General features: G+C 56.8%; 48 protein-coding genes (1 of these 48 running past the window's edge). 47 read left to right on the plus strand and 1 reads right to left on the minus strand.

Going from position 1 to position 57,671, the window contains the following annotated elements:
- Window positions 1-343 precede the first annotated feature (343 nt).
- The gene (locus GXP52_09470) at window positions 344-2,587 is read left to right on the plus strand and encodes a carbamoyltransferase (GenBank protein ID NOY87508.1); all 2,244 of its coding nucleotides are present in this window, start codon (window positions 344-346) and stop codon (window positions 2,585-2,587) included.
- Window positions 2,588-2,916: 329 nt separating this feature from the next.
- Here GXP52_09470 and GXP52_09475 read toward each other — a convergent pair whose 3' ends face one another.
- Complete coding sequence (locus GXP52_09475) at window positions 2,917-4,860, minus strand: tetratricopeptide repeat protein (GenBank protein NOY87509.1); 1,944 nt, start codon at window positions 4,858-4,860, stop codon at window positions 2,917-2,919.
- Window positions 4,861-5,428: 568 nt separating this feature from the next.
- Between GXP52_09475 and GXP52_09480 the strand changes: the two genes are divergently transcribed.
- The 46 genes from GXP52_09480 to GXP52_09705 all read left to right on the plus strand — a co-directional run.
- Window positions 5,429-7,162 (plus strand): hypothetical protein, encoded by a 1,734-nt coding sequence (locus GXP52_09480; protein ID NOY87510.1) that lies wholly within the window; start codon window positions 5,429-5,431, stop codon window positions 7,160-7,162.
- Window positions 7,163-7,265: 103 nt separating this feature from the next.
- On the plus strand, window positions 7,266-7,994 hold the full coding sequence (locus tag GXP52_09485) for a hypothetical protein (protein ID NOY87511.1): 729 nt from the start codon (window positions 7,266-7,268) through the stop codon (window positions 7,992-7,994).
- Window positions 7,995-8,005: 11 nt separating this feature from the next.
- Window positions 8,006-9,031 (plus strand): 6-bladed beta-propeller, encoded by a 1,026-nt coding sequence (locus tag GXP52_09490; protein ID NOY87512.1) that lies wholly within the window; start codon window positions 8,006-8,008, stop codon window positions 9,029-9,031.
- A 181-nt stretch (window positions 9,032-9,212) separates the two neighbouring features.
- On the plus strand, window positions 9,213-9,800 hold the full coding sequence (locus GXP52_09495) for a TlpA family protein disulfide reductase (GenBank protein ID NOY87513.1): 588 nt from the start codon (window positions 9,213-9,215) through the stop codon (window positions 9,798-9,800).
- A gap of 20 nt (window positions 9,801-9,820) precedes the next feature.
- The gene (locus tag GXP52_09500) at window positions 9,821-11,419 is read left to right on the plus strand and encodes a redoxin domain-containing protein (GenBank protein NOY87514.1); all 1,599 of its coding nucleotides are present in this window, start codon (window positions 9,821-9,823) and stop codon (window positions 11,417-11,419) included.
- A 10-nt stretch (window positions 11,420-11,429) separates the two neighbouring features.
- Window positions 11,430-13,172: a PAS domain S-box protein gene (locus tag GXP52_09505; GenBank protein NOY87515.1), complete on the plus strand. Its 1,743-nt coding sequence runs from the start codon at window positions 11,430-11,432 to the stop codon at window positions 13,170-13,172.
- Window positions 13,173-13,459: 287 nt separating this feature from the next.
- The gene (locus tag GXP52_09510; GenBank protein NOY87516.1) at window positions 13,460-14,749 is read left to right on the plus strand and encodes a sigma-54-dependent Fis family transcriptional regulator; all 1,290 of its coding nucleotides are present in this window, start codon (window positions 13,460-13,462) and stop codon (window positions 14,747-14,749) included.
- Between the two features lie 318 nt (window positions 14,750-15,067).
- Window positions 15,068-15,841: a DUF4198 domain-containing protein gene (locus tag GXP52_09515; GenBank protein ID NOY87517.1), complete on the plus strand. Its 774-nt coding sequence runs from the start codon at window positions 15,068-15,070 to the stop codon at window positions 15,839-15,841.
- Between the two features lie 88 nt (window positions 15,842-15,929).
- Window positions 15,930-16,697, plus strand: a complete 768-nt coding sequence (locus tag GXP52_09520; GenBank protein ID NOY87518.1) for a hypothetical protein — start codon at window positions 15,930-15,932, stop codon at window positions 16,695-16,697.
- Between the two features lie 105 nt (window positions 16,698-16,802).
- A complete protein-coding gene (locus GXP52_09525) occupies window positions 16,803-17,795 on the plus strand; it encodes a U32 family peptidase (protein NOY87519.1) in 993 nt (330 codons plus the stop codon).
- Window positions 17,792-18,598: a hypothetical protein gene (locus GXP52_09530; protein NOY87520.1), complete on the plus strand. Its 807-nt coding sequence runs from the start codon at window positions 17,792-17,794 to the stop codon at window positions 18,596-18,598. Before GXP52_09525 ends, GXP52_09530 begins: the two co-directional genes overlap by 4 nt.
- 386 nt (window positions 18,599-18,984) lie before the next feature.
- The gene (locus GXP52_09535; GenBank protein NOY87521.1) at window positions 18,985-19,866 is read left to right on the plus strand and encodes an AAA family ATPase; all 882 of its coding nucleotides are present in this window, start codon (window positions 18,985-18,987) and stop codon (window positions 19,864-19,866) included.
- Window positions 19,838-20,299 carry a hypothetical protein gene (locus tag GXP52_09540; GenBank protein NOY87522.1) on the plus strand — a complete coding sequence of 154 codons (462 nt, stop codon included), beginning with the start codon at window positions 19,838-19,840 and terminating at the stop codon, window positions 20,297-20,299. Before GXP52_09535 ends, GXP52_09540 begins: the two co-directional genes overlap by 29 nt.
- Before the next feature lie 11 nt (window positions 20,300-20,310).
- Window positions 20,311-21,261 (plus strand): hypothetical protein, encoded by a 951-nt coding sequence (locus GXP52_09545; protein NOY87523.1) that lies wholly within the window; start codon window positions 20,311-20,313, stop codon window positions 21,259-21,261.
- Between the two features lie 174 nt (window positions 21,262-21,435).
- Window positions 21,436-22,905, plus strand: a complete 1,470-nt coding sequence (locus tag GXP52_09550) for a CRTAC1 family protein (protein NOY87524.1) — start codon at window positions 21,436-21,438, stop codon at window positions 22,903-22,905.
- Window positions 22,906-23,026: 121 nt separating this feature from the next.
- Window positions 23,027-24,088: a hypothetical protein gene (locus tag GXP52_09555; GenBank protein ID NOY87525.1), complete on the plus strand. Its 1,062-nt coding sequence runs from the start codon at window positions 23,027-23,029 to the stop codon at window positions 24,086-24,088.
- Window positions 24,082-26,004: a PQQ-binding-like beta-propeller repeat protein gene (locus GXP52_09560; protein NOY87526.1), complete on the plus strand. Its 1,923-nt coding sequence runs from the start codon at window positions 24,082-24,084 to the stop codon at window positions 26,002-26,004. Before GXP52_09555 ends, GXP52_09560 begins: the two co-directional genes overlap by 7 nt.
- Complete coding sequence (locus tag GXP52_09565) at window positions 26,001-28,421, plus strand: hypothetical protein (GenBank protein ID NOY87527.1); 2,421 nt, start codon at window positions 26,001-26,003, stop codon at window positions 28,419-28,421. Before GXP52_09560 ends, GXP52_09565 begins: the two co-directional genes overlap by 4 nt.
- A gap of 73 nt (window positions 28,422-28,494) precedes the next feature.
- Window positions 28,495-29,568, plus strand: a complete 1,074-nt coding sequence (locus GXP52_09570) for a carboxypeptidase regulatory-like domain-containing protein (GenBank protein NOY87528.1) — start codon at window positions 28,495-28,497, stop codon at window positions 29,566-29,568.
- 2 nt (window positions 29,569-29,570) lie between these two features.
- Window positions 29,571-30,632 (plus strand): carboxypeptidase regulatory-like domain-containing protein, encoded by a 1,062-nt coding sequence (locus GXP52_09575; protein NOY87529.1) that lies wholly within the window; start codon window positions 29,571-29,573, stop codon window positions 30,630-30,632.
- Window positions 30,629-32,029, plus strand: coding sequence for a hypothetical protein (locus GXP52_09580; GenBank protein ID NOY87530.1), 1,401 nt, complete (start codon window positions 30,629-30,631; stop codon window positions 32,027-32,029). Before GXP52_09575 ends, GXP52_09580 begins: the two co-directional genes overlap by 4 nt.
- Window positions 32,019-33,083, plus strand: a complete 1,065-nt coding sequence (locus GXP52_09585; protein ID NOY87531.1) for a carboxypeptidase regulatory-like domain-containing protein — start codon at window positions 32,019-32,021, stop codon at window positions 33,081-33,083. Before GXP52_09580 ends, GXP52_09585 begins: the two co-directional genes overlap by 11 nt.
- Window positions 33,080-33,967: a right-handed parallel beta-helix repeat-containing protein gene (locus GXP52_09590; protein ID NOY87532.1), complete on the plus strand. Its 888-nt coding sequence runs from the start codon at window positions 33,080-33,082 to the stop codon at window positions 33,965-33,967. Before GXP52_09585 ends, GXP52_09590 begins: the two co-directional genes overlap by 4 nt.
- Window positions 33,968-34,047: 80 nt before the next feature.
- Window positions 34,048-34,659: a hypothetical protein gene (locus tag GXP52_09595; protein NOY87533.1), complete on the plus strand. Its 612-nt coding sequence runs from the start codon at window positions 34,048-34,050 to the stop codon at window positions 34,657-34,659.
- A gap of 17 nt (window positions 34,660-34,676) precedes the next feature.
- Complete coding sequence (locus tag GXP52_09600; GenBank protein ID NOY87534.1) at window positions 34,677-35,588, plus strand: DUF362 domain-containing protein; 912 nt, start codon at window positions 34,677-34,679, stop codon at window positions 35,586-35,588.
- 1 nt (window position 35,589) lies between these two features.
- Window positions 35,590-37,119: a 4Fe-4S binding protein gene (locus GXP52_09605; GenBank protein ID NOY87535.1), complete on the plus strand. Its 1,530-nt coding sequence runs from the start codon at window positions 35,590-35,592 to the stop codon at window positions 37,117-37,119.
- A gap of 116 nt (window positions 37,120-37,235) precedes the next feature.
- On the plus strand, window positions 37,236-38,510 hold the full coding sequence (locus tag GXP52_09610; GenBank protein NOY87536.1) for a cytochrome c biogenesis protein ResB: 1,275 nt from the start codon (window positions 37,236-37,238) through the stop codon (window positions 38,508-38,510).
- Complete coding sequence (locus tag GXP52_09615; GenBank protein ID NOY87537.1) at window positions 38,500-40,026, plus strand: HAMP domain-containing protein; 1,527 nt, start codon at window positions 38,500-38,502, stop codon at window positions 40,024-40,026. Before GXP52_09610 ends, GXP52_09615 begins: the two co-directional genes overlap by 11 nt.
- A gap of 27 nt (window positions 40,027-40,053) precedes the next feature.
- Entirely contained in the window at window positions 40,054-41,409 is a 1,356-nt protein-coding gene (locus GXP52_09620) for a sigma-54-dependent Fis family transcriptional regulator (GenBank protein ID NOY87538.1), read from the plus strand.
- A 275-nt stretch (window positions 41,410-41,684) separates the two neighbouring features.
- Window positions 41,685-42,575, plus strand: coding sequence for a hypothetical protein (locus GXP52_09625; GenBank protein NOY87539.1), 891 nt, complete (start codon window positions 41,685-41,687; stop codon window positions 42,573-42,575).
- Window positions 42,556-43,317 (plus strand): carboxypeptidase regulatory-like domain-containing protein, encoded by a 762-nt coding sequence (locus GXP52_09630; GenBank protein ID NOY87540.1) that lies wholly within the window; start codon window positions 42,556-42,558, stop codon window positions 43,315-43,317. The genes GXP52_09625 and GXP52_09630 overlap by 20 nt, the downstream gene beginning before the upstream one ends.
- Complete coding sequence (locus tag GXP52_09635; GenBank protein ID NOY87541.1) at window positions 43,317-44,210, plus strand: HEAT repeat domain-containing protein; 894 nt, start codon at window positions 43,317-43,319, stop codon at window positions 44,208-44,210. Before GXP52_09630 ends, GXP52_09635 begins: the two co-directional genes overlap by 1 nt.
- A gap of 71 nt (window positions 44,211-44,281) precedes the next feature.
- Window positions 44,282-45,898, plus strand: coding sequence for a 4Fe-4S binding protein (locus GXP52_09640; protein ID NOY87542.1), 1,617 nt, complete (start codon window positions 44,282-44,284; stop codon window positions 45,896-45,898).
- On the plus strand, window positions 45,886-46,392 hold the full coding sequence (locus GXP52_09645) for a hypothetical protein (GenBank protein ID NOY87543.1): 507 nt from the start codon (window positions 45,886-45,888) through the stop codon (window positions 46,390-46,392). The genes GXP52_09640 and GXP52_09645 overlap by 13 nt, the downstream gene beginning before the upstream one ends.
- Complete coding sequence (locus tag GXP52_09650; GenBank protein NOY87544.1) at window positions 46,389-47,336, plus strand: phosphate/phosphite/phosphonate ABC transporter substrate-binding protein; 948 nt, start codon at window positions 46,389-46,391, stop codon at window positions 47,334-47,336. The genes GXP52_09645 and GXP52_09650 overlap by 4 nt, the downstream gene beginning before the upstream one ends.
- Before the next feature lie 102 nt (window positions 47,337-47,438).
- Entirely contained in the window at window positions 47,439-47,984 is a 546-nt protein-coding gene (locus GXP52_09655; GenBank protein ID NOY87545.1) for a hypothetical protein, read from the plus strand.
- On the plus strand, window positions 47,981-49,075 hold the full coding sequence (locus GXP52_09660) for a YedE-related selenium metabolism membrane protein (protein ID NOY87546.1): 1,095 nt from the start codon (window positions 47,981-47,983) through the stop codon (window positions 49,073-49,075). Before GXP52_09655 ends, GXP52_09660 begins: the two co-directional genes overlap by 4 nt.
- Window positions 49,076-49,250: 175 nt before the next feature.
- On the plus strand, window positions 49,251-49,592 hold the full coding sequence (locus GXP52_09665) for a PqqD family peptide modification chaperone (protein NOY87547.1): 342 nt from the start codon (window positions 49,251-49,253) through the stop codon (window positions 49,590-49,592).
- Window positions 49,573-50,601 carry a GeoRSP system radical SAM/SPASM protein gene (locus GXP52_09670; protein ID NOY87548.1) on the plus strand — a complete coding sequence of 343 codons (1,029 nt, stop codon included), beginning with the start codon at window positions 49,573-49,575 and terminating at the stop codon, window positions 50,599-50,601. The genes GXP52_09665 and GXP52_09670 overlap by 20 nt, the downstream gene beginning before the upstream one ends.
- A complete protein-coding gene (locus GXP52_09675) occupies window positions 50,591-51,574 on the plus strand; it encodes an SPASM domain-containing protein (protein NOY87549.1) in 984 nt (327 codons plus the stop codon). The genes GXP52_09670 and GXP52_09675 overlap by 11 nt, the downstream gene beginning before the upstream one ends.
- A 248-nt stretch (window positions 51,575-51,822) precedes the next feature.
- Window positions 51,823-52,989, plus strand: a complete 1,167-nt coding sequence (locus tag GXP52_09680) for an aminotransferase class V-fold PLP-dependent enzyme (GenBank protein NOY87550.1) — start codon at window positions 51,823-51,825, stop codon at window positions 52,987-52,989.
- A 7-nt stretch (window positions 52,990-52,996) separates the two neighbouring features.
- Window positions 52,997-53,281, plus strand: a complete 285-nt coding sequence (locus tag GXP52_09685) for a DUF3343 domain-containing protein (protein ID NOY87551.1) — start codon at window positions 52,997-52,999, stop codon at window positions 53,279-53,281.
- A complete protein-coding gene (gene ribF / locus GXP52_09690; GenBank protein ID NOY87552.1) occupies window positions 53,281-54,237 on the plus strand; it encodes a riboflavin biosynthesis protein RibF in 957 nt (318 codons plus the stop codon). The genes GXP52_09685 and ribF overlap by 1 nt, the downstream gene beginning before the upstream one ends.
- Before the next feature lie 234 nt (window positions 54,238-54,471).
- The gene (gene pilB, locus GXP52_09695; protein ID NOY87553.1) at window positions 54,472-56,259 is read left to right on the plus strand and encodes a type IV-A pilus assembly ATPase PilB; all 1,788 of its coding nucleotides are present in this window, start codon (window positions 54,472-54,474) and stop codon (window positions 56,257-56,259) included.
- Window positions 56,260-56,418: 159 nt separating this feature from the next.
- Window positions 56,419-57,498: a type IV pilus twitching motility protein PilT gene (locus tag GXP52_09700; GenBank protein NOY87554.1), complete on the plus strand. Its 1,080-nt coding sequence runs from the start codon at window positions 56,419-56,421 to the stop codon at window positions 57,496-57,498.
- 64 nt (window positions 57,499-57,562) lie between these two features.
- Window positions 57,563-57,671, plus strand: the start of a protein-coding gene (locus tag GXP52_09705) for a type II secretion system F family protein (protein ID NOY87555.1). Its footprint extends 1,100 nt past the window's final position; only the first 109 of its 1,209 coding nucleotides appear in the window; its start codon is at window positions 57,563-57,565; the stop codon falls past the right edge of the window.

The raw sequence follows: 57,671 nt of genomic DNA on the forward strand, positions 1-57,671 counted from the left end.
TCAAGGCTCCCAGGGACGGGGTGCTCGCGACCTTCGTCGCCGAGGAGCGGGACCGGGTGGAGTACGGCCAGACGCTGGGGTACGTTGTGCCGCTGGAGTAGAAAGCTTCCAGGGTCAACAGATAATTTAACGCAGCGTGACCACTTGGAGGTCACGCCACAGGGTTTAAAAGAGGGTTTTACAGAGAAGATCCAGCCATAAAGTCCTGGTTTTAACCCGTTAAGGACTTTGATTTAACCCCGTGTACCCCGTGTTGAAGGCTTTTGATTTTTTTGATCGTTCCGCATGAGATTACCGCGCTCCCTCGATTCTCTTTCCCATCCCTTTCTGCTAGGTTGTGACCATGAAAAGGAAGCGGTCCGGGAATCGTGCTGAGAACGGGCGTCAGGTTAATATCCTGGGGATTTCCGCTTTCTACCACGACAGCGCCGCGGCATTGGTCCGTGACGGCAAGATCGTGGCCGCGGTCCAGGAGGAACGCTTCTCCAGGGTGAAGCACGACCCGCGGTTTCCGGGAAGCGCCATCCGCTACTGCATGGAAGAGGGTGGAGTGGACTCCGGATCCCTGGACCTGGTCGCCTTCCATGAAAAGCCGTTCATTCACTTCGAGCGCCTGCTGGAAACCTACCTGGCCTATGCGCCCAGGGGGCTGAGGCAGTTTCTGCACGCGGTTCCCATGTGGCTCCGGGAAAAACTGTGGATCAAGGACATCATCCGGAGGGAAACAGGGTTTACCGGGCGGATCATCTTCCTCTCCCACCACCAGTCCCACGCGGCAGCGGCCTTCTTCCCTTCCCCGTTTCAGACCGCAGCCATCCTGACCCTGGACGGTGTGGGCGAATGGGCGACGGCCGGTTACGGGGTGGGGGAGGGAAATCGGATCGAATTGACAGGTGAACTGCGCTTTCCCCATTCCCTCGGCCTTCTCTATTCGGCGTTCACCGCTTTCACCGGGTTTCCGGTGAACTCCGGCGAGTACAAGATGATGGGCCTGGCCCCTTACGGCGAGCCCGTCTACAGGGACCTGATCCTTTCCGAACTGATGGACCTTCGGGAGGACGGGTCCTTCCGGCTGAACATGGAATACTTTGATTACTGTTCCGGGCTGACCATGACCAGCCCCCGTTTTCATGCCCTATTCGGGGTTTCCCCGCGGGTTCCTGAATCCGACATCCGCCGAATTGACATGGACCTCGCCCGGTCCGTGCAGGAGGTCACCGAGGAGGTGATTTCGCGGATGGCCCGGTTCGTCAGACGGGAGACCGGCCTGGAGCGGCTGGTGATGTCCGGCGGGGTGGCTCTTAACTCCGTTGCCAACGGAAAATTGATGGGGAAGGAAATCTTCAAGGATATCTGGGTCCAGCCGGCCGCGGGAGACGCCGGTTCGGCCCTCGGCGCAGCCCTGTACGGATGGCACCAGTACCTGGAGAAGGAAAGGTCCCCAGACGGCCGGAATGACCTGATGATGGGGGCTTTCCTCGGCCCGGAATATTCCGGAGAGGAGATTGAAACTACTTTGATTCGAATGGGGGCCAGATACAGGCGGTATTCCAAACCCGGCCTGCTGGAAAATGTCTCCCGGCGTTTATCGAAAGGTGGAGTGGTGGGCTGGTTCCAGGGCCGGATGGAGTTTGGACCCAGGGCACTGGGAGGGAGGTCCATCCTGGCAGATGCCAGGCGTCAGGACATGCAGCGTCGGATTAACCGGGAGATCAAGTTCCGGGAGGGGTTTCGACCCTTTGCGCCGTCTGTCCTAAGATCCAGCGCTCCGGAGTTCTTCGGCATGTCCACCGAAAGCCCATACATGTTGATGGTCTTCCCGGTCCGAAGGGAGCGGTTGCGGCAGCTGGATGAGAGAGAGGCGTCCCTGAAAGGCATGGAAAAAATGAATGCCGTTCGTTCCGACATTCCCGCCGTAACCCACGTGGACAACACCGCACGGGTTCAGACCGTGGAGGAGGGAAGGAGCCCCCTCTTCACACGCCTGATCGAGACGTTCAAGGAGATGACGGGCTGTCCTCTCCTTTTGAACACATCCTTCAACGTCCGGGGCGAGCCCATCGTCTGCACCCCGGAGGATGCTTATCGATGCTTCATGGCCACGGGGATGGATGCCATGGTCATCGGCCCTTTTTTGCTCGACCGGGCGGACCAGGCGGCCATGCATGATGCCGTTGGACCTACGGCATCCTCCTGCAGTAGAACCGGAAGAAAGCGGCTCCGCATCTTCGGTATTACCACCGGCTTCGGCCTTGTGACCATGTCGATTGTCATTCGCTGGAGGTTTTCACCCCATTACTGGTGGACCCTGATCGTCATTGGGGCTCCCCTGGTGGGGGCGGGGCTCTTCATTCCGGAAACCCTCTCCCCTGTTCACCGGTATTGGAGCCGTGTCTCATCCACGGTGGGTCGCTGGGTTTTCAGCCTCTTCCTTGGATTGGGTTATTATGGGGTTCTGTTTCCCACCGCACTAGCGGCCAGGCTGATGGGCAGGCGATTCCTGAAAAAGGGGCCTGACCGGTCCTTCGAGACCTACTGGGAGCCATGCTCCCCGGTGGAGAGGAAGTCCTGTGAGCGGCAATATTGATGACTTCGCAAAAAGTCATCAATGCGCCCACTGATGGGCGCCCAAATCAATGACTTGCAACGCAAGTTGTTGATTTGTAAGGAAAGTGAAAATGACACTTTTCGCTTTCCGTAGAGCAAAAAGCCATAAATGGACTTTTTGCGACCCTATCATCAATATTGACAGGCGGACCTTCTAGAACAGGGCGTAGATGAACGGCGTCAGGACGGGCACCTCCGCCACGAGGGCGAAGACCGCCAGAAGTATCAGCAGCACAATCAGTGGCAGGAAAATCAGTTTTTTTCTCTCCTTCAGGAAAGACCATATCTCCGCGGCGATCGCTACCCTGCTCATCTTTTTTCTCCCTGCATGTGGAACGTATCCAGAGTAATCCGGCGGAAATCCTCATAGTCGTCCTTGGCCGGCCCCGAGAGGGCGGCATACTTTTCGAAAGTTTTCCGGGCGGAGGATTCGTCTCCCTTGACGACATAGGCCCTGGCCAGCGAGAAAAGGAATCTTCGGACGTCGGGGGCCTTTACGACCACCGCCTCCAGGTTCTTCACCGCTTCGCCCGTCTTCCCAGCCAGCAGAAGCGCCTCCCCCGTGTACCCGAGGTGTCTGATCGGCTCTCTTTCGGCGTCCGGAATCCCCTTAAGTATTCTCAGCGCCTTTTCGCCGTCGGAAAGCTGTATGGCTGCCTTGGCCATCCCGTAGGCGGTCCTGACCTCCTCCCCCCCTATTTTTTGTGCCTCCTGAAAGTATGTCAGGGCCTGCCGGGGGTTTCTCCTGATGAGTTCCATGTCTCCGAGAAGAAATGGAATTTCCGCCACATCCTTGACCGTTTTCCATGCTCTCAGAAGAGCATCCTCGGCTTCGGGATACTTGCCGGCCCAGTGGAAAACCCGCCCGACTCCCCAGTATCCCATGGCCCGGTATCGGGGCGTGACCCTGTCGTTTTCCTTTCTGAGGAAGGCCATTATCTTTTCTTTTGAGGATTCGTTCGCCATGGGGTCAAGGGGCAATAAGCCGGCTTTTCCCGCGGTACTGAGAACAGTCCAGGCGATCAACTGCTGCCCTTTGATGGTGGGGTGAACGTGGTCGACGAAAAGCTCGTTTCCCGGCAGCCCGTTGGGGGCCACGTCCCGAAAGGCGGCCTCCACGTCCGCGAGGCGGACATGGTACTTTTCGGCAAGCTCCCGGATGATATCGTTGAATGCCTCGATGGCCCTCAGTGGGACAATATCCTCCTCCTTTGCCAGGAGGAACGCTTTACCGGCCTCGTCGGGTTTCCCGAGTTTCATAAGGATCCGCCCTTTCAAGTATTGCAGGTAGGCGAAGGAAGCGTCAATGACTTCCGCCGAGCGAATCCGGTCCAGGGCGCCCGTGAAATTGTGCCGATTCAGTTCATCCTCTGCGGAGTCCATAAGCCTGTTCCACTCCGCGAGGTCTCCGGGAGAAAGGCCCGCCCCATGTTCAGATTTGAAGGGTGATATCCCCGTCAGGTTGGAAGGCAGCGTGCATAGGATAAGTGGTATGCCCTTCTTCCGGCAGAATCTGATGATTCTCTCGATGCTGTCGCGGTACTGGGCGATGACCACTTTCCGAAACTCCGGGTCCCTGTGATAAAGTTCGTACCCACCAATTTCTTCAAGCTTGGCGTTGACCTCCTGGGGCAAAACCGTTTTCCGACTTTTCCTGAGCGGGTAGACGGCGCTGCTGATTACCGTGTATATCCGTGACCGGTGAAGAAAGTCCCGCAGTTTTCTCAGAGCCTCGGGTTCGTTCTTGATTTTTTGGAAGGTCCTGGATTCCAGGAACTCGTTGTGGCCGCTGTAGATGATGTACAGGTCGGGGGAATATGCGGCCATCTCCCTGACCAGCCTTCTCACCCGATAGCTGGCGTATGAGATGCCGCCCATGTTGATGTTCTCAAAATTGACGGAGGTTTGGGCGTTATTCAGGATCCTGCTTATCCAGCTTGGGAAAGAGGTATCGTTGATGTATGGCCGTCCATAGGTGGTCGAACCGCCGAAGGATATGATCCTGAAGGTTTTTGAAGGTTTCGGATATCTGAATTCCTGCCGGTTGAAATAGGTTTCCTTTGCCGGATTCAGAAAATAGGTGTTCGGGTGGCCCGGCTTTGGGATGAATACGGGGCTGCTGCCCTTGAACCCCACGAAAGGGTCTTTGTCCTTTAGCGGTGTAACCCCGGCCACTGCCAGTAGAACCTCGATCAAAATGATGAGCGAAACTCCGACAGCAAGCGCAAACAGATTTTTTTCGATCTCCTTCATCTCTCCCCGTGTCCGTGGCGCATGAAACACCGCCTTGCCTCAATAACATTTCATATAGGTACAAACGTGATCGTCGGATCAATTATATGAGGTAATTCAAGGGGTGAAAACCCCCCATGTGCTCCCGTCTTTGCCATAGGCTTTGACCCGGCAAGCCGGACTTCGGGTTCCTGTCGAGGGTCCGGCTGTTTTATCCCGTTGGACCCACCTTCGCCAAGACTACGGCGGGTAAGCATTGGCCGTTGGCCGTTGGTATAGGGTCTGGGTTAAATAACCCAGTACTTGGTGTCGAAGGGGTCATTTGATACATGTTTCCGGATCGGGATGTCGCACAGGTAGTATCCGCTTGGAAAATATACCCAGGATATGGTATGTTACGCCGGTTTATGTTTTTAAAAAACACGGAATGCGGTTTGCACATCGGTTATGATGCGGCGGGGGGGTGCCTGTAGCGTTCTGTCGTTGAAGGGAGCCTCAACGGTTGAGGAAAATATCACCGAATGGGTGGGTGCTTTTTTGTATTTTTGCCTGCTTTCAACTTACGTTTTTCCTGGCCGGCGGCCCCCTGATGGCTGACGCGCCCTATTTTTCCATCGACAACAGCTATGAGCGTGAGCAGAACTACGACCCAAACGGATGGATTGTTACAGAGACCTTCAAACAGGACTATTCACTTGACTGGGGAGTCACCTTTTCGGACCGCCTGGATATGTCGACAAACTTTGAACTGACAATGGAAGACGTTCACAACTCAGACGACGTGGACACCAAGAATGCCGTTCCCCATCTCGACCTCAGCCTCGTCAATCCTCAGGCCACCTTTGATTTTACGGCAGAGGACACCATCGATCTCACCAACGAGTTCAACACTAACCGAAAGGACGCCATAGACCTCAGCACGAAGCTTTCACTCACACCAATTTTTCTCCCCTCTATGGAGGCGACCTATGAGATCCTTACCAACGACCAGGAGAACCTGGAGGATACTTTGGAGAAAAAACTGGATATGACCTCCAGTTACAGCTTTGGTGAAATGCTGGATCTTGACGCCTCCTGGAAGCAGGAATCTCTTGATGACCGGCTGAACAGTAATAGTGATACCGAAGACCGGAAATGGGATTTCAACCTTTCCTTGAATCGGTTGTTGACGGATTCGTTAAAGCTGAATTTCGACAGCTCGTGGACCGGGGAACAGAACGATATTCTGAACAATGCGGGTGCCGTCATTTCCAGAGACCCGTCAAAGACCCTGAAGAATAAACTGCTGTTCACCCTTGATACATTTCCCCAGGTCAATTCGGATCTTGAACTGACCTATAACAAGAATTTCGTCGAGGACACCCTGGAGGGAAACATCAAGTTTTCCTCCGAGATGACCCAGGAATTTCTGTCGGTGGGTTCCCTGACCGAGACCCTGGATCTCAAGAGGAATAGGCTTCAAAGCCCCGTTCCCCAGGATGATGAAAAGAAGCTGGAATCATCCTTCACCCTGGAATTTGCAGGGACCCCTTCCAAATATCTTGACTACTCCATCAAGCAGAACTTCGATTGGACGAATGATGATTTCGCCGACGGCAGCCTGAACACCGATACCAGAAAGAACGAGTTCGACTTAAGCGCGACCATAGTTCCCATGGAAAACCTGACCTTCGATGTTTCCTACAATCAGAGCTCCGACCATGAGAAGGGGACTAAAACCGGTGAGTCCAGTGACTTCAAACTGAAGATGACCTACGAAGGGGAGACTTTGAACGTCCCAAACCTGGTGTTCGAACCGTCCCTGGAATTATCCACCGAAACGAATTTCGCGGCCAATGATACAACCTCCACGGACAAGGTGGATCTTAAATTCACCTATGAGTTTATTCTTCCCGAGCCATTTACCCTCATCGTGGAACCGGATTACACTTTATCCATCTCTGAGGGAGAAAAGAAGGAGGAGACTTTCACCCTGGACTATGAGATGTCCTGGGACTTCAAATTTTCGAAATGGACGATTTTCCTGGACCATACCGGGACATATAAACGGCCCATCAGCAGTACCGACCTGACCGACGAACCCACTTTCGACGGGGATTTCGACGCCCATTTTACCATGACGTTGGCCGGAAATGTCGATTGGGATGTTGAGTATAAATACATGAGTTCCAGCGACAGAGACAATGAGGATACCTTCGAGGCATCCCTCGACTGGGCGCTGTACAATATGACCTTCAGCCTTTCCGCCAAGAACGGGAGGACTTTTTCGGCGCTAAAGGATGTCACGAGGACGTATACCGCGGAATTTTCCATGGAATTTTAACCATAAATTGATAATGTAAAGATCTATTAGAAACGGCGTGACCGCGAGGCAATAAAGACCGAAGAGACTTTTTACGAGGTTCTCAACAGTCAAGGAGGATGAGATGATCAATAGGATCGCCCGAAAAGTTTACCTTGCCTTCACCATGACCATGGTGCTGGCCGTTTTCGGATGTTCGAGCGTGCCCAGCGTCCGGACGTCCGTTAAACCCTCAGAGAGCAAGAGACAGTATCTCAACCTGAAGAAGGTGGCGATTCTGCCCATTGAAAACATCGCGGGTGAGAAGGGGGCCGAAACCCAGGTGGTGGATCTTCTTCTGACGGAACTAAACATCTCCGGTACATTTGAGGAGGTTGAGGATCCCCGCTATGTCGCAAGTGTCCTGAAGGCCCTGAAAATCAGGAAAATCGACGCTTTGGATGCCGAGACGGTCGGCAAGATGGGATCGGAGATGAAGGCGCAGGCCCTCCTTCTCGGGGATATCAACGCATGGGGGTTGGGCGAGGGCTCGGAGGCCGCAATGCACGTATCTTTGACCCTGACCCTCCTCGACACGGCCACCGGAAAGCCCATTTGGGTGGGCAGCGGATCCCACAGGGGCAGCTTTTCATGGGGCCGCGTTTTCGGTCTGAACGAGGGGCCCACAGATCTGGACATCGGGCGTGAGGTAGTCCATTCCCTGGTAAAGGCCATGTCAAAGGAGATAGAAGGCAAGCGCAAGGAAGAACTCGTGCGAATCAAGGCGGACGAATCCGCCAAGCTCAAAGCCGCCGCCGAGGCGGAAAAGAGGCGCCTGGAAGAGCAGATGAAGACCGTGGCGCCGGGGAAATAGGGAAAAATTCAATGCGGCCTTCCGGAATTCCCCCTGAGGCGATCGGGGAAGACAACTTTTCCCTCCGGGTGGGCTGTTTTGCCGTTTTCGTTCTGTTTTTCCTGTTGTTCTTGGAGATTATTTCGCCATCCCCGGCATTTTCCCGTCAAAACAAGGTAATAATAATTCGGAACGACTCCGTTTCGTTGGAGCAGGATCTGACTGTTGGGCGGTTCGGTGTCGGAAAGCTCTATTTTGATGATCCGGTTGATCTATGCATCGATGATGACAACAACGTATATATCCTGGATTCCGGGAACTACCGCGTCCAGGAGATGGATGAGGACGGGGATTTTGTGCGGAAGTGGGGAAAAAAGGGAGAAGGCGATGGACAGTTCAGGGATCCAGTGGCCATCGCCCTGGACGCGGACAATGAGTTTATCTATGTCCTCGATAGGGAGAATTTTTCGGTCAGCAAGTTTGATCTCAAGGGGAACTTTATCCTCTCATTCGGGAAAAAAGGGATCAGGACGGGGGAGTTTCGTGACCCAGTAGATCTGGCCGTAGATTTCCAGGGATATGTCTATGTCCTGGACCGGAATCGGGGCGCTGTTCTCAAGTTCCACAAGGGCGGCACCTTCGTGGATGAATGGGGTGATATGGGAAGGAGGAAGGGGGAGTTTGCCGATCCCGTCTCCATCGCCTTCTCGGCCGACCGCCTGGGTTTCATCAACGTTCTGGACCGCCGGAAGAAGGCTCTGCTGCGATTCAACCGGCGAGGCGAATACAAAGAAACGATATCCTTGCTGCCGGTGTTCCCGGAGGGTGGGGACCCTGTAAGGGTACGGGCCGATCGGAGAGATAATCTTTTTATCCTTGATGGTTCAAGGGGGAAGCTGGTAAGGTTGGAACGCTTGAAGTATAGCATTTTCAGCCTGGTTAGTGATAAAATGGACATGTTTAAGCCCGGCGGGTTCGCCATTGACGATGACGACCGGATCTACGTGACGGATTTTACGAAAGACAGGGTCATGAGGTTTATCCTTGAACCACGTTGATAGGGTCGTAAAAAGTCCATCAATGGCTTTTTACTCCACGGAAAGCGAAAAGTGTCATTTTCACTTTCCTCACAAATCTTCGATTTGAGCGCCCATCAGTGGACGTCTTGATGACTTTTTGCAAAGTCATCAAGATTGAAGGACTTGCAGGAAGAACCGCCCAATTAAGGAGAGGATTCCGATGTTCCGTATTCGAGCGAGACGATCCACCTGTATTGTTTTTTTCTCTCTCCTGACGTCGTTAATGTTTCCGGCAACATCCCTGTATGCCCAGGATGGTGAGAAAGAGATGACCTCCATCCCCATGATCAGTGGCATCGAGATGCTAAAGGTCGGTGATACAGCGCCGGATTTTACAATTGAAGACCTGTCCGGGAACCAGTTTAACATGAAGGAATTTCTGGCAAAAAAACAGGGCGTCCTTATCTTCTTCTGGTCTATCTTCTGCGAACCATGCAAGGCGGAACTCCCGGTTATTCAGGAGTTGACCCGGGAATACAAGGACAGGGGGATCGGGTTTGTGGGTGTGGCCATAGATGGTACTCCAATGAAGGATGCTATCGCCGCCTTCGTCAAGCAGGAGAACTATTCCTTTAATGTTATTATCGATGAGTTGAATCCGGACGAATCTTTCAAGGTGTCGGACCCCTACGGTGTCGCAGGCACACCAACCCTCTATTTCATTGATAAAGCGGGAACCGTTCAGTTCTCCAAGGTTGGACGTATTCCCAAGGAAGATATCGAGGCGGCTTTCAAGAAGGTTCTCTAGGCCCGCTGGTGTATGGTTCCGTGAGAAGATGGTTTCCCAGAGTCGGTAGCTGCCGCCTGCTCGCGGTAATACTGTCCGGGCTTTTTATCCTCGTTGCTGTTCCTTCCCCGGCATGGGCCCGGATTTCAGAGGGTGACAAGGCGGTTCCCTTCGCGGGCACGGGTCTGAACGGCAATCCTGTGGACATCGCCCCCCTGTTGGGCAAGCAGGTTGTTGTAATAAAGTTCGGCTCCATATACTGCTCGTCCTGTGTTCAGTCCATCGCGGCTTTTTCCGAACTTCAGAAAAAATATTCCCCCGATGTCATCAAGGTCATCGGGGTCAACCTCGATATTTACGGTGCCCTTCAGGTAAGGCGGTTCTATAAGGGTCATGAGACCCTTGTTAAGTACCCGGTTATGATTGACAAAAACCTCAAGGTCAGTAAGCAGTACGGCATCACGACCCTTCCTTCCCTCGTGGTGATAGGAAAAGACGGTAAGATTGCCAAGGTTATAATGAGTTATCAGGAGCATGAACTCAAGGATGCGGTGGCGTTTGTGGAAGGTCTTGTGGTGCCGAAGGTAACCGTTCAGCTGGCGGGGATCGGGCCGGAGAAAAAGGGCCGGTTTCGCATCCTCTTCCCCAACAACTTCACCAAAACCCGGCAGGATGCTATCTATATTATCGGACAGGTTCCGAAGCCGGGTGGTAAGATAGGCCTTACCTTAAACGGAGGCAGCCACCAGGAGGTGGTTGCCAAAAGGAAGATCTTCTATATCAGGACGCCCATTGCTCTCGGCAGTAACTATATCGAGGTTTCCTCCGCCGGTACCGGGGGAGAGAGGATAGTCAAGGCCATCGTTCTTTTTCGGGAACCGAAGCTCGGCAGAGGATTCGAAAACCAGTTCCCCACCTACCGATTTCACCTGGATGAAAATGAGAAACTGTGCAGTAAATGCCACGACATGGTTCCCCCCGAGACGACGGTACAGAACTTCATGATGATTACTCAGTCATGTCTCAAGTGCCACCAGGAACTGAGTAAAGAGAGATTCGTGCACGGTCCCATCACGGTGGGAGGCTGTTCTCCATGCCACGATTTTGGAAGCCTTCCGGCCAGGTATGAGCTCTTTTCCACGGGATCGGACCTGTGCTACGGCTGTCATGAGGAGAAGAAAAAGGAGTTCGCCAAGGACTATGTCCACGGGCCGATAGCAGCTGGTTCCTGCACGGTATGCCACAGCCCTCACGGTTCAAACGAGAGGTATAATCTGCGTCTTCCGGAGGGACAACTTTGCACCTCCTGCCATCAGAAGATCAAAGAGTTGATGTCCCTGTCTACCCAGCACAGGCCCTTCAGGGATGGAGCCTGTACCGACTGCCATGATCCCCACGCTTCGGACAACCCGAGATTTTTCCTGAAAGGCATAGGGAATGATCTCTGTCTGAGTTGTCATGACAACGAGACCATGGAAAACCATCGTCACCCCGTGGGTGTTGTCCCCCGGTTTACCTTCCCCGGCATCAAACTGAATGACAGCGGGGAGCTGATGTGTACCTCCTGTCACAGCCCCCATGCCACAAACACTGAAAAGCTTCTACCAAAGGGTGGATGTAGCGCGTGCCATTCCTACTAATTCTTTCCTGATGAATCCTTTCCGAAAAAGACCGGCAGCCGGATATCTTCCCGCGGTTCTTCTCCTGTCCACCATTCTCCTGCTGACCCTGATTCTAGCTTCTCTGGGACAGCGAACCATTAAGAGGGAGAAGACCCTCCTCCTGGATCTGAAGGGCAGGCAGGCCGAGTTCGTGATCAAGTCCCTCGCATCGGCGAGCCGCATCAGCGTGTTGATGCTCGATCCATCAAGTCGTCACCTTCAGCGCTTTGTCAACGACACGGCCGACACCGAGAACGTCCAGTTTATAGCGGTTTACAATGCACAGGGACGCCTTATCGCGAAAAGTCGCAGATTTTCCCAGAACCTCTATGGGCTGACTGTGGCGGAGATTAAAGCCCGGATCGGGAAAGAGAACAGGGCCTTCTACATCGAGGATTACCCGGATGTTGGGAAAATTTATGTCCTTGCGGGCCGTTTTTATCCCTTTGACAGCTCGTGGATGCATCTGAGGATGCTCGGCATCCCTTCCATACCGGGAGTTACGGAGGACCAGGAGGAGACGGGGGACGATACCGGGGCCTTCTACGCCCTCGTGGGTATGGATATGGGGGACCTGGATGAGGCCGTTAGAAAGGGCACGAGGCAGACTGTTCTTAACGGTTTACTGCTCCTTCTCTTAGGTACGGTAGGATTTTACTTCCTTATCCTTGTCCAGGGATACTACTCCGCGAAAAGGGCTCTGGCGGATGTCCGTCAGTACACCCTGGATGTGATCGAGGGGATGGCGGAGGGTCTGGTAAATATTGATCAGGCCGGTATTCTCCGGAATGTCAACCCTGAGGCGGAGCACATGCTGGGGGAAAGCAACAGGGAGCTTGTGGGGAAACACTGGAACGATGCCTTCGACGGGGAGGAATGGCAACCTGTCAAAAAATGTCTTTCCAGGGGGATGCCCTTCTACGATCTTGAGATTCCCCCCGGCGGCTCCCAACGGCAGCACCTGGTGGTAACCATGATACCTGTTCGGGGCCAGGCGGGCGGCATGGTCCTGTTTCTGCGGGACATGGGAGAGGTGAGGAGCCTCCAGACCGAAGTTCGGCGATCAGAAAGGTTGGCGGCTCTGGGCCGCATGGTAGCCGGCATGGCCCACGAGATCCGCAATCCTCTCAATTCCATCAGGGGGTTCAGCCAGCACCTGAAGAACCGCTTTACTCCCGAGAGTGTCGAGATGAGGTCCGTGGACACCATAATCAGGGAGGTTGACAGGTTAAACCGCGTTATTACGGAACTGCTCGATTTCTCCAAACCGAGGGAGCCGGACCTGGCGGAAATTGATCTCAACGAAATTGTAAAGTCAACCATCTCCCTCGTTGAACGTGAAGCCGCGAGCCAGGGTATCATGTGCGTCGATGAAACAAATCCGGAGCCGGTCCATATTATGGGGGACGGCGACAGCCTGAAACAGCTTCTTCTTAATCTGTTGCTAAATGCCATACAGGCCATGCCCGAAGGCGGAGTCCTGACGGCGGCAACCGCCGTCAGCGGGGACAAGGCGGTGCTGTCCATATCCGACACGGGCATGGGTATCAGCGAAAAGGACCAGGAACGGATCTTCGAGCCTTTTTTTACGTCGAGGGAGACGGGCACGGGCCTTGGCCTTTCCACCGTCCACCGCATCGCCCAGGATCACAATGCCGAGATCCGGGTGAAATCGTCAGAGGGTGAGGGGACGAAATTTACCGTCAGATTTTCCCTGGCAAAGACGCCTTAGAGCGCATTTATGGAACGTGTATGGGGGGAGGGGAGTTAGGGTGTTTGGGAGTGGATTCCAGACCAAGACCCTAGAACCCAGACCCTGAATGCTCGACTCTGGACATTGGCCACCGCGCCCTCTGGACTCCGCGACTCTGGACTCTGGACTCTGGACTCTGACCGCAAGGTCCTGTAGCCTGTGATTAAACAACCTGGAGGCAATGAACTGTGAAACCGAATTCCGGCAGGTCAAAATACTCTGTCCTGGTCGTTGATGACCAAAGGTCCCAGAGGGAACTCCTCGATATGGTCCTCTCTGAGGAGGGCTGCCGCGTGGAAACAGCCGCCAGTGGAGAGGAAGCTGTGGAAAAGGTTTCAGCTCGGTTCTTCAACCTGATTATCATGGACCTGAGTATGCCCGGAATAGGGGGTCTCCAGGCGTTAAAGCAGATAAAGGAAATCTCGGCCAGCGCGCAGGTCCTCATCGTCACAGCCTACGCCAGTGTGGATTCGGCCGTGGAAGCCATGCGGTCCGGGGCGCTGAATTACCTCACAAAACCGATTGACCTGGAGGAACTGAAGATCCAGGTGGCCAAGACCATGGAAATTTCACAGTTGATGGCTGAAAATAAGGTTCTTAGAGTTCAGGCCGAAAATACCTTCAAGGCCAGCCGGATCATTGGAAAAAGCCAGAAAATTCAGGAGGTATTCGATACTCTCAAGATGGTTTCGCCCACAGATGCAACAATCCTTATCCTGGGCGAAAGCGGAACCGGGAAGGAACTTGTCGCCGATGCCATCCACCAGAACAGTCCTCGCTTCGGAGGGCCTCTTGTCAAGGTCAACTGTGCAGCCCTGCCGGAAAGCCTCCTCGAAAGTGAGCTGTTCGGCCATGAAAAGGGGGCCTTTACAGGTGCGGCATCGAGGCGTGAGGGGAGGTTTAAACTGGCTGACGGCGGGACCCTCTTTCTCGACGAGATTGGCGAGATGAGTCTGCTCCTCCAGACGAAACTCCTGAGGATTATCCAGACCAGATCGTTTGAACGGGTCGGGGGAACCGAGACCTTGGAGGTTGATGTCCGCCTTATCGTAGCGACAAACAGGGATATCGAGGTCGAGGTAAAGGAAGGGCGCTTCAGGGAAGACCTGTATTATCGCCTTAACGTGATTCCCATTAATCTTCCGCCCCTCAGGGATAGAAGGGAGGATATCCCCCTGTTGGCGGAGCACTTCCTGAAGGAAATTTCGGAAAGGAACCGCAAGGACATCAGAGGATTTGCGCCGCAGTCCATGGATCTCCTGGTGAGAAACCGATGGAAGGGCAATATCCGTGAGCTTGAGAATGTTGTTGAAAGAGCAGTGATCATGTCCAGAAGCGAGTTTGTCCAGCCGGGGGACCTTCCGGCTCACATACAGGATTCTAAAGCCTCGAAACCCGTCGGTATTGCGCCAGGCCGCCCCCTCAGTGAGTTGGAAAGGGAGGCGATTGTACAGACCCTTCAACTGACGGGTGGGAACAGGACGGAAGCTGCCAGGCTCCTGGGGATCAGCCGCAGGACCCTCCAGTACAAACTCAAGGAGTACGGTGTCACGTAACCCTTAACAGCTTCCTCCCGTTAACTTTTTCCTTGATTTAGTTTGATAAATGTTTATATTGCATGGGGTTATGGTTCTTCGATAAGGAAGGTAGGCTTTTGGAGCAATCTCTGCGCTTACCTTCAGGTATCGTCCCATAACCTTGCGGGCCTTTTGGCCATGCGATGATCTGCCCCCAATGCTCGGTACTTTACCGGGCCGGCCCCCCAACGGCCCCCAACGTTGGGGGGCCATTTTTTTTGGACTGTTTTGTGCAAGGCACCATGGTGTATTATAGTATGTCCGTGAATATTCCCTGCATGGAGGTGCTGCCTCAAGATGACCCGCCGATTCATCCTTTTTTCATGTACCGTTTTTCTTCTACTCCTCTGGGGATGTGCAGGACGGCCTTTCCAGCAGGAGGATGCTTCGTGGAAGGGAGCCGAGATAACCGGCATTCTTACCGACGAAGACGGTGATCCTGTCCCCGGAGGCTACGTGTACGCCTACGGCGGGGAACGGAAGAGTACCCTGGGACCCGCGGACGCCATGAGCGAAGCGTCGGAAACAGGGGGTCAGTACCTTCTCATCGTACCCCCCGGCAGTTACCGCGTCGTGGCAAGAAAACGCGGGTCAGGATCAATCAGCGGCCCCCTCAGGAACGGGGACCTGGTGGGCGAATTTCCGGGGCGAGTCTCCGTTAAACGGCCCGGAAATTCGGGTCTCGACATATCGTTGAGGGTTTTCAGGCAGGGCCTGGAAGGGGACCCTTCCAGGGTGCTCAGTACGGATACGATTGTTTCGGGTATTGTGCTGAATTCGGAGGGGCACCCACTTGCGGGTGCCCACGCTTTTGCCTACAGGGGCACGTTCAGACGGGATCCGCCGGATTTCCTCTCCCGGGTTACAGGCCGGAATGGTCGTTTTGTTCTCAATCTGCCGGGCGATGGTATATATTCCATAGGCGCGAGAACAGGTTCCAGGGGCCGGCCGGGTTCCGGCGATCTCATGGGGTTCTGGGGCAACTCCATGAAACCGAGGCGGATTGCGGCCGGAAGCCGCACCGGAGGGCTTCGCCTGGTTTTAAGACCCTATTCCGCCACTCGACCTTGACCTTGGTTACCCTGTGGTGTCAGTAGGGGAGCAGGGTTACGTATGGGCGTGAGGGAATACGGGAGTAAAGAATATGGAGGTTGGGATAATGGAAAACACTGTCTACTTCATTGGCGCCGGCCCGGGGCATTCGAAATATTTGACCCTCGAGGGGCTAGAGGTCCTGGGGAACTGTCGGCTCGTATTCGCCCTTTCCCCTTATCCCGAAACCTTCCGGAAATACCTTGCAGGGAAGCGCGTTGAGAATCCGTTCAACTATCTTTTCTCCGAGATAAAGCAGGAGGTGGAAACTGCTCTGGACAATGGATCGGTTGGTTTTCTGGTACCTGGGGATCTCACCGTCTTTTCGCCGTTCTTCTCCCTCGTGGAATATTTCGGGGATCGTTCGAGGATCATCGCCGGCGTCGGTGTTATTAACGCCGCGGCCGCTGTCGTAAAGCGAACCCTCGATCTGCCCCGTGTCAGCCATTCCGTCGTTCTGACCAGTCCCAAGAGGATCGGTAGAGACACCACCGGGACTGTGCTGGGTACGCTGGCGTCATCCGCGGATACGATGGTCATTTACATGAACAACAGGCCCCTGCCCCAGCTGATGGAGGAACTGGCACCGGGATTCGGTCCCGGCACTCCCGTTGCTATCGTCTATCGGGTCGGGCTCGATGGTGAAAAGGTCTACAGGGGCACCATGGCCACTATTGCCGATGTTGTGGGGGATGACGACATCTTCGGCTTTGAATCGGGCAAACCATCCATGGGGATCATCCTGATCGGCGATGTTCTGGATGCCGATCCCGATCCATCCTTCTGGGACAGACGGAAAGAGCTGTTCTGGGACCGGGAGAGGAGAAAAGATTGATGACTTCGTAAGAAGTCATCAATGCGCCCACTTAGGGGCGCTCAAATCGAAGATTTGTGAGGAAAGCGGAAATGACATTTTTCGCTTTCCGTTGAGTAAAAAGCCATGGAGGGACTTTTTACGACCCTATCAACGTTGAAAACGCCGGAAATTCTGGCGCCTGTCGACAACATCCATGAGGCCGGGGATCTTTTGAATGCCGGCGCACACTGGCTGTACGGCGGGTGTCTTCCGGCGTCATGGAGCAATCGCTACCCGCGGACCGTTATCATCAACCGGAGGACTTTCTCCGGCGCCCAGATCGATTCAACCCATGAGCTCGCCGGGATCATTGCCCTCGCCATGGAGGTCGGGGGGCGCTTTGCCCTTACGGTAAACGCCCCTTTTTACATGGATGAGCAGTTTGAGCCGGTCCTGGAGTTGATACGATTTGCGCAGGAGGCCGGAGCGTCCGCCGTAATCGTTGCCGACCCCGGGCTGATGGCGCGGATAGCTCAAGATGGGATGCGAATTCCTATCCACGTAAGCACCATGGCCTTGGCATCAAACGCTTCGGCGGTCAGGCTCTACCTCTCTTTGGGAGCGGAGCGTATTATCCTCCCCAGATTTCTTGGCATCGAGGAAATAGAATCGCTGATCCGAGACTTCCCGGATGTGGATTTCGAAACGTTCCTCCTCGTGGGTAAGTGCCCCAATATAGAAGGAGTATGCTCCTTCATGCACGACAGTCCGGATGCCAGATGGCCCTGCGAATGGGCCTACAGCGTGACCGGTACGGACGGCGGTTCGCCTTCGGAGGGCGTCTGGTCCTCGGTGGATGGAGCCCGCACCGCCGATCGGCGGGATGCGTGCGGTCTGTGTGCTCTCCCGGAACTCCTCGTGTCCGGCGTTTCAACCTTCAAGATCGTTGGAAGGGGGGCCCCCACGGGCAGGAAGACCGCACTTATAAAGGCGCTTTCGGAAGCCATCGAGGCGGCGCAGGAAGTGGGCCCTGCTGAAGAATGGTACGCACGTTGCCGTGGGATATACCGGTCCCTTTATGGCCACGCCTGCGGCGCCCACAACTGTTATTTCCCCGACATGAAGGAAACGCCGTGAGAGCCAGATATCTGTTTTCCGCCGGTGAAGATGTCATAAAACACGGCCTGCCCCCTCGGGCCGAGGGCTGGCACGGGTTCCGTTTCGGGTCAGAGTCCTGTCCCCACCTGCTTCCTCCTGTCCGTGAGTTGGGTCGGTTAAGGATGTCATGCGGTTCTTTCCCCTGCTCGCTGGTCACCCCGGTGGCGGCCCCCTCTGATCTGGAGAGGGTGCTGCAAACCGCCAGGGATGCCCTGAATGCGGGTTGGGACGAGGTGGTGGTCAACGATTGGGGTGTTCTTTCGGAGCTGTCGCCGGGAAATAGGGGCACAATCACCGCCGGGAGACTTCTCCTCAGGCTGCGCAGGGGACCGGGAATATTTGATCCATGGCCGGACCTGGACGAGGATTCCAGAAGATATTTCGCATGGGGCCCCCTCTACGATGGGCCTTTCCTGTCGTTCCTGGGGGACATGGATGTTTCCAGGCTGGAAATCGATGCCCCAAGGCACTGGATGCCGGTACCTGATGTCAAAGGGTTCTCGTTGTCGTTCCACGGTAATCTCAGGTTGATCTCCATCGCCTCCGGGTGTCCGTGGCTGTATTGTCGAACCAAGGATCGATGGGAACAACCAGCCCTATGCGACCGCGGCTGCATGGGGTCAGGGCCTGTCCTCCTGTACGCCGAGGCCCTTGAGAAACCCCTGATACAATGGGGGAGGGAAATTTTGGAGGATGCTTCGGAGGACTGGAGGGAGGAGGATCTTCCTGGGGAGATCGACCGGTTGATTTTTTCGAAAGTATCCATATTGGTAGGGTCGTAAAAAGTCCTTTCATGGCTTTTTACTCCATGGAAAGCGAAAAATGTCATTTTCACTTTCCTCGCAAATCTTCGATTTGGGCGCCCCTTAGTGGGCGCGATGATGATTTCTTACGAAGTCATCATCTTTGGTAGGGTCGTAAAAAATCCATTCATGGCTTTTTACTCCACGGAAAGCGAAAAATGTCATTTCCACTTTCCTCACAAATCTTCGATTTGGGCGCCCCTTAGTGGGCGCCTTGATGACTTTGTAAAAAGTCATCAAGGTTGGCACGGAAAGTGCTTTTATCCGTTGGTTTCAACGCGGTGTTTTGAAGTATCGAAGTACTCTGGACTCTGGACCCTGGACTCCAGACCCTGGACTTACGGTAAAGAAGGGAGCCTAAGGGATTGCATCGAAAACTCAACCGCATCTACTACGAGGTCAAAGAACCCACCTTGGGCTGGGATGATATAGGCGGGTTGGACCGATGCAAGAGGATTGTCCGTGAGATGGTCAGCCTCCCCCTGAAAAAGAGGGATCTGCTCAAGAAACACCGGCTGACCATCCCTGCCGGCGTGCTGATCTGGGGTCCCTTGGGTGTAGGCATAACAATGCTGGCTGAGGCCGCCGCCAGGGATGCCGGCGCCTCTTATGTGTACATCTCCGGCCAGGAGATGCTCGGTAAACCAAGGGAAATGGAGCGTGCGTTCGAGGATGCCGGGCACGAAGCTCCATGCGTTCTGTACATCTCGGATACGGAATGGCTGGCGCCCAGGGCTGGGGCCGACTACCAATGGGGTGCGGGTAATTTCAGGGGTAAACCGCCCACATTCGCCGACAGGGAACTGACCGAGGTTTTCATCCACCAGATCGATCATATCCAGGAACGTGAGGATATCATGCTTGTGGGCTCTGCGTATCGTATTGATGTGGTGGACCAGGCAATCATCAAGGAGAAAAAACGGTTCAACAGGAAGGTCTTCGTTCCGCCGCCCTCCCGGGAGGACCGGGAGGGAATGCTGAAGATCTACGTTGACCGGATCCCCACCTTGGAAGGGCCTCTTGATCTTGAAGAACTGGCCCGGCGGACGGAAGGGTTCGTCGGGTGGGATATCGAGAACCTCTGCAAGAGGGCGGTCCTTAACGCGGTTGAAAGGGATTCGGGTAATGTCGCCATGATGGATTTCCTGGCGGCAGCGGACCGGATCGAGCCGTGGCTGACCCCGGATATGACCGAGAAATATCTTGAGATCTTCCGCGATGACTGTCCCCATCACTACTCTTTCTGAAGATGACCTCAGCCTCATCATGAGGTTCCATGGGCATGTATGTTCCATGGTTCTCGTGGGCGCGAGGCTGGGGAAGGCCGCAGCGGCCGCCCTGGAAAAACTCGGCGGTGAGAGGACCCTTCCCTTCGGATTTTTTCGTGGTTACGGTTGTTCCATCGACGGGGTTCAGGCCTTTACCGGCTGTACGTTGGGAAACGGGAACCTGGTACTCCTTCGCGGGACCGATTTTTCCCTGACATTGACCCGGGAAGGACATGATTCCGCCGTACTTGTCACCCCTCTGGAGGAAACCATGATGGGAGCCCGTTCCGCGAGGGGAAACGTTCTTCAGACCCTCCTGGGAGAACGGATCATGACCGGCGACATCCGGGACCTGTTTACCCTTGAGACAATCAGCGGCATGGGCCGCCTTTCCCGTTTTCCTGAAGGGTAGAGAAGCCATTGATGAACTATATCCCCGAGGCGCTTTCCCTTTTTGCCCATGACCTGTTAAGGATGCTTCCGGCATTCATCATCGGTGTAGGTGCCGCTGCCTTGATAAAGACATACCGTTGGGACCTGAGGCTCAGGGCATACATGAAGAATTCCGGGAGAGCTACCATCCCGCTGGCTGTCTTTCTGGGGATTTTCAGCCCCCTTTGTGCATGCGGAGTGCTGCCGGTGGTTATCCCCCTGGCCGTTTCAGGGGTTCCGGTGGCGCCGTTGCTCGCCCTACTCGCCACCTCACCTCTTATGAGCCCGGATGCCTTTACCATTACATGGGCGGGGCTGGGACCGTCCCTCGCATGGGCCAAACTTGTCAGCGCCATTGGTATGGGAACGCTGGTCGGTTCCGTAGCCTTTCTGCTTGAAAAGCATACTGATTTTTTAAAGGATGTTATCCGATTGACCCCGGTCCAGGGCAGCGAAGATGGTAATTTGTCGGCATACGATATCGCCTGCGCCAACGATATCGCTATCCCGACGATGGTCGTTAAAGAGAGGGAGAACAAGGCGCTGTTCTTCCTGGACAGGGCCAAGGATACGTCCCTTTTTATAGGTAAATTTCTTCTGATGGCCGTTGCCATCGAGGTGTTGATGGAAATGTTTCTCCCTATGGAGTTTGTCCGTGTTCTTGCCGGCCGATCCGATTTCTCTTCCCTGGTCATGGCGGCGTTTTTCGGGGTGCCGTTGCCTGCCCACCAGATCCCGGTGGTGCCGGTTCTGCGGGGGCTTTTGGATCTCGGGATGGACAAAGGGGCGGCGGTAACTTTCCTGGTAGCGGGTCCGGTAACGAGCATCCCCGCGCTGGTGGTAATCTGGAAGATCTTTCACCGTCGCGTGTTCATGACCTACCTGAGCCTCTGTATTTTCGGCGCCATCGCCGCTGGAGAGATCTACCGATTGACTATTTGACGGCAATTAAGGTTGATTTTCTGCCAGGGACACCTGGTTTTGACAAATACCTGTCAGAATCGAACAGTTTTTTGAGAGGAGAAACCGGCCCGCAGAGTGGGTTCTTTTGACCATGGGGGGCCTTGTGTGGTAAATTTTACTCAATACGAGATGTTAACTTAAGGGAGGATGCCCATGAAACGGGGAGAGAGGTCAATCTTTGTTATCTCGGTGATTGCCATTGCCGCCGCAATCCTTCTGTTCCTTCCCCTTGCTGCATCGGCACTTGATTTTACCGACATCACCGATATGGCCGGGGTTGGGGATCGTGGACACGGGAAGGGTGTCGCCTTCGCCGATATCGACAACGACGGCGACTACGATCTCTACGTATCCAACAAGGGCGGGGAAAATGTGCTCTACCGCAATGACGGCAACGGGGTCTTTGTGAAGATTTCCCAGACCGCGGGGGACCGTCTCGACGATCCGGGGATGTCCATGGGATCGTGTTTCGGGGATTTCGACAACGACGGAGATGAGGATCTATACGTGGTCAAAGGCGGCCGGTACGAAATCGAGGCGAACCGCCTTCTTAGAAACGATAACGGTCGATTTGTGGATGTAACCGATCAGGCAGGTGTCGGTTCCAAGGAGTTCACCTACTCCGCCGCTTTCGCGGATGTGGACAATGACGGGTATCTTGATCTTTACCTGGCCGACTATGGGGTCGGGGCACGCAATATTCTTTACCATAACAACGGTGATGGGACCTTCAGTGACGTCACGGAGGCCGCCGGGGTCGGGGACCGAAGCTGGAGCTGGAGCGGCGTTTTCGCCGATGTCAACGGCGACGGCTTCCAGGACCTCTACGTGGTCAACGGCCGATACCCCGCCGGCGAGCCGAATCACCTGTATGTCAACAACGGTGACGGGACCTTCCGTGACGTCTCTCGCGAGGCCGGCGTGGCCGACGGTAATTGGGGCCTTGGCGCGGCTTTCGCCGATATCGACAACGACGGCGATTTCGATCTGTTCGTTTCCAACTATGTCGGTCCCAACAAGATGTACCTCAACGACGGTACGGGCCACTTCACCGATGTGTCTGAATCCTCGGGCCTTGCCGACAATGGATGGGGCAAGGGCCCGTCCTTCGGCGACGTGGATAACGATGGCGACATGGACCTGTACGAGGGAGATTGCAAACTGGCCAACAAGATGTACCTCAATAACGGCAAAGGCGTCTTCACCGATATAGCCGACGAGATTCCCATATTGAAGAACGAGACGGTCCGGACCAAGGGAACCGCCTTTGCCGACATCGACGGCGATGGCGACCTGGACCTCTACGTTGTCAACTGGGGTGCAAGCAACCGTCTCTACCGGAACGAACAGAACGACTCTAATTTTCTGAAGATTCGCCTGGTCGGTACTGTCAGCAACGCCGATGCCGTGGGGGCCAGGGTCACGGTGACCAGGAATGGACAGCTCGTCGGCTTTCAGGAGGTCAGGACGCTATCCGGATTCTGTTCTCAGCCGCCCCTGGAACTGCACTTCGGGCTGCCCGGACCCGGGACCTATAAGGTCGATGTCCGGTTCCCCAGCGGTATTTCCATGTCAGGTGTGTACCGGAATGGGCAGAGCGTAACCATCGTCGAGGGAAACTGAAAGGAGAATTTCAGATTCCAGGTTTCAAATCCCAGGAATTTCCACCGGCGGACATGAAAATTGCAAGGCTGTTGTCGAGACCATCGATAACAGCCTTTTCTATGTCCGGAGATAAGATCGGTTGAAAATATTCTGTCGGCATACGGTTTTTTCTCTTTTCATCCTGACATTTCTCCTCTACGGGTGCGCGGGGTCCGGGGAACGGCGAAATAGTGAAACCCATACCCTGTCCGGCGCAGTCCGATTTGCCGGCCATCCTCTGTCGGACGGGGTGGTGAGGGCGGCAAAGGACACGCCTCTCGGGGAAGTCACCACCGTTCGGGTTCATGGGGATGGGACCTTTGAAATGTCCCTCGATGCAGGGGTGTATTATCTGACCGCCGCCGGCGATGATCCGCGGTCCGGTCGGAAGCTGTGGGCCTATTGGGGAGGTAATCCTCTGAACGTCTTCGGTGAAATAGCGGATTCCCTTTTTCTCCTTTTTGCGCCCGTCACCCCTCCGCCCCGCGTCCGTGATGGAGCCGGTATCCAGGGCTGGGTGTTCAGTGACGGCGTCCCCGTCGAAGGGGCTGTCGTTGCGGTCTATCTCGATTCCATGGAGGGTTTTCGCGGTCCCCCGTACGATTTGAGCGTCCCGTCCGATGCAGAGGGCCATTACGTGCTGAAGATCCCGCCGGGCACCTATTTCCTCATGGCCAGGAAAAGACGGACGGGACAGGGTTATGTGGGACCGCTGCTGAAGGGGGATCAAACGACCTATTACGCCCACAACCCTGTTACCCTCCGCCAGGGGGAGGAAATGGTGGTGAATCTCGAACTGACTGCAGTCAACAGGCCCCGCGGCGAGGGATCCCTTTCACTTGGGGAGCCTATCATCCTCGAGGGGGTTGTCACCAACGAGGCCGGTGACCCGGTGCCGGGTGTTCGGGCATGTCTTTATGCGAAGAGTGCTATGATCGGGCGGCCGGACTTTATCTCATCTCCCACCGACGACAAGGGCAGGTATCGGCTGGAGGCGTCAAAGACGGGGACTTTTTACCTGGCGGGGCGGTCAAAAATTGGAGGGCCTCCCGAGACCGGGGAACTGATGGGATATTACGCCGGGTCTGAGGATCACGCTGTCCGCATAAATTGGGGTGATCATCAAACAGGGATGGATATCCCGGTCAGGGAGGTATGGTGATTAGGAACCCTCCCCCATCCCGAAAAATGGCGAGGGCCGGTTTTTCAGGAGTTTCCGCGGCCAGGCGGCTTTGTCTTCAGCTGACCCTCCTGCTGCTTGCCGGGTGCGTCGCCGGGGGGAGCGCAGAAATAGCGTGGGCACTGCCGGGGCCCTTCCTGCCGGCGAAGATTCACACCGACACTACCTGGTCAGGGACGGTGACCATTTCGGGGGAAACCCGGGTTATGCCCGGCGCTGTTCTCACCATCCGCCCAGGCACACGGATTCTCTTTGCGGCCGTCGATGAGGACGGTGATGGTGTTCTTGATTCCCGCCTTGTGGTGGAGGGAGGCCTGGTAGCTCGCGGAACCCCCCATGACCCCATTATTTTCACCAGCGCCGGGGATGATCCGCAGCCGGGGGACTGGCTTGAACTCAGGGTGGACCGGGCCGAGGGAGTGGTCCTGGAATACTGTGTTCTGCAGTATTCCAGGTACGGCTTTCACGCCCACTTCAGTTCGGGGGTTCTGGCCAACTCCATTCTGCTGAACAACATGGACGCGACCAGGTTCGGGAACTGTCGATTCTTCGTCCTTCACAACCGTTTCGAAGGGAACCTGGGAAAGGGCATCAACTTTCGTGATTCCAGACTCTTCATAACGGGAAACGAGATCACCGGCAATCGGCATGGCATTTTTGTTTTCGAGAAGGCGAAAGGCACATATATCGGCAATAATCTCTTTTCGAAAAACGAGGTCTCCGACCTGCGTTTCGGGGATTTCTTCAACGGCTCACCCCCAGCCCTGGACGGGAACGTCAGGGACGACGGCCATCCGCTGACCATCCTTGGAAGAGACCAGATCTTGCCATCGGTGCAAAAGCGGACCCACCCGCTTTCCTATTTCGGGCCCCGTGTCCTTAAGATCGACATTACACCCGTCTGGGAGCGGAATTTGGGCTCTTTCGTAGATGCCGCGCCTGTAAGGGCATCAGGGGGCGGGAGGATCGCCGTTGCAACGTGGGGGGGGGACCTGTTTCAGCTCGCGGCCGGCACCGGGGAAGTGCTGGCACGCACGAGTGTTGGAGACGTGGTGGATGGGACTCCGGTCCCTGTCGGCGGCGGATTCCTTTTCCCGGCCTGGGACCATCGTATCTATTTGGTGGATGCAAAAGGTGCTGTCACGGGGTCCCTTGGCTGGAAGGCCGGCATGGCCGACGATCATCAGCAGGCATCGCCCCTCGTCCTGGGCGGTGACGTGGTCCTGGGGCTATGGAACGGGGAGTTCGGAACCGTGGATCCCGGACAGATGCGGTGGCGCTGGAAAATCTCCCTTGACGGAGCCATCAGGGCCAGACCGGCCTTTGACGGCCGTGAACTGTGGGTGGGAACCGACGGAGGCGGCCTCTATGAAATCGGCAGGAAGGGAGATGTAATAAGGAGGGTGGAATTGGGCAGCCCGGTTCGCACCACTCCAGCCGTATTCGAGGAGGGGAATCTTGCGGTGGTAACAAGGGACGGACTGCTCGCCAGGGTTCGCGGCGGCCGGATCCTATGGCGTAGGAAACTTCCGGGAGTGGGAACCTACGCCTCCCCAATTTTCTCAGGTACCGGTCGGTTGGCTGTGGGAGACGGTTCCGGAGCGGTCTCCCAGTTCGATGGGAACGGAGCACTGATATGGCGAACGGCGCTGGGGTCGGCGGTACACGCCCTCGGCGGCGGGGAGATGTTATGGGCGGGGACCGAGGACGGCCGGCTTATCGCCATCAATCCAGTCACCGGGGCACTGACGGCGACCCTGAAGGCCGCCGGCGCCGTTCATTCGCCGCCATTGATCACGGACGGCCCTACTCGGCGAATGGTGTGGGCCGCAAGGGATGGTGTAGTCCGAGCGTTGGACTGGAAGATCAGTGAGAAACCATGGGGGTGGAGGCCGTGATCCGATTCCGGAACCTCGCGTCCGCCGTCTTCCTCACGGGGCTGGGGGTGATTCTCCTGGAACTCACCTTGACCCGGATCTTCTCGGTCCTGATGTGGTACCATTTCGCCTCGCTATCTGTTGCGGTAGCCCTGTTCGGATTCGCCCTCGGGGGAACGCTGGTTCACCTGAGACCCTCTCTTGTGCCTGAGGATGGATTTCCTGCCGCCTTGGCTCCACTGCTTTTCCTCGCTGCGGCCGGGGCAATTGTGCCGTTCATGCTTCTCTGGCTTTCGAGGGTGAAGCCATCTGTTCTTTTCCCGCTGCTGAGCTTCTTCCATCAACCGTTTTATCAGCCGTTCCGAAACGGACCTCCCGGTCCCGACGCGGCCGTCCTGCTGTCCCTGACGGTTCTGTACGTCTCCATTCTCCTCCCCTTTACCATGGCGGGGATGGCCTTGGCCGGCCTCTTTTTCCGGTCATCCGAAAACGAAATGGGCCGTCTTTACGGGGCGGACCTGGCTGGGGCGGCCGTCGGCTGCCTGATCTTTGTCCCGGGCCTCAAGCTGTTGGGGGCACCGTCACTCCTGGCCGTTTCGGGCGGCCTCCTGGCGATGGGGGCCGCCCTGCTTTCGAGAGGCCGTCGGCGGTCCATTATCTTCGCGGTTGCTCTGGTCATTCTGACAGTGGCCGTGATAAACGGCCCCACAGACAGGCTGGTTCGACTTCAGTTCGCCAGGGGGCAGTATGAGCCGGACATCCGTTACTACCGGTGGAATGCCCTTTCGAGGGTCGTGGCCTACCCATTGAGCCGTTGGGAGGCCGAACAGGCATGGGGAATCAGCCGGCGTTTTCCCGGGCCGTTTCCGGGGAACATGGGCATGCTCATTGATGATGCTGGATACACACCCATTATCGAAAACAGGGACCGGAGCACGTCACCCGCATGGGCCCCGTACCATATCATATCACTCCCTTACCTCCTGCGGCCTGGAGCCGATGCCATGATAATCGGACCGGGAGGAGGAAGGGACATCCTGGCCGCCCTCGGAAACCGGGCCCGGGAGGTGACAGCGGTTGAACTCAACCCCCTTATTGTAGAGGCGGTGGAGAAAGGATTCCCACAATTTTCGGGTAAACCCTATTCGCTGCCCGGTGTCAAGCTCATTACGGGGGAAGGCAGGTACCAGCTCGCCAGGTCCAAAAAACGATACGATGTCATTCAGGCCTCCTCTGTTTTCGGCGAGATCGCCCCCTCCGCGGGGGCCTTCAGCCTGAGCGCCAACTTCCTGTATACCAAGGAGGCGTTCAGGGAGTACTGGGAGCATCTCTCTGATGACGGAATTCTGTCTTTTTCCCGAACCGTCTTTGGCCTTCGTGCGCTGCGCCTGGTCTCTCTTGCCAGGGATCTTCTCATCGATGAAGGAACAGCCGACCCCGGGACCGGCATCGCTGTTCTCAGGGAGAGGGGCCTGGCCAATGTCCTGGTTGCAAAGGGAGGATTCACCGGGGCGGACCTGAAAAGGCTCAGGGAGATAGCCAGGGACCGTTCCTTTATAATTGAGGCTATGCCCGGGATGGATTTGGACAACAGGTTCACCCGTGTCATCAGGGGCCTGGACGTGTCAAAAGGGCGTTTCGACATCTCGCCGCCCAGCGACGACCGGCCGTTTTTTTACAATAACGTACCTAAAGGGCGGTTTTTCAACCTTTTTTTTCATCCCCGAGAGACCGGGGAGCGGCATGTAATAGTACTCAGGACCCTCTTTTTTATCTTCTCCTTCCTCATCGTCCTCCTCCTCCTTCTCCCTGCCATAGGGGGTAAGGCCCGAAGGCGCAGAGGCGAGAGGGGCCCCGTGGTCAGGATTGCCCTGTTCTTTGGCGGTATCGGCCTGGGGTATATGATCGTCGAGTTGACCATGATGCACCGGCTTGTCCTTTTTCTGGGGAATCCCACCTATTCCCTTACGGTGGTCCTTTTCGTCGTTCTTTTTTCATCCAGCCTCGGGAGTTTCTACGCGGGCCGTCTATGGGGGAGCGGAAAACATCTCAATGCCCTCCTCCCTGTGGCATTGATCTTGCTGTTAATTTTCACGTGGAAATTGACAGGGTTTCTCAGCCCCGCCATGGAAGCCGGTTTATTGGGGAGGATCTGTCTGGTTGCCCTGCTTTTGGCCCCGTCAGGTTTTCTGATGGGGTGGTTCATGCCCATCGGTCTGGCGGAACTTTCCAAAAACGCCCCCGGCATGATTCCCTGGGCGTGGGCTATTAATGGAGCCACATCGGTTCTGGGATCAATCGGATCGTTGATAGTGGCCATGAACTTCGGGTATTTCGCGGCCCTTGGTCTTGGCGCTTTTTCCTATGCCCTTACGGTTCCTCTTCTGCTCCATGTGGGTCGGTTGGGGAACGGAGCACGAAAGGAGGTATTGTCATGAGAAAGGTTCGTTATATCAGGCCCCGCCTGGTGGGGACCAGCAGCGTACATCCGTGCTGAGGGGGCGGGGGGGCGTGCCCCCCCCGTTTTTTATGCGATTTTCTATTTCCTCCATATTCATCTCCATGACCGTGTTTTTCCTCTCGGCCTTCCCCGGGTACGCCGGTCAGATCGGTATCGAGGGAATTGTCCGGTATGATGGCGCCGCGATGGCCGGCGCCTACCTGGAGGTCTTCAGCACCCCACCGGATAATGCCGCCAAGCCGATGGCATCCGCCATCAGCGGTGAGGGAGGCGTCTTCATCATCCCGCTGCCCCCCGGTGAATATTACCTGACCGCCAGGAAGAGGCCCAACGGCGGGGGGGCTGCGGGTATGCTCTACGGCACCAGCGGGGCCGATCCCATCCCGGTTGTTCCCGACCGGACCATCGCGATCACTATCGACATGGGCGATCGCGGCAAGACCGGCGGCCTGATCCCGGAAGGGACGGATGTCACCGGGAGGATCATGTACCTAGGCAAACCAAAAGGCGGTGCCTACGTATATCTTTACCCCGGCAGGCTGGAAAGGGGTCCAAACTACCTGTCGAGGGTCAGGACCGGCGAGAACGGTGTTTTCAACACCAGGGTCCTTCCGGGACTTTATTCCATCAAGGTCCGGTTTACTGAAGGTGGGGATGGAATGGGAACCATCCAGAGGGAGGACAAGGTTGGGGAGTATCCGGAAAATCCCGTGGAGGTTGGTCAGGAGACCACCGATCTGGGAACCATCGTACTCAGGGATGTGGATCAGAAAGCATGGGAAAAATACCACTGGGCGGCAGGCGAGGGCGGCATCACAATCCATGGCCGGGTCACGGATGAAGATGGCAGTTCCGTGGAGGGTGTTTATGCCTTCCTGTACAGCGATCGCAAAATGGTGGGCAAACCGACGGCCATCTCCGCTCCCACCGGCCCCGACGGCCTTTTCAACGTTGCCGTGCAGAGACCGGGTCTTTACTACCTGGGAGCGAGGAGCAGGTTCGGGGGGCCCGTGGAGCCGGGGGAACTCATGGGAGCCTACGACGCATCCGGAATTAAACCCGTGGAACTTGGATCCGGCCGTCAGCTCCCAAGTTATGACATCGTAGTAAGGGAGGTCTGGTAAGGGTGCGTTTTATTGGACTGCCTGTTTTGTGCTTTGCCGCCCTTCTGTTGCTGATGTCCATGCCCAGGAACTGCCGGGCCGAGGACGCCGCCGGGGTCTATGGGCGGGCCGCGTGGCGAGGGGAGTTGGTGCCGGGGGTGGTGGTCTGGGCCTACCGGGACGGGAAATCCGGTTACCTGACCGGTGAGGTCGCCCGTTCCGAACCAACGGCTACCGATGGCACCTACCGGCTCCCCCTTGAACCGGGGCGATACACCTTCGTTGCCCGGGAGTATAAAGGCGGCGGTGACGGCCGGCCTTCGTCCGGAGATTACTACTGTTACTACAGCGGCAGCCCTGTGGTGGTTCCGAGGGGAGGCTGGGTCCCGGTTGGATTCAACCTCGTTAAATACCTACCTGAGGTGAGGGAAAAAGCCGAGAGGTCCACCATAAAAGGATCGGTCACCTACAGGGGGGAACCTTTGGAAAAACTTTACCTCTATCTTTACAAGGATGCCTCCGACGGTTTTCGGGGGCCGGGGATATCCACCCTTCCTGTGGGAAGCGGGGGCCGTTTCAGAGTATCCGTTACCCCGGGTGAATACTTCATCATCGCCAGAAAGAGGGCCAGGGGCGGAATGTACGGCCCCGTTGATATTGGAGACTACTTCAACTACTACCCCGGCAACCCGGTAGTGGTGGGAGAGGGGGAATCGGTCCGCCTGTCCATTGAAACCGTCACGAGAATCAGCCAGCTTGATGAGGGGGGGAGCGCGCTTCCTATGGTCGAGGGGCGGATAGTGGATGGGAATGGGAATCCCATCGAAGGTGTTCGGGTTTTCGCCTACCGGCCTGAGAAGGTCAAAGGTCGCCCGATATTCTTTTCGGATCCCAGCGGCCCGAATGGACGGTTCAGCCTGCCCATTCCCGAGGTCGGCGCCTACAGCCTGGTGGCGAGGCAGAGATTCGGTGGTCCTGCGGCTTCCGATGAGTACCATGGCCTGTACAAGGACGGGGCGGCGGTTATGGTCGGGGTTTCAGGTCCTGGTGAGGAGATCATCCTGACGGTGGGAAAAGGGCCATGAACAGAATCCTCCTCTCCATCTGGCTGGTTCTCATATGGGCGGTCCCGCCGGGGACGATACTTGCGGCGTCCCTCCCCTTGAGGGTGTCGGGTGAGATCACCCTTAAGGGTGAAAATTCTCTGGTCGGGGAAACGCTCGTGGAGAAGGATGGGACCCTTATCCTGGAGAGGGGCTGCCGAATCACGGCGGAGGAGGGATCGGCGCTGAACGTACAGGGCAAGCTCTATATAAAGGGCAGCGACCATGAGAGGGTGGTGATAGGACGGGATGGGGATGGTCGATGGAAAGGTATCAGCTTCCTCGCCGGCAGCGGAGGGAAGATAACGGGGCTGGACCTTTCCAGAGCGATGACGGGTATCAGTGTAACGGCGGCCAATGTCGAAATATCCCATTCCACCGTGACGGATTGCGGAAAAGGCCTGCACCTGGTCAGGGAAGGCGGCACGGTGGTCGATGACGTTGGTTTCATCGGCAACAGCACAGGTATCGCGGTGGAACTGAAATCCAGGGCGACCATTAACCGATCCCTGTTTAAAAAGAATGATGTCGGTGTGGCAATCGCCTCCGGGGGATTGCCCGTTATCACCTCAAACCGGTTTGAGGGAAACGGCATCGGGGTCCAGGTTTACCAGAGATATCCGGAGGGCATACGGGGTAATCTCTTTGAGGGAAACAGGATCGGTGTACGGTTCTACCAGAATGGGCCGGATACCATGGTGGAGAGAAACCTTTTCGAGGACAATACGGAGGCCGCGATCCTGGCCGTGTCCTTCTCATCCCCCAGGATTATCAACAACATGATGAGGGGTGGCCGCTTTGGAGTTTTCGCAAACCAGTTCTCCTCGCCCACTATTACAAATAACGTTGTGAAGGAGATGAAGGAAGCCATTCATCTTAGCAAGAAGAACGCGTCGGAAATCCGGGATAACGTCATCTCCCGATCGGAGGTGGGGATTTTTCTGGATTTTTCGTCCTATCCGCTTCTCAGAAACAACTTTCTGGACCGCAACCGGACCCATATCAAGCTCGGCAGATTCCAGTCGTCCCATTGGGAATCGAGCGCGGGGTCCAAGGAGTACGTAATACGTACCGCGGCGAAGTTTGGAAGCCGAAATCCCAAGATTGTGGAGGCCCCCGTGGAGTTTCCGGATGGCGTGGATGCTACGGCGAACAGCTGGGGCTCAGCTACCCTGGACGAGATGAAGGCGAAGGGGCCCCATGCGGACATCTCGACGCTGTATGACGGCTACGATCTGCCCGAGGTTACCTATGAGGGGTTTGGGAAGCAGAAATACAGGATAGACAAGATTTTCTACGCCCCATGGCTTGGGGCCAGGGGTGCAGGAACGGGGCTCTCCGGCTGGAAGGGGAAAAGAGGGGAACTCCATGTCCCATGAGAGGGGCGCTTTTTTGAGGGTTTTTGTCCTCTGTCTGTCGTTGACCTGTCTGTTGACGGCGCCCGGGTGGGCACTGGCCATCAAGGGACGTCTCGTCAGCGGCGGTGTACCCGTATCCGGTGGGTTCGTCTCGGCGTATTCCAGCGCGGGTCTGCAGGGGGAACCGGTGAGCATCTCCGGGCCCAGTGATCCCGACGGCCGCTACACCATAGAACTGCCTCCGGGAAGGTACTTCCTGGCGGCCCACTCAGGGGACCTCTGGTCCTTCTGCGGCCAGAACCCCGTTGTTGTCGCAAAGGGGTCGGAGCTGTGGATCGGGTTTGAGCTTCTCCAATGGGAGCGTCCGGGATATGAGAAACTTCCGGAAGGGGGCCTGGAGGGTCAGGTCAAGGGGCTGGTAACGTGGAAAGGCACGGCGACCGGAGGTGTTTCCATCTTCCTTTACCTTGATGACGCGGACAGCTTCAGGGGGGTGTCCTTCATCCGGTCGGTTCCCACAGGACCGGATGGCACGTTCGTCCTCGATCTTGTCCCGGAATCCCGCTACTATCTGGTGGCCCGCCGCCGGGCTTCAGGAAGGACCGTAGGACCCATGGCCAAGGGTGATCTTTTTGCGTACTATCGCTATAACCCCGTGGAGGTGAGGGGAGGGGAGTCGGTTACCATCCCCCTTCCCCTTACGGAAAAAAAGCGTGATTGGGACATCCACGCCATGGGCCTTGAGGGGCAGGAGTCAGGTTTCACCGGGCTGGTAACGGACAGGACCGGTCATCCTGTCCCCGGGGTTCACGTGTTCGCCTATCTTGACCCGGGTATGGAGCACCACAGGCCTGATGCCATATCATCCCTGACCGATAGAGAAGGGAGATATAAAATCTTCCTTCCCCGGCCCGGTACCTATTACGTTGGTGCCAGGGCGGGTTTCGGAGACTCTCCGAAACCGGGGGAGTACTTCGGGTTCTACGAGGGAAATTTCGAGCATTCCATTACCCTCGAAAGGGGCGAGTTCATGGAAGGATTGAATATTTCCGTCAGGAGGGTCCTTGCGCCATGACACGAAGGGTGATCAGCCTGCTCTTTCCACTGCTCGGTGTAGTTCTTGCGGCCGTTGAGTATGGTGCGCCGCACGCTTTTGGGGCTGTTTTGCCCCCATCGATAAGGATCATAGAGGGTTCGGTGCGTTGGTCCGGTGATGTGGTGATAAATGGCGTGGTCGTCGTTCGCGATTCCGGGCGACTGGAAATCGATCCGGGGACCACGGTAAGGTTTATCCGCCGCGACGATGACGGTGACGGCATCGGCGATGGGGAGATACGGGTGGAAGGCAGCATACGGGTGAATGGGACCATAAAAAGGCCCGTCATCTTCACGTCCGCTTCCACGGACCCCGCCCCGGCTGACTGGAAATACGTCATGATCAACCATGCCCACGGCGCGGAGGTCTCAAACGCGGTTTTCGAATACGCCTTCAGCGGGGTCCAGATACACTATACCCGGGGGAGCTTCAGGGGAATCGTTTTCCGTCATAACATCGACGGGTTCAGGTTTTCCACCGCGCCGGTGATCCTTGAGGATTCCTACATCGTTCAGAACGACAATGGGATACGGTTCGAAGAACGGGGCGCGGGGGCTAAGATCGTCGGAAACGTTATCTCGGGCAACCGGGTCGGTGTATTTGCCGTGGTCAAGTGCCGGGGATTGACGGAGTTCAGGAATAATATCTTTGAGGACAACTCGAGCTACAACGTTAAACTAGGTGACATGCAGGTCGAGGACCTTCCCATGTCCGGTAACTGGTGGGGGTCGGTAAATCGAAGTGACATCGTTTCCTCGATCTTCGACGGAACGGTGGAACCGGCAATGGGAAAGGTCATTTTTGAACCCTATCTTCAGGAAAGGCCGGTCATCAGGGATCTCCTGCCCCGCTTGACTCAATAACCGGCAGGAACCCGTATGAATATTGATGACTTCGGATGGACTTTTTACGACCCTATCAATTCGGAAAGGTGGTCTGAAAGATGATGCAGAAACGCGGCGTTCACGGCGCCTTGCCGTACCTCCTCCTTGTTGCCGCCCTTGCCGTTCCGTCCACGGTTCACGCCTGTGTGGGACGCAAACTGGTTCTGGGGGCACTGGAGGACGCAAGGCAGGGTATGGTCAGCCGGATCATCTCCATCCTCATCCACGAGAGAACCGGAACCACCGTTGAAGTGAAGTTCTACCCCAGCAAAGAGGAGCTGATGGAGAAGGTCCTCAAGGGCAAGGTGGATCTTTACGTGGACTACGTGGACACTGCTTTGAAGCGATTGAATGACGATCCGGGTTCACTCGCGGGGGAAGAAAGGTACCGTCAGGTGAAAAGGGAGTACGACGAGGAAATGAACCTTGTCTGGCTGAAGCCCCTGGGGTTTGAGGGGCGGAACGGCAAGGGAAATTCCATGGGCTTTGCCGCCGTAGTCGTCAGGAAAGGCACGCTGAAAAAGTTTCCCGCGCTTCCCCGGCTTCTCGACAAGATCGGTACACGGGTCATCCTCGATGATCCCCTCCTCGACAGCCTGGTACTGAAAGGACAGTCCGTAAAGCCGGCCAAGGTGGCCAGGGAGTTTCTCAAGGAGAAGAAGCTTATATGAGCCAGGGCAGGGGGAGGCTGGACCGAAGAGAATTCATGTTGGGGACCCTCGCCGCATTGGCCCTCCCCGGTCTTGTCATCCCTGTTGCAGCCAGGCCGGCGGCAGGGAACGCCTCCGCTGGGAAAACGGTTCTGGCGGTGGCTGAGGATGTCGATCCGTTCCAGGCGACCGTAAGGGCGGTGAGCTTTCTCGGAGGTATGAATGCCTTCGTTCCAGTCGGTTCAAAGGTCCTGGTCAAACCCAATATCGGATGGGACCGTCGAGTTGAGCAGGCGGCCGATACCCATCCCGAGGTCGTGCGCGCGGTAGTCGAGATGTGTCTGGAATCGGGCGCCGGCGATGTGGTAATCCTGGATCGGACATGCAACGATGCCAGACGTACCTATGTGACGAGCGGTATCAGGGGGATGGTGGATGCGCTGGCATCGAAGCAGGTCCACCTGGAGTACGTGCGGGAGAATCGATTCACCGTGGTGAAGATTCCCCGTGGAGCGGCGATAAAACAATGGCCCATCTACTCCTATGCCCTTGAGGCCGATGTGATTATCAATGTGCCGGTGGCCAAACATCACAGCATCAGCGGGCTTACCCTTTCAATGAAAAATCTCATGGGGCTTATGGGGGGAAATCGCGGGACAATTCACTCAAACATCGGCCAGAAGCTGGCCGATCTGTCCACCGTTATCAGGCCTGCTCTCAATATCCTGGACGCCAGCCGCATTCTCCTGCGCAACGGCCCTTCAGGGGGACGTATGGAGGATGTCAAAGTTCTCAACCGTGTAGCCGCCTGCGCTGATCCGGTGGCCCTGGACGCCTACGGGGCCACACTCTTTGGAATCAGGGCCGACCGGATTCCGTCGATCGTGGCCGGCTACAGCATGGGGCTTGGGGAGATAGACCTCTCCCGGGTGAAGATGGCGGGAACATGACGTGAGGCGAACCCGCATCCTCTCCCAGTGGGCCTTCGGCCTGTTCTTTATCTACCTGTTCATGAACACCCGGTACCTTGGGGCGGATGTGATCGCCTACCCTGTCAACGCCTTTTTCCGCCTGGATCCACTGGCGGGGATCGGATCTATCCTTGGGGGCCGAAAGACCCCCCTGTTTTTCTGGCCACTTCTTATTCTTCTGCCTGCCGTCGCCCTTTTCGGACGTTTTTTCTGTGGCTGGATCTGCCCGATGGGGTCCATGCTTGACCTCTTTGGCCGGCGTAGCCGTAACAGGTCTCCTGCTCCCGAGGGGAAATATTATCGCATAAAGGAGATTGTCCTTATCTTCCTGCTGGGGACCTCCCTGTTCTCCCTGAATCTCACAGGGATCGTGGACCCCCTTTCCCTACTCATCCGAAGCTTTGCCATGGGGGTTGTGCCGCCGCTGGAAAGATTCATCTCATCCTTCTTTGATATTACCTACCGTGTGGGAGGACCGCTCAGGGCGGCTACGGAGCCGTTATACGGCTGGCTTACCGACCATGTCCTCTCTTTTTACCTCCCCGTGTTCCGGTATACGGTCTTTTTCCTCGGGCTCATTGTGGTCATCATCGCGCTGGAACTGGTTGAGAGGAGGTTCTGGTGCAGGAACCTGTGCCCCCTGGGTGCGCTCCTCGGCTGGTTCTCCTGGATTGCCCCGCTGGGTTTGAAGGTCAGCGAGGGGTGTGATGCCTGTGCTAAATGTCCACCGACGTGCCGCATGGGCGCCATAGAGTATGAGGAAAAAATGGTTATCCGGGCAAAAGACTGTATCCTTTGCTATGACTGCCAGGATGCCTGTCCGGATGGAGTCATCACCCATCACCCCGGTAACGCCGGTGTGCCGGAGAATGCATCCTTCGTTTCCCTCTCCAGAAGACAGTTTCTCGTGGGGGCGGGAATCGGGGCCGTGTTCCCTCTGACGGTGGGTTCCACCTCCCGGCCGGATAACCTGCCCCCATATCTTATCCGGCCGCCCGGCGCGGTGTCCGAGGCTGAGTTCCTGGCGCTGTGCCTGCGCTGCGGTGAATGCATGCGCGTCTGTCTGACAAACGGGCTCCAACCGACCCTGTTCGAAGCAGGTATCGAGGGGATGTGGACCCCCCGCCTGGTTTCGAGGGTCGGCTACTGTGAATATTCATGCACCTTGTGCGGTCAGGTGTGCCCCACAGGGGCCATCGCGTCCCTGGACCGTGTGTTTAAAAGAAAGGTGAGGATTGGTACGGCCGTTATCAACCGCAATCTCTGCATCCCGTTTGTAAAACCGGAGGAGTGCCTCGTCTGTGAGGAACACTGTCCTATACCCAAAAAGGCAATCGTATTCGACCACGCTGCCGTTGCGGGCCCAAAGGGGCCTGTGGTAGTCAAACAGCCCAGGATTATTGAGGACTTATGTATCGGATGCGGAATCTGTGAAAAGAAGTGCCCCCTGGACGGGGAATCGGCCGTCCGGATCACCAACCGTGGGGAGGACAGGGCAGGCTCCATGTAACAAAGCCCCTCCCTTGACAGTATACTGTTGCAAAAGCTATTTTTTTGCCCGATTGCTGACAAATTACTGTCAATGGGTGCGGGGTGACAGATATCTAACATGAGGGTGGTTTTAGGATGAAAACACCCATTCGGCGCCTTGCGTCCCTGAGGTTGACCTTGGCCGTCATGCTCCTCCTGGCGGCTGCCGCGGCGGCGGGCACATTTATACCCCAGGGACGGGGAGCCGATGACTATACCCGCCTTTTTGGCGGCAATGGAGCACAGGTTGTCAGGCTGCTTTCCCTTGGGGATATTTACCATTCTTTGTGGTTTCGGGGTCTCCTCCTGATACTTTCCATCAACATGGTTTCCTGTATGGCCACCCGGTTGCCCACCACCTTCTCTTCACTGAAAGGGGAGGCGGCGATGCGGAGGCGTCCGCTTTTGCGAATCCCCGGAGACCATGTCCGGGAGCAGGGTCTCGTATCGGATCTGAAGGCCGCCGGCTACCGCCAGAGGGGAGGGTCCGACGGAAGGGTCTTTTCCAGGGGAGCGGCAGGATACGTTTTCACCCTTGCCGGGCATCTGAGCCTTCTCGTCATAATGGTCTCTTCCTTGATTGGGTCCTCCCTGGGTTTTATCGGGACTCAGAGGGTCTTCGTGGGGGACTTCACCGATACCTATTTCAACTGGAAGACCATGGCCGAGGCCCAGCTTCCGTTTCGCCTGAGCGTGATCGATTTCAGAAAAGTTCCCAACCCGGTTGCCCTGAAAATCGGCATCAAGGAGATTAAAACCGGCAGGAAGGGCAAGGTGATCACCACCCATGTAAATGATGATCTGAAACTTCCCGGTCTTGATGGCCGGATACGGATCCTCTCCTTTGACACGGAAAGAAAGATCCTGAAGGCGATATGGGTGAAGGGCAACGGAGATCGGTTTCCCGTGGTGGGGGGAGAGGAGATGGGAAACTCCGGCCTCACCCTGATACCGGTGGCATTCGCTGCATTTCCCGAAAAGCAGGTGAGTGCCGGAACCGCCATCTCACGGAACGGCTCGATCCTCGCCACGGCTGATATCAAGGTGAACCATCCCCTCAGGTTCAATGGATTATCTCTCTACCTGACGGACTACGGGACGGACCCTTCAGGGCTCCCCTATGTAGGTTACCAGATCGTAAGGGACCCGGCGCGGGCCGGAGTCTGGGTGGGATGCGTGTTTTTCCTTCTTTTCATAACGGCTTCCCTCTTTGTTAAACATCGCTGTGTCGTCCTCGTCAGGGACGGGGGATTTGTCGCCGTTCATCTTTCATCGAGGGGGGATCGGGCGAAGGCGGTGGATGAGCTGAAAACGGCTGTCAGACGTTTCCTCCCCATCGATGGTTCATGCGGGGTCGCGGATGATGATTAAGCTTAACTGGCCCAACAGAATACTCCTCTACTCCATGATGCTCACCGCGGTGTCCGTCCTTCTGACCGCCGCCATCACCGTGCGGACTGCTTCCGGCCTGTGGGAAAAGGAATTTCTGGAGAGGAATACCGCCTACGCAATGTACACATCCCTGGAGGTTCTTCGAACCTTCGGGGGGGCGTTCAACGGAACCGTCACACCCCAGGTTGCTGAGGCCATCGATCTTCTGACGGTCCACAACGAGGATCTTCTGGGGGTCATGATTCTGACCGAAAGCGGCAGGACGCTTTTCTCCACCCTTCCGGATGACCTGGTGCGCGGTCTGGAAGGTTCCTGGGAGGCCGGCCTCGGCGCTGCAGTGGCCGGGGTGGTGCGATCAAAAAAACACCTGAGAAACGAAACCAGCTATCACGGCCGGCGGCTCCTTGATGTCCTCGCTCCGGTCAACACCCAGGGAGGAAACCGACCCATAGCGGTCCGCTACATTTACGGGTACGGCTCTCTCGAGACCAAAACGGCCAATCTGATAAAGGGGGTGCTCCTGGGTGCGCTGCTTCTCATGGGGATTGGATCCTTCCTGTCCATCTTTTTATCGCGTTCACTTACCAGTCCCCTTAAAATCCTCTCCGAAAGCGCCGCGAGGATCGCCGGAGGCGACAGGAATTACCGTATTGACCTTCAAACAGGCGATGAAATGGAGAACCTGGCGGAACAGTTCAACAGGATGGTCGATTCCCTGAGGGAACAGCAGGAGGACCTTGAGAGGGCCAACGTGGAGCTTCAAAACACCAACGTACGGATGAAGGATCTTCAGGCACAGCTTATGCGGTCCGAAAGACTGGCGGCCCTTGGCCAGCTTTCCGCCGGGGTCTCTCACGAACTGGATAACCCCATCGGCGTCATACTCGGATACGCGGAGCTGATCAAAGAGGAGTCAGAGGGGGAAAAACAGTCCGGGGAGTACGCCGGGGTAATCCTGGATGAGGCCAAACGATGCAAGCGGATTATCGCCGGCCTCCTCGATTTTTCACGTCCCCGACTCGGGGAAAAGGGAACCGTGGATCTGAAGGGGCTGATACATGGCCTGACATCCCAGTTGTCCGAGCAACGGGCCTTCAGGAGAATCAACTGGCGGCTCACCCTGGGGGATGGGGATGCCCTGGTTCACGCTGACCCGGACGCGCTGCGTCAGGTCATTGTAAATCTGTGCCTGAACTCGTCCCAGGCAATGGGGAGCGACGGTGAGATTGCAATAGATATCTCCCCCATGCGGGACAGGGACAGGGATGGGCACCTGGTCCGGCTTGCCGACGGGGGGCCGGGAATCGATAATGCGGTCATCGAAAGGGTTTTTGATCCATTCTTTACTACAAAGAAGAGAGGGGAAGGGACCGGCCTCGGCCTGTCCATCTGCAGGAAGCTGATTGAGGAGGCTGACGGCTGGATACGGGCCGTGAAGGGAAAAGGCGGTGTCTTCGAGCTGTGGCTTCCAGCGGTGGCGGCGAGTGAGGACTAAGGAGAATACCCCCCGGAGGAGCGATCAATGAGCAGGAAGATTCTTATCGTGGATGATGAACCGGGCATGAGGAGCCTTCTAACGAAAGTGATGGAGAAGGTCGGACACTACGCGGCCGCCGTTCCCGGTGGCGATGAAGCGCTGGGTCTTATCGAGAGGGAGGAATGGCATCTCGTTATCGCCGACATTGATATGCCGGGAATGGACGGTATCGAGCTTTTAAAGAGGATACGCACCATGGACCGGGTCCTGCCGGTTATCATGATCACGGCCTACGCTACGGTGGAATCCGCCATAGAGGCCATGAAGCTGGGAGCTTTCGATTATATTACCAAACCGTTCCAGATGGATGAGTTGAAGATAGTGGTTGGAAAGGTCTTCGAGCATGAGCGGCTCGTAAGCGAGAGAAAAATGCTCCTCGACGAGATTCACGGACGATACGATCTGAAGGGCATCATCGGCGTGTCGCAGAGGATGCGCGATGTCATCGATCTGGCTCTGAGCGTTGCTCCCTCCATGGCAAGCGTCCTCATAGAGGGGGAGAGCGGGACGGGCAAGGAGCTTGTGGCCAGGGCCATTCACAGCCACAGCGGCCGAAAGGACCGCCCTTTCGTCGTAGTCAATTGCGGCGCCTTGGCCGACGGCGTTCTCGAGAGCGAACTGTTCGGCCATGAAAGGGGAGCTTTTTCCGGGGCCGTCGCGGCCAGGAAGGGGAGGTTCGAGCTTGCGGATGGCGGCACCCTTTTTATCGATGAGATCGGGGAACTGAACCCCTCGGCCCAGGTAAAGCTCCTGTGGTTCCTGCAGTCCCATGAGTTCGAGCGGGTCGGAGGAACGCGGGTCCTTCGAAGCGACGCCAGAATAGTCGCGGCTACCAACAGGAACCTGAGAGAAATGGTCAATGAAGGGGGATTCAGGGAGGATCTATTCTACCGCCTCAACGTGGTCCACATCAGGGTGCCGGCCCTCCGGGAACGACAGGAGGACGTGGAGTCGCTGGCCGAGCACTTTCTTAGAAAGTACAACTCCGAGATGAACAAAAGGCTTTCCGGGATCGCGCCGGAGGCTATTGTGGCTCTGAAGGCCTATGACTGGAAAGGCAACGTCAGGGAGCTGGAAAACGTCATGGAACGGGCCGTGGTCCTTTGCAAGGGGGACGCCGTTACCCTGCGGGACCTTCCGGAGGAGCTAAGGGGAGGAGGGGATGTTGAAAGCCTGCCCGGCGGCGGAAGAACCTTGACGCAGATAGTCGAGGCCATTGAAAGACAGATCCTTGTCAGAACCCTCGAGAAGAACGGGGGAAGCCAGACCAGGACGGCCCGTGAACTCGGCATTAAAAGGACGACCCTGCGCTATAAGATGGCCAAATACCGGATGGTGTGAGTCGGACGTTGAACGTAGAACCCTGGTCGTTGAACATTGAACGTTCTTTTTCCCGTTGGACCCCGGACTGTCCTGTTGGTACGGACCTTGCTGTTCAGTCACAGTGAGAAGGTGGTTGAAAAAACGGGAAAGTGAACGAGCCGGGGCGAATGACTGATTTGAAAACATATTTCCATCTCTTTACGCTGATTGGACTGGCGCTGATGAGCTCATCCTGTTCCAGCCCTTTTGAGACAGGTGTACTGGCTGCGATGCCCGTTAATGGAGAGCCATCGGTGTCTGACTGGTCGAGGGCCGTGCCCCTGGATTTCGTGGTCTGGATGGGAAACGTCCACGAGCCGCCCGATGTCGTCGCCCTGGACAGCGAGACCAGCCATCGGTCCACCGCCCAATGCCATCATGGGCCTTCTTCGTCCGAACCGGTGCCTGTCCGCCTCCAGGCCCTTTACTCGCCCTCGGAGATTTTCATCCTGGCCCAGTGGAGAGACCCTACCCTGGACGAAGGTGTAGGCAGCTGGGAAATGGGAGATGGCGGCTGGGCCGTCAACCCCGATGCGGATGACGGGATCGCCTTTTTATGGGGGCAGCCCGGAGATTCGGGTTTTCGGTGTCAGAACACGTGCCACATGGTGGATGTGGATGTTTACGATGGCGGTACGCAGATCCGAATGAAGATGAAAAATCCCGGGAAAGGGATCCTCGACCTGTGGAGATGGAGGGCCGGAGTGACAGCCCCCTTCGGAGCCGCAGATGACATGCTTATTGACCACGACGGAAAACGGGGCGACGAAGGCCAGATCATTCCTGCCGTAAACAGGAATGAAGGGGAAAACGGGCCGGCCGACGGGGTGGACTGGTCATCCGGCATACCCACGGCCCCCTATTTTCTGATAACGGCTCCCACCGGCAAGGAGGCCGATGTCCACGCCGTATCAGGCTGGAAAAACGGGAAATGGCGTGTGCTGTTTCGCCGAAGCCTGGCCACAGGGGATTCCGGCGACCGTGTTTTTACCCCAGGTGTGAAGATCCCTTTCAGCCTCAGTGTCTTTGACAATACATGGAGGGAACATCATGTCGTTCGTGAAGTACTTGCCCTGGAGTTGGAAAAAGGATTCAGGGCAGTTGGAGTATACGGGAGGGGTCTCTATGAACCGCTGGATTTTTAGACGGCTCATATCCGTTATTCCCCTGATGGCTATGATGGCCGTCGTTCTTCTCCTCATTTCCGGCTGTTCCGAAAAGGAGAAGGACAAGCCGTCCACCGTTTCCGGGACTGTGACGGTTCCCCTGAGCGAAGCGCGCCTCTATATCTATGGCGAGGGAGAGGATATCTTTGCGCCGGCCATGGTTATCTCGGAGCCCACGGGCCCGGACGGCGCGTTTTCCCTGGCCCTTTTCCCGGGGCGGTACGTCGGTGTTGTAAGGAAAAGGGAGTCGGGAGAGAGCGCCGGGCCCGTGAGGATAGGTGATTACAAAAGCCGGCCCGTTTCCTTCGAGGTGAAGGCCGGAACGCCGTTAACCCTGAATTTTTCCGCTGTCGTCAAGGTGGCTAATGAGAAAGCGTTTCCCTCCCTGCAGGCCAAGGGAAATACCGGGGTCGAGGGCACGGTTTACGATGCCGATGGCAATCCCGCGGTGGGTGTACGGGTGCATGTCTATGACCATATTCAGATGTCCGAGCGTCCCAAGTACGTAAGCGAGAAGACCGGCCCGAATGGCCGGTATCTTGTGAAGGTCCGGCATGGCGGCACCTACTATCTGGCGGCACGGGATCGGTTCGGTGGACCTCCACAGCTTGGCGACCTGTACGGGCGATACGATGAGGGAACCGTCGATCCATCCGGGGTAGTGGTTCATAAGGGGGAGATCACCCAGGGCATCGATATCATTGTCCACAAGGTGTGGTGATGATGAGACCCTTAGTTCTGGTCCTCATCGCTTTTCTGACGGTCGCATGTTCCGCCGGGGATGAGGGCGTTGACGCCCTGGCCCGTAACGCGGCCCATGGAGACCGCGGAGCGGCCAAAAGGCTTGTCCTGGCCATGGGGGACCGGACCCGGGAAAGGTCCCTGGATGCATATAAGTCGGTGGTGTCCGTCGGGAATGTCGTGATTCCCTACCTGTACAAGGGGTTGGCATCGGATGATCAGGATCTTTTCGAGGCCTGCGCGGCGGCCCTGGGGAATATCGGTTCCACGGACAGCCTTCCGGCGCTGAAGACAGCGCTTGGCCGGAAGGGCATGAGACGGTACGCGGTCGCTTGGGCCCTCGGAGAGATCGGCGACCCCTCTGTCACCGTGCTTCTGGTCCGCTCCCTGGCTACCGGCGATGTGGTCCTGAGGAAGGCCGCTGTCCGAGCGCTGGTTCGGCTGGGCCCATCCGTCGGCCCCCAAGTGCTTGAGATGCTTGAACGGTCGGACGATCCGAAGGCGCGTAGGGCGGCCATACGGGTCCTGGGCGAGATAAAGGAACAGGCCGCCGTACCGCTGCTGACGGAGGTGGAGGGGATCAACAGGGATGCCGCGGTCTGGGCGCTGGGGCGTATCGGGAATCCGCAGGCCCTCCAACCCCTTCTGAAGGACCTTTCCGACGAAAGGTGGTCGGTGCGTCGGCAGGCCGCCCAGGCACTGGGGAACCTGGAGGACGCCGGTGCGGTGCCGGCCCTCCGGCGAACTCTCGACGATCCCGAGGCGGTTGTGAGGGAGTGGGCTGCAAGGTCATTGGAGACCCTTACGGGAAAGCGGGTCCTCTACAGGGACGAGGATGGCCAAATTGTCCCACCTTACAACCTGTATCATTAATGACTTCGCGAGAAGTCTTCAACGCGCCCACTTAAGAGCGCTCAAATCGAAGATTTGTGAGGAAAGTGAAAATGACATTTTTCGCTTTCCGTGGAGTAAAAAGCCATAGATGGATTTTTTACGACCCTATCAAAGTTAAAAGGAAGATGATGTCGGGTATCTCCCCCCGTTTTTTAAAGAGCATTGCTTTCTGGACAGTCCTCAGGGGCGTCTTCCTGGTGGTCTTTGCGGGAATGGTTGCGGTCACCTGGGGACGTTGGGGGATCGACGGCATCGATGTTCCGGATCCACTCATGTATACAAATGTCGGCAATCTACTCTTCTGGGCGGTTTGGCTGATGGGGCTTGTGGTCCTGGTTCCCCTTTTCGGGAGGCTATGGTGCGGTGTCTGCCCCCTTGGTTTCCTCAACGAAATTGCATCAAGATGGGGCCTTTCCAGACCGTTCCCCAGACCCCTGAAGAATGACTATTCCAAGGCCGTCCTGCTGCTGGCCACCTTGCTGCTTATGGGGCTTTTCCGTTTGCACCATTATCCCGGCGCCACGGCTGTTTACCTGGCCGCATGGGGTCTTCTCGCCGTGCTCCTCGGCCTGGTATTCTCCGGCAGGTCCCTTTGTTCATACGTGTGTCCGATCGGGGGAATGCTCGGCCTCTATTCCAGAATGGCTCCCCTGGAGGTTACCATCAGGAATAGGGGCATTTGCGAGGATTGCGAGAGCAAGGACTGCGTCAGGGGGAGCGACGTGTGGATAAGATTGGCCCTGGGCAGGGTCCGCTCGGTCTTCCGCCTGCGTCATCACCCCTGCCCGGTCAACCTTTCGGTCTGGGACATGAAGGGAACAGGAAGGTGCCTGGGGTGTTTTAATTGCCTGCGAGCCTGTCCCTACGATAACGTTCAGCTTTCATTGCGGGCTCCCCTCGCGCCGCTATGGGTGGAAAGATATCCCCGCTACTCGGAAACCGCCCTGGCAGCTGTGCTTCTGGGGTTTCTGCTCCTGAGCTACAGCCGTTTCTGGCCGGGGCTGGGGTCCGTCCTGGCCTTTCCGGCGAGCGCCCTCGTCCCTGTGGTCGGCACAGGCGCCGGGCGGGTCCTCTATCTGGTCTGGGTCGGGTTTCTGCTCCCGACGTTACTCATCTTTGCGCCTTCCATATCAGTTCAGGCGACCCGGGCCGTCTCAGCCGGGGGAGCGGCGTTTGGAACCTGGTTGAATTCGGAGAAGGCGTCCTCATCCATAAGGTTCTGGATTGCCCCGCGGGTTAGGGAGACCCTCTCTGAAAACGGGGAAGGGGATGAGGCCGTTGTGGAGGAGACCGACACCCTCAGAGGGCTGTCGGCCGCCTGTCTTCCAATCCTGATCCCGCTTATCTTTAGTGGACACCTGGTGCTGGCATTGGTCAAGCTCAACGCTAAGCTGGGCTACCTGCCCCTCGGGATGGCGGATCCGGTGGGGATCCAGTCCTACCTTGCCATTGAGGAACTGGAGTTGTTATCCAGGCCGGGACTTATCCTGTCCATACCCGTTTTAAGATGGATCACCGGGATGGTCATGGTGGGAGGGATCGCCCTCTCCCTTGTGGCGGCGGCCAGGATAAGCAGAAGAGAGGAGATCCCTTTCCTTCCCTATGCGGTGCAGATCGGTCTTGTCGGGTTATGCTTCGCCGGGGGGCTGTATAAGTGGCTCTTTTAAGACTATTCCTGGGCCTGTGCCTCCTGTTGGGCTGGCCTTCCCCCGTCTCGGCTCATACGGGCAGGAGTATCACCTTCCTCTGTCCGGCGGGGACGCTTAATGAGGTTGCCGCAAATATGGTGGCCGCCTACATGGGAGAGCAGATGGCCAGAAACGTCAAAGTGGTAAGACACGATGGGACGGTCCGGTGTCTTAACGGGATACGCGATCATGAGGCACCCATCGCCCTTGTTCCAGAGGACCAATGGCCGGGGGACGATGAGGCCGTGGTCCAGGTGGGTGGTTCCCTGCGGGTGGCCGGAACCGATTTTGTTCTCGTAATGGGAAAGGATGCGGCCAGACAGCTCCAGTTCAGCCTGGTACCCCGGTATATGTCCCGGCTTGCGAAGGTATTACCGGGGATGGACATGTTTCCGGGCCTGGAAAAGGTCAGGAAGGGAGAAGGGGCCCGGAAGGTGGCCCTGGACCTGCTCAGAAAGGCGGATGTGTTATGAGGATATGGACGGGCGGGACAATCCGCTCTCTGACAGCTTTCGGGGTACTCTGGTTTCTGGTGTTTCTTCCCTCGTGCCAGAGAGCCGGCAGGGAGGACGATACCCTGAAAACCGTGTCGGCAGGACCTGTCTATCGCATCGGCTACATGATATGCGACGGTCTTGACGAGGCGAAAAAACGTTTCGAACCGCTGACGAAATATCTTTCCAAGACCACGGGGATAAAATTCACCTCCGTATATCTTAACACGTACGATGTGCCGGAGGCCTTCGAGAAGGGAGAACTGGATATCACGCATACCAACTCTCTCCTGTACGTAATGATGGCGGAGAAAGGCCTGATCCCCCTGGTCGGGGAGCGGAGAGGTAGTATGGGCTTTCGTTCCGCCGGGGGCATCGCCGTAAGATCCGACAGCCCCATCAAAACGCTCGCGGATCTGAAGGGTAAGAGGATGGTGTTCGGTCCCATGTTCGCTCCCACCGGCTACCTGTCCCAGTACGACATGCTGCTGGAGGCGGGTATTGATCCCGAACTGGATCTGGAGTATTACGCCATCCCCTGGGGGGCCTACAAACATGAAAAGGTCATCTACGGGGTCTGGATGGGAGCCTACGATGCGGCAGCCGTTCCCATGCTGGACATGGAGATCATGGAACGGGAGAACAAGATAGGCAAGGGGGACCTGCGGGTGATTGCTCAGAACGATCCAATCCCCTACTGTGTTTTCGGGGTCGCTCCCAAGGTTCCAGGCGAGGTGGTCGCGGCGGTGAGGTCGGCCCTTTTGAACCTCACCCGGGAGGCGACAATCCCCATTGACGGGGAGGTGCTTTCGGTGCTGCGAGCGGCGAAGGTGGACGGCTTTGTGCCCATCGAGGATGCCGATTTCAACCGGGTGCGGGAAATGGCGAAGAAAGCCAATATGCCCCCATATCAGACGTACTGAGATGTCCAATGTTGATGACTTCGCTGCACGTTGGTCCCGTTTTTTCTCTGGCCTCTGGACTCTGGCCTCTGGACTCTGGACGGTCCCTTTGGAACCTGAAGCATGAAGCCTGAAACTGATTTCGGCAAATATTCCGGCAGAATGGCCGAGGTGGGGATGCTTGTCATCGCCCTCGCCCTGGTATTTCAGGCTGTCACCGGACCCGCGGTGGGTACGGGTGGCATGGAGGGTATCGCCCGTTCGGTGGAAAGGCCTGTTCTGCCTGGGGAGGCCCAGGCATTTGCCCGGGGCATAAAGGAGGCGAGACTCCTTGTCGACGGCAACGGGAATCCTGCCGCCGTTCTTGCGGAACTACAGAAACAGTACCCAGGACGCCACGAGGTCTGGGCACTGTCAGCACGATTCCAGGAAAACATGGGCGATGATCGGGAGGCTTTGATGGATTACGCAAGGGCCGTCCGCCTGAAAGGCGACTATCTCGATGAGGGTTCGCCCCTTTACCTTGGCGGACGGATCAAGAGCCTTGTCAAACGGACCTTCTCGAATTTGTCAAAGAAGAAAAAGCAGGAGGGGCTCGCCGGCGATGAAAAGGAACTGCTCAAAGTGGTTTATTTCCTCCGGCGGCGCATTGCGGGGGGGTGCGAATGAGGTGGCCCAGGGGCGATGCCCCGGTCATTATCCTGAGCGGCCTCAGCCTGGGGTTTTTGGGGGCTGCCCTCGCTTTTTGGGGTAATCCGGCCAACTCCGGAATCTGCATCTCCTGTTTCATGGAAAATCTTGCCGGCGCCCTTCATCTTCACGATGACGCCCGCATGGCCTACCTCAGGCCGGAACTGGTAGGATTCGTCGGCGGGTCTTTGATGATGGCCTTTGCCGGCAGGGAATTCCGTTCCCGATCGGGAAAGATCCCCCTTCTTGGATTTGTCATGGGGATATTTCTTATCGTCGGTTCCTCCGTCTTCATGGGTTGTCCCATTAAGATGATGCTGCGCCTTGGCGCAGGAGACCTGACGGCAGTGGCAGGTTTTCTGGGGCTGGCGGCCGGCGTCTGGGCAGGGGTATTTTTTCTGCGGGCGGGTCTTGATCTCGGAGGTGTGTCTCCCTCACGGGTGCCCTTTCAGGGGCTCCTTCTTCCCGGACTTTTCATCATCGTGCTGGCCGTCCCCTTCGTTTTCCCGGGTTCATTGGCATCGAGCGTGACAGGGCCCGGCGCACGCCACGCCCCCCTGGCTGTGTCCCTGGCGGCCGGTGTCGTCATTGGGGCGCTGGCACAACGATCACGGTTTTGTGTGACGGGGAGTTTTTCCAACCTGTACCTCGCCCGCGACATGGGCCTTATGCGCGGTCTTCTGGCGCTCCTGGTCTCCGCTGTGGGGTTGAACCTGGCACTTGGGATGTTTCATCTGGGGATGCTGGATCAGCCAGGTTCCCATCCGGACCATTTCTGGAACTTTTTGAGCATGGGTATGGTGGGCCTCGGCTCCGTCATGGTGGGGGGCTGCCCCTTCCGGCAGCTTATTCTCTCCGGGGAGGGATCCGTGGATGCGGCGGTCGTTACGCTCGGCATGCTGACGGGTGGGGGGATCGTTCATCAGTGGGGCATCGCCAGTACATCGGCCGGGCCCACGCCGGCCGGGAAGGCTGCGGTGCTGCTGGGCCTGTTCTTCTGTCTCGCCATAGCCCGGTTCTATGGATCAGGGGAGGTGGGAATGAATAAGGGCGTAGGGGCGCATCGATGAGTGAGCGAGAGGGCGTAGTATCGAGGTATCTGGAACCCAAGGTCCAACGTGATAGACTAGTCCAGAGTCCAGAGTCCAGAGTCCAGAGTCCAGAGTCCAGAGTCCGGAGTCCAGAGAGGAGAAAGGCGGCCGCGGGGGACGAAAGGGCGGTATGAAAGTGGGAGGTTATCATAAATTGGGTAAATTAATGCGAAATCCATCCGTGAACTGGAGGGTTGAGACCCATCGTGAGGAGAAGGCCCTTGAGATACTTCTGGACCCGGAAAGGGAGGGGGAGGACGGCGAAGCCGGCACGGTCGGTACGGTCACCCTTCTTAGCGATGGCGTCATGCACCAGCTTAACCTTATAGGTGGAGAGATCTGGAAGCTGTGCGACGGCAGTCGCGATCGGAATGGCATCCTCGATTCTCTCCTGCAGATCTTCGCGGCCGACAGGCAGACCGTAAAGGAAGACCTGGACGAATTTCTGAGCGACATGATCAACAGGGGACTGATCCATGAATGTGAAGAGAGATAGCGACGTCCTCTCGGCGCCCCTGACGGTCAACTGGTCCCTTTCCTACAGGTGCAATTTCAACTGCAGGCATTGCTACAGCAGGAACCAGGCCCAAACCTCCCTTTCACTGGAGGGCATCCTGCCTGTTTTGGACCTGCTTCGGAAAAAGGGCGTGGTATACGTAAACTTCGGCGGGGGTGAGCCACTGCTTTACCCAAATCTTTTCGAAGTGGTTTCCCATGCGTCTACCGCGGGTCTCAAGGTTGCCATGAACAGCAATGGATACCTTCTGGATGCCGCGGCGGCCGCAAGGATCGCGTCGACAGGGTTTTCCAGCGTTGGAATCAGCATGGACAGCCCCAGGAGGGAGGTCCATGACCGTTTCAGAAACCAGGAGGGGAGCTTCGACAGAGCCGCAGCCGCCCTGAGGCATCTCAGGTCGGCGGGGGTGCGCACCACGGTCTCGTGCGTGATCAACCGGGGCAACATGGAGGACTGGGAGGGGATGATTCCAATCTGCCGCGAACTTGGGGCCTCCACCCTCTATCTCCACAATTACAAATGTATGGGTACAGGGCTGGTGAACATGGGGGAACTGGACCTGTCGCCGGACGAGTGGGGCAGGTTCTACCGGCACGCCCTTGAGATACAGGGGGAAGTTGACGATGTCGCCCTCTCATTCGATGACCCCATTATGGCTTCCCTGACGGGGTACGCGCAGGAAAACGCGGTGCCGGGAAGTACCTGCGGAAAGCTGAGTCTGCATCTGGAACCCAACGGCGACATAACCCCATGCGGTTTCATCCCGATAGTCATCGGGAACATCCTGTCGGACGATTTCGATGAAATCTGGTTTCATTCCCCTGTTTTGGAGAAGATGAGGTACAAGAATCCTCAGGGTAAATGCGATGGGTGTTCCAGCTACGAATCCTGTCTGGGGGGATGTTCGGCCCGTTCTTTCTCCCTCGCCGGGGATTTTGACCACCCGGACCCGCACTGCTGGGTCAAGGGAGCCGGGAATGGTGATTGACGATATGTCCTGCGATCTCCCATGGAGGATTCATTGGCGCCTGGCGGGGGCGGATCCAGGACCTTATCTCGCCGCGCTCCGTCAGGCCCGCCCCCTTTCCCTCGTTCTGGAGGTTGACGATCCGGGTGAGGTCCATGCCCTGGGCCTTCCATGGGAAAATACCTCGGTGGTGGTGGTTCTGGAGGGGTGGAGAACGGCCCCGCGCCCCTTTTCGCTGACAGGGGTCTCGATGTGGGAATTTCCGGTGTCAGGGCTGGAAGAAGCGAAGGCGGCTGAAAAAACGGTTCCGAAGGCGCTGCCCCCGGGGAGGGTGGCCTTACGCTGGATTCCCGGGAGGGCAAACCTGACGGAGTTTCCCGCCATCCTGGAACTTGTCCATGCTGCCGGGTTCGGCCTTACCTTGCCAAACCGTCCGGCGGATGATATCACGGCCCGAAAAGGGGACGATCCGCCCAATTTCGAGGTCTTTGAACAAAATGACCTGTACCGCATGAGGAAATCGGCGGATGCCCTGGGGAGCCGGCGCCTCAGGATTCACGATTTTATCCTATCCACCCTCCTGGGAATAGAAGGCCCCGCACCCCAGGGGTGCGGGGCTGCCGACTCCACCGTCTTCGTTGACGGCAACGGGGTGGTTTTTCCATGTAGCTCTCTTGCGGTCAGGATGGGGAGCCTGGTGGATAAAACCCTTGAGAATATTTGGAACAGTCCCATCAGGCGGAGGATACGGAGAGACATTACAGCTTTGCCGTCTGTTTGTGGTGCATGTGACGACCTGCCCCGGTGCCTTGGTGGGTGCAGGGGCGCTGCGTTCCATACGTACGGGCACTTCGGCGCACCGGATCCCGTGTGTCCGAAGGGGGTAAGGTCCAATGTCCAACGTGATAAAATCAGTCCAGAGTCCAGAGTCCAGAGAAGGAAAAAACGTACGCGGGGACACGGAGACCAAAAGGATGTCATTGCGAGCGACTGAAAGGAGCGCGGCAATCTCATGAACCTGGACGGGATCGCTTCGCATGAGGTCTGCTTACGCCGTTGCTCTGCGGGCTTCCGACTTCGTCTTCCAGACTACGACGGACAAGATGGCGGGACAAGCGCGATGACAAGGACATACTATCCGTTACCCACGTCCTGACCCCGCTGGTTGATCTCTGGACCCTGGACTCTGGACTCCGGACGCTGGACTCTGGACTCTGGACGGTGAAGTAACATGAGGCTGAATTGAAAAAGCGTACGATCTATCTTAACAACGCGGCGACGACATGGCCCAAACCCAGGTGCGTTGTCGAGGCGGTGCTCCGGGCCATGGAGGATCTGGCTGGGACCCCCGGCAGGGCCGTTACCAGTGGTCTGGAGTGCGAGAGGGCAATATTTCACGCACGGGAGGAGGCGGCACGGTTCATCGGCGCCTCGGACAGTTCCCGGGTGATCTTCACCCCCAACGCCACGGCGGCGCTGAACCTTGCCATTACCGGTCTTCTCAAAGAGGGAGACCATGTTGTAACCACTTCCATGGACCATAATTCCGTGGCCCGGCCTCTTAAACGCGCGGCCGATGAAAAAGGTGTTGAGGTCCGACGTCTTGAATTGTCCCCCGCAGGAACCATGGAGGCTGCGGGGATCATGGACATGATTTCCCCGAATACGCGTCTTATCGTTCTTACGGAGGCCTCCAACGTCACCGGAAGTATCCAACCCGTCAGGGAGGTCGCCGGAGCTGTCCGGGCCATGGGAGAGAATCGCCCTCTGATCCTGGTTGACGCTGCGCAAACCGCGGGCGTATTGCCTATAAATGTGGAAGAGGATGGTGTTGACCTTCTCGCCGTGCCGGGGCACAAGTCCCTGTACGGGCCTCAGGGAACCGGGTTCCTGTACATTGCCCCCGGCGTTTCCCTGGACCCTCTCATGGAGGGAGGTACCGGGGGCCGGTCGGAGCTGACGCGTCAGCCGGAATCCCTCCCCGACAGGTTCGAGAGCGGCACGCCGAATACTCCCGGTATCGTCGCCCTCGGTAAAGCGTTGAAATTCCTATCGGACAGGGGGTTGGAGAAAATCAGGGAGGAGGAGATCAGGCTCATGGATATCCTGATGGACGGCCTGACCGGCATCAGGGGCGTCGCGCTGTTCGGTCCCCATGACCCCATGAAACGGGTCGGTGTCCTCTCCTTTAATGTGGAGGGAATGGATCCTGCCGAGGTCGGCTCATTTCTGGAAACGACGAGGGGCATTATTCTACGGGTCGGGCTTCACTGTTCACCACATTCGCACAGGACCATTGGAACCTTTCCGGAAGGCACCGTCAGGATCAGCACCGGGATATTTAATACCGAGGGCGAAATTATTGAGCTGGTTCAGGGGGTCAAGGATCTCCTGAGGGCCAGGGGATGAGTCCCAGGTGAACTCCATGATGGGGGAGTTGCTGACGGTTTTCCCCACCACCCATCTGACCTTGACCGCGGAGAAGGTATTTGGGAACGCAGGGTTGAATCACCGCACGATCATGAAACCCAGGAGAATAAGCAGTGATTGCGGCCTCGCAATCCGTCTTGATCTTTCGCAGTTGGATCAGGCCCGCGAATTGGTTCAAAGCTCCGGTTGCCTTCCGGCGACTTTCTATCAATCCGTATCGGGCGGATGGAAGCCGATTCTCCATCTTGAAATCCCGGAGGGTGGGAACTGATGGGTGGGTGGAGAAGGTTCGACGGCCTGAAATCAATCGCGAACAGAACACCGGGTTGTGTGGCGGCCATTGGCAACTTCGATGGGGTTCACGTTGGGCATCAGGAGGTTTTTTCGGCCGGTATCAGCAGGTCCATCGAGATGGGTCTGCCCTGTATGGTTATCACATTTGATATACATCCCGCCTCGCGTTTGAGGCCGCGGGAAGCTCCATGTGTCATCATGACCCTGGAGGATCGCCTCAGAATTATCGCCGGGTTGGGGGTGGATGAAGCGCTGGTTATTCCCTTTGACAAAAACCTCGCCTCCCGGTCCCCGGAGGAGTTCGCCAGGGAGGTCCTGGTTAAAGGCCTTGGCGCCGAGCAGGTCGTGGCGGGGGAAGGGTGGCGCTTCGGCAGGGACAGATCCGGCGATATGGACCTGCTCGCCGAACTGGGAAGTGAGATGGGATTTGGGGTGACGAAAGTCCCGGCCTACACTTATGGCGGTTTTCCTGTGAGCAGCACGAGAATACGGGGAGCCCTCAACAGAGGAGACGTGGGCCTGGCCCGGAACCTTCTTGGCAGACCCCACTTCATCCGTGGGTCGGTGGACCGGGGAGAGGGGAGAGGGCTTGAACTCGGATATCCCACCGTCAACCTGGAATGCGGGGAAGTGCTTCTGCCGTCCGGAGGTGTTTACGCGGCCGGATTTTCCTGCGAGGGGAATATTGGTCCCGCCGCCGTCAATATCGGAAGACGCCCCACCTTCGGATCAGGGCCGACAACTTTCGAGGCCCACCTCTCCGGAATGGAAGGGGACCTCTATGGGAAGGAGATCACCATCTTTTTTCTGGCGAGGCTCAGGGATGAGCACCCCTTTCCGGACCAGGAAACGCTCAAGGCCCAGATCGGGAGGGACGTTGAGCGATCGAAACGGTCCTTTTCCCTATCCGTCATACAGGGAATTCCCCTGTGACCGAGGGAATTCAAAGGGGTGAATTCGGTCTTATCGGGTTTCCGGTGGGACATTCCCTCTCCCCGGCCATTTTTCAGGGTGCTTTCCGTGAAGATGCATGGGGACAGGACCGCTGAATTCATGCCCGCCGTCCCGGGGACGGTTCGTGGATAAGCTTGACAAAATTGCGGTTCTGAAGATAGCCTATGGGGCGAAGAACGGGTTTCCCGGGAAACCCATAAGGAGAGGAGTTAAATGTCTGCAGCCAGGCTGGGAGAGATGCTCGTAAGGGCCAAACTGATCGATGAGGAGCAGCTCAAACAGGCTCTCGAGGAACAGAGCAAATCCGGTGGCAGGCTTGGCTACAACCTCGCCAAGCTTGATATCCTGAGCGAGGCTGACGTTGTCGCTTTTCTGAGCAAGCAATACGGGGTGCCTTCCATTAATCTTGCCGAGTTCGAGATCGAGCCCAGCATTCTCAAGCTTATTCCCGGGAAAACGGCCAAAAAATACCAGTTGATTCCCATCAGCCGCACCGGTGGGACACTGACCCTCGCCATGGCCGATCCGACCAATGTCTTTGCCCTCGATGATATCAAATTCATGACCGGATACAACGTCGAGCCGGTGGTCGCCTCCGAGACGGCCATCGAGGATGCGATAATGAAGTACTATGAATCGAGCGGATTCGGGACGGGGAAGGCCCAGATCGATTCAACGGATTATAACCTTGATGATGCGGACTACAGCGGATTCGACGGGGAAATGGAGGCCGGGCCGCTTCTGGACGTTGAAGAGTTCGACAACCTTGTACAGGGCGCTGTTGACGATGTGGAGGTTATTGAGGACGAACCGGACATACTGACCGGTGAGGTGGATGCTCCCATCGTCAAGCTGGTAAACGGCTTCCTGATCAAAGCCTACAAGATGAAGGTCAGCGACGTCCATGTTGAACCGTATGAAAAAGTCATGAGAATTCGTTACCGGCTCGATGGTGTCTGCAAGACCATGATGAACCTGCCGCTGAAGATTCGCAATGCGGTGATTTCCAGGATAAAAATCATGTCGAAGCTGGATATCGCGGAGAGACGGTTGCCCCAGGACGGCCGGATCAAGATGAAGCTTGGGCGCAGAGCCGAGGTCGACTTCAGAGTTTCCGTTCTCCCCACCCTTTTCGGGGAAAAGATCGTTCTCCGGCTGTTAGACAAGTCCAACCTTCAGCTCGACATGACCAAGCTTGGTTTCGAGGAGGGATCCCTTGCCCATTTCAAGGAGGCCATCCACAAACCGTTCGGTATGGTTCTGGTGACCGGTCCAACCGGCAGTGGTAAAACCACCACCCTCTATTCGGCTTTGGCTGAGCTCAATACCGAGGACGTGAATATCATGACGGCCGAGGACCCCGTCGAGTTCAACCTCATGGGGATCAATCAGGTCCAGATGCACGACGAAATCGGTCTGAATTTCGCTGCGGCCCTCCGCTCTTTCCTCCGGCAGGACCCTGACATCATTCTCGTGGGTGAGATCAGGGATTACGAGACCGCCGAGATAGGAATCAAGGCCGCCCTCACGGGGCATATGGTTCTCTCGACCCTTCACACAAATGACGCGCCATCTACGATCAACAGGCTCCTTAACATGGGCATCGAACCGTTTTTGGTTGCCTCGTCCGTCATTATGGTAGTGGCACAGAGACTTGCCCGCCGCGTCTGCGAGTCCTGCAAGCAGGTGGTCGAAGTGCCGGAGAAGGCACTGATTGACATAGGGTTCTCCCCCGGGGAGGCCAAGGGGATTACCTGTTACAAGGGCGAGGGATGTACGGCCTGTGGCGGGACGGGGTACAAGGGAAGGATCGCCCTCTACGAGGTCATGGCCGTGGACGATGATATAAAGGATGTTATCCTGAAGGGCGGAACGACCTTCGAGATCAAGGACGCGGCGATCCGCGCCGGGATGTTGACCCTCAGGAGGAGCGGACTTACGAAGATCAAGGAAGGAGTCACCACCATCGAGGAGGTCCTCAGGGTGACCTTTGGAGACTAAGATTGATTGGGTCGTAAAAAGTCCGTTTATGGCTTTTTACGAAGTCATCAAAATTGATTTCCGGCCATGCAGCCTGTCGGCCCGGGGAGATGGAGGAAAACTGAAATTATGGACCATGTGAAGCAGGACGACGGGTCCGGGTCGGATAACGCCCAGGAGGTGCCGGGCATCCATCAGATGCTGAAATTCATGGTGGAGAACACCGCCAGCGATCTTCACATTACCCCCGGAACCCCACCACAGTTTCGAATAGACGGAGAGCTACGGCCCCTCAACGTGCCCGCCCTTGGTCCAACGGATACAAAAAATATCGCCTATAGCCTGCTTACCGACGCCCAGAAACACACCTTCGAGGAAAGCAAGGATCTGGACTTTTCCTTCGGGATCAAGGGCCTGTCGAGGTTCAGGGCCAACGTGTTCCAGACGCGGGGGTCGGTTGGGCTTGCCATCAGAACCATCCCCTTCGAGATCATGACCTTTGAATTTCTTGGGCTTCCCAAAGTCGTGGAGAATCTGACCAAGAAGCCGAAAGGCCTGATCCTGGTCACAGGGCCTACCGGGAGTGGAAAGTCCACTACCCTCGCCGCCATCATCGACCGCATCAACTCCACCCGCCACGAGCATATTATTACCGTTGAGGACCCTATCGAATTTCTACATCCCCACAAAAGCTGTGTGGTAAACCAGCGGGAGGTGGGAGCGGATACGGAGTCCTTCAAAAAAGCCCTGAAATACATTCTTCGCCAGGACCCGGATATTGTTCTCATCGGGGAGATGAGGGACCTGGAGACCATTGAGGCGGCGCTGACAGTCGCCGAGACCGGCCACCTGGTTTTCGGCACCCTTCACACCAACAGTTGTGTCCAGACGATTAACCGGATCCTCGACGTGTTCCCCCCGTACCAACAGCCACAGATCCGGGCCCAGCTGTCCTTTGTCCTCGAGGGAGTTCTCTCCCAGACCCTCATCCCAAAAAAGACCGGCGGCCGGATTCTGGGGCTGGAGATCATGGTTCCCAACGCCGCCATCCGGAACCTTATCCGGGAGGACAAGATCCACCAGATCTACTCGAGCATGCAGGTCGGGCAAACCAAATTCGGGATGCAGACCATGAATCAGTCTCTCCTGGATCTGTACCAGAAGGGAATCATTGCTTTGGACGAGGCCCTGGGACGTACTGCCCATCCTGAAGAGATGCGCCAGATGCTCATCCAGGCCGGGGTGAGCCTGGGAGCGTAGTTTATGCCTGTTTGCCGAACAGCCGCGGCCGACTGACCCGCACCCTTAATTAGGGAGGTAATTGATGCCTGTTTTCAAGTGGGAAGCCCGAACCAGAATGGGAGACGTTAAAAAGGGGGAGATGGAGGCTCAGACTGCCGATGCCGTCAACACCGCCCTCCGAAGGCAGGGAA

It is taken from the genome of Deltaproteobacteria bacterium (assembly GCA_013151915.1).
Lineage (GTDB): Bacteria > BMS3Abin14 > BMS3Abin14 > BMS3Abin14 > BMS3Abin14 > BMS3ABIN14.

Excerpts from the sequence above, each read along its gene's own strand:
- GXP52_09610 (NOY87536.1), top strand. The coding sequence starts at position 37,236 with ATGAAAACACCCATTCGGCGCCTTGCGTCCCTGAGGTTGACCTTGGCC.
- GXP52_09475 (NOY87509.1), bottom strand. The coding sequence starts at position 4,860 with ATGAAGGAGATCGAAAAAAATCTGTTTGCGCTTGCTGTCGGAGTTTCG.
- GXP52_09480 (NOY87510.1), top strand. The coding sequence starts at position 5,429 with ATGGCTGACGCGCCCTATTTTTCCATCGACAACAGCTATGAGCGTGAG.
- GXP52_09540 (NOY87522.1), top strand. The coding sequence starts at position 19,838 with ATGACTGTCCCCATCACTACTCTTTCTGAAGATGACCTCAGCCTCATC.
- GXP52_09660 (NOY87546.1), top strand. The coding sequence starts at position 47,981 with ATGAGGTGGCCCAGGGGCGATGCCCCGGTCATTATCCTGAGCGGCCTC.
- GXP52_09515 (NOY87517.1), top strand. The coding sequence starts at position 15,068 with ATGACCCGCCGATTCATCCTTTTTTCATGTACCGTTTTTCTTCTACTC.
- GXP52_09635 (NOY87541.1), top strand. The coding sequence starts at position 43,317 with ATGATGAGACCCTTAGTTCTGGTCCTCATCGCTTTTCTGACGGTCGCA.
- GXP52_09630 (NOY87540.1), top strand. The coding sequence starts at position 42,556 with ATGAACCGCTGGATTTTTAGACGGCTCATATCCGTTATTCCCCTGATG.
- GXP52_09580 (NOY87530.1), top strand. The coding sequence starts at position 30,629 with ATGAACAGAATCCTCCTCTCCATCTGGCTGGTTCTCATATGGGCGGTC.
- GXP52_09495 (NOY87513.1), top strand. The coding sequence starts at position 9,213 with ATGTTCCGTATTCGAGCGAGACGATCCACCTGTATTGTTTTTTTCTCT.
- GXP52_09560 (NOY87526.1), top strand. The coding sequence starts at position 24,082 with ATGGTGATTAGGAACCCTCCCCCATCCCGAAAAATGGCGAGGGCCGGT.
- GXP52_09490 (NOY87512.1), top strand. The coding sequence starts at position 8,006 with ATGCGGCCTTCCGGAATTCCCCCTGAGGCGATCGGGGAAGACAACTTT.
- GXP52_09505 (NOY87515.1), top strand. The coding sequence starts at position 11,430 with ATGAATCCTTTCCGAAAAAGACCGGCAGCCGGATATCTTCCCGCGGTT.
- GXP52_09585 (NOY87531.1), top strand. The coding sequence starts at position 32,019 with ATGTCCCATGAGAGGGGCGCTTTTTTGAGGGTTTTTGTCCTCTGTCTG.
- GXP52_09590 (NOY87532.1), top strand. The coding sequence starts at position 33,080 with ATGACACGAAGGGTGATCAGCCTGCTCTTTCCACTGCTCGGTGTAGTT.
- GXP52_09520 (NOY87518.1), top strand. The coding sequence starts at position 15,930 with ATGGAAAACACTGTCTACTTCATTGGCGCCGGCCCGGGGCATTCGAAA.
- GXP52_09550 (NOY87524.1), top strand. The coding sequence starts at position 21,436 with ATGAAACGGGGAGAGAGGTCAATCTTTGTTATCTCGGTGATTGCCATT.
- GXP52_09615 (NOY87537.1), top strand. The coding sequence starts at position 38,500 with ATGATGATTAAGCTTAACTGGCCCAACAGAATACTCCTCTACTCCATG.
- GXP52_09620 (NOY87538.1), top strand. The coding sequence starts at position 40,054 with ATGAGCAGGAAGATTCTTATCGTGGATGATGAACCGGGCATGAGGAGC.
- GXP52_09650 (NOY87544.1), top strand. The coding sequence starts at position 46,389 with ATGAGGATATGGACGGGCGGGACAATCCGCTCTCTGACAGCTTTCGGG.
- ribF (NOY87552.1), top strand. The coding sequence starts at position 53,281 with ATGGGTGGGTGGAGAAGGTTCGACGGCCTGAAATCAATCGCGAACAGA.
- GXP52_09485 (NOY87511.1), top strand. The coding sequence starts at position 7,266 with ATGATCAATAGGATCGCCCGAAAAGTTTACCTTGCCTTCACCATGACC.
- GXP52_09675 (NOY87549.1), top strand. The coding sequence starts at position 50,591 with ATGGTGATTGACGATATGTCCTGCGATCTCCCATGGAGGATTCATTGG.
- GXP52_09640 (NOY87542.1), top strand. The coding sequence starts at position 44,282 with ATGACATTTTTCGCTTTCCGTGGAGTAAAAAGCCATAGATGGATTTTT.
- GXP52_09545 (NOY87523.1), top strand. The coding sequence starts at position 20,311 with ATGAACTATATCCCCGAGGCGCTTTCCCTTTTTGCCCATGACCTGTTA.
- GXP52_09510 (NOY87516.1), top strand. The coding sequence starts at position 13,460 with ATGGTCCTCTCTGAGGAGGGCTGCCGCGTGGAAACAGCCGCCAGTGGA.
- pilB (NOY87553.1), top strand. The coding sequence starts at position 54,472 with ATGTCTGCAGCCAGGCTGGGAGAGATGCTCGTAAGGGCCAAACTGATC.
- GXP52_09470 (NOY87508.1), top strand. The coding sequence starts at position 344 with ATGAAAAGGAAGCGGTCCGGGAATCGTGCTGAGAACGGGCGTCAGGTT.
- GXP52_09655 (NOY87545.1), top strand. The coding sequence starts at position 47,439 with ATGAAGCCTGAAACTGATTTCGGCAAATATTCCGGCAGAATGGCCGAG.
- GXP52_09595 (NOY87533.1), top strand. The coding sequence starts at position 34,048 with ATGATGCAGAAACGCGGCGTTCACGGCGCCTTGCCGTACCTCCTCCTT.
- GXP52_09525 (NOY87519.1), top strand. The coding sequence starts at position 16,803 with ATGGAGGGACTTTTTACGACCCTATCAACGTTGAAAACGCCGGAAATT.
- GXP52_09670 (NOY87548.1), top strand. The coding sequence starts at position 49,573 with ATGAATGTGAAGAGAGATAGCGACGTCCTCTCGGCGCCCCTGACGGTC.